Origin of the sequence: uncultured Rikenella sp., assembly GCF_910577125.1 — a bacterium.
Taxonomy (GTDB): Bacteria; Bacteroidota; Bacteroidia; order Bacteroidales; family Rikenellaceae; genus Rikenella.
This window is the reverse complement of the sequence record NZ_CAJTMN010000003.1, coordinates 1-57,671: the sequence shown is the minus strand read 5'-3', so window position 1 is coordinate 57,671 and position 57,671 is coordinate 1. Positions and strand designations below refer to the sequence as shown.

The following is a 57,671-nucleotide window of genomic DNA, read 5'->3' as shown; positions in this document are numbered from 1 at the left end:
TTCCAGTTGCTCGGACTGGCTGATTTCCCGGGACAGGGGAGTGCCTTCGTCGGGATTCTGAACCCGTTCTGGGAGAGCAAGGGGCTGGTCGAACCGGAGCGGTTCCGCGAGTCGTGCGGTCCGCGGGTGTTGTTGGCCCGCTTTCCGAAGCGCGTCTATGGGAACAGCGAACGTTTTCCGGTGAAGTTCCAGCTCTACCACTATGGAGAGCGGACACTTCCCCGTGGACGGCTTTCCTGGAAGCTCGTGGACGAAACACAAAGAGTGGTTGTTGCAGGGAAACTGAAGCATGGCGCTGTTCGTCCTTCGTCCGTCGATTCGCTGGCGTTTGTGGAGGTGCCGCTGAACAGCATCGATTCCGCCGGCAAGTACACTCTCCATGCCTCGCTGGAAGACGGGCTGCACAACGAATGGGACATCTGGGTCTATCCGGAGGAGGCCCGGACGGCTCGGCAGCCGGAGTATCTGCGTCTGTCGGACTGGAACGAGGCCCGGCAGGCTTTGGCGGAGGGGAAGAGCGTCCTGTTCGTGCCGGAAAAGACGAACGGCAGGAAGACCCGTTTCACGGGGCATTTCTGGAATCCGGTGATGTTCGACTGGGCGCCGATGATCGTCGGTACGCTGATCGACCATGACCATCCTGCCTTTACCGATTTCCCGACGTCGTATTATGCCGACTGGCAGTGGACCGATGTGCTGAACCATGCGACGGCGCTGGATTTGACCGGGTTCGACGGGCTGACGCCCGTTATTCAGAGCATTGATACATACGAGGTGAACCGGAAGCTCGGCGTTGCGTTTGAAGCGCAGGTCGGAGCGGGGAGGCTGTTCGTGTTGTGCGTGGACGACAGAACGGATGTCGAAAACCGACCGGCTACGCGTCAGCTTTTGCATTCTGTCGGTCGGTATGTGGCTTCGGAGGCTTTCCGTCCGGCAGCCGAGGTGTCTGTTTCCCGGTTGGATGCCCTGTTCGGATCGTCCGGAGACGGAGAGGCGGAGTCGGACGCCGAAGCACAGGAGGCGATCCGGCAGTTGTTGAACCAGTGATCGGAGGCGGTTGGGAACGTTCGATCGATTAGAGCGAATCTTTGCTCGAAAGGCTGGCTCTCGGTTCCCGCCGGGGAGAAACGAAAATCGTCGGTAGTTTTGCGACAAAGAGGCGCAAAACTACCGACGATTTGTTGACAAAGAGCTGTGGCGGAGTCTCTGTCAGTCTTACGGCCGAAGTCGGATCGGCTCTCCCTTCCGGGTCTCGATCGTCCAGACTCCGCCGTCGAGCGTGGCCGATACGGCACCTGATATATGCGGTGAGGCATCTGCGGGGAAAGGATTCGCCAGTTTCAGCGTACCGCCCATCGTCGGGTCGACTGTTACCTCCGTTACACGGCCGTCGGTCATCGTCGCCGAGAGCAGGAAAGCCCCCTGAGCCCGCAAATCGCGGAACGAGACGTCGCGCCACGAAGCCGGTATGGCCGGAAAGATGCGCACAATCCCTGTGTGACTCTGCAGCAGCAGCTCCTGAATGCCCGCCGCAAAGGCGAAATTCCCCTCCAGCGTGAACGGACGGTAGGTGAAATTGCTCTTCCCCGTGCCGTTCTGCTGTCCGTTGGCGTGGAACGTGTTGGGGAGGCAGAAGCTGTCGGCGAAGTCCCGCAATGCCGAGGCCGCTCCCTCGCCGTCCAGTGCACGGGCCTTCATGTTCGCCAGCCAGCAGAAGGTGTAGCCGACCCACCAGTCGCTGCCGTATTCGTCGAACCGGTCGATCGTCGCCCGCACGATCCGCTCCTCGTCCGCTCCGTGTGTGACGTCCAGCAGCGAGAGCGGGTGGATCGCCAGCGCGTTGGAAAAGTGGCGGTGCGATTCGACGTACGGATGTCCGGCCCCGAAGGTCAGCGCGCCCGTCGAATCGAGGTCGAACGGCGGCAGTTCCGCCTCCAGCGCCGCCCAGTGTGCCGACTCTTCTTTCAACTCCAGTGCGGCGGCCATCTCCGACGCCTCGCGGAACGCGCTCCGCAACAAAGCCAGGTCGTAGTTCGTGATGGTCGGGAACCAGGCCTGAGGCGTATTGTCGTTGATCTCCGGACTCGAACTGATGCGCAACGTCCGTTCTCCCTGCTCATTCTTTACCGTGATCTGTTCGAGGAACGTGGCCACCTCCCGCAGGTAAGGATACCCCATCTCGCGCAGGAAGTCCAGATCGGCCGAGTATTTCCAGTGCAGGTAAAAATGGTGCCCCAGCCACGCCGAGACCGTCTGCGACAGCGCATATTGTATCCAACCGCCCATCGGACGGCCCTCGATCGTCGCCACGCCCGGCACGTTGAGACCCTCGCAACCGAAGTATTGCCGCGTGTATTCGCGGTTGACATCGCGCTGATCCCAAAGCGTTTGCAGGTAGCCGAACCCCTCGTCCAAGTGATTGCCCGTATAACAGGGCCAATAGCTGAGCTGCGTGTTGAGGTCGTGGTGTACGTCCCCTTTCCACGGCGGCAGCAGGCCGTTGTCAGCTGTCCAGACCCCCTGCAGCGGGATGATCGGCGAGTCGCGGCGCGTTACGCAGCCGAATTTGTACATCTCGTTGACATATTGCCGTTCGAGTACCTTGTCCGGCAGCGTGACGGACGAACGGTTCCAATACTCCGCCCACCATTTCCGGTGGTTCTCGTAATCTTTTCGAATCCCGCGCTGCAAGGCCTCGGCCGCCAGTTCGCTCGCCTCCGGTTCGCCGGCCGATGCGGCCCCGGAGGTGGTGATCGACCACGCGCCGATCAATCGTCCCTCCGCGAAGCGGTATTCCACCGCGACGTCGTAGTAGAAATCGCCGTATCCGGGCTGGCGATAGCGGATCGTTCCGCCGTCCGTCCGCCGTTCGTATTCGATCTGGCCCTGTTCGTACCCTAACCGGCGCAGGTCGTGCCCGCCGACCGGGCTGGAGGCGGCCAGTTCGCCCTCTAACTTATACCGTGGGGCGATCACCTCGGGCAGCACCTCCGGCGTAACCCCTTCGAAACGGAACCACCCGACCGGTTCGGTGGCGCTGACGAAACTTTGCAGCGACGCGCCTCCCTCCCACTCCACCTCGGCCAGCGCGTCGGCCAGCACGAGCCGCGCCGACCGTACCGTCCCCAGGCTCCGCACGTCGAACTCGATGGCCGCCCCCGGAATCTTGGACGGGGCGGCCAGCCGGTCGTACGGTTCGTCGAATTTGCGCTGCACGGCGTCGTAGCGGCCCTCCTGCCACATCCGGTAGACCCAGTCGAAACGGAAGCGGTCGCCCGAGAGGCTATCCGTCGGCCGGGTGTCCCACAGGTCGATCCGGTCGAGCGACATCCGCAACATCGAGTCCCGCTGCCAGATCAGCTCGCCCACGAAGGCGTTCCCCAGCGGCAGCGCCTCGTCCCAGCTCGCGGCCAGCCGGTCGAATACCAGATCGTGCGGCCCCGTTTCGGCCTGCAATCGTCCGTCGTCGGCCCGCCGACAGGCTGTGCCGATCACGAGGAGGCCGCCCAGCAGCACTCCGAAGAGGTTTTTCCGGAAAAGAATCATATTTATCGAAGTTCAAAAGTGATTTTTCCACTTAGTGTATCGCCCGCCTGCACACGAATCCGGTCGTCGGTGAACGGAGCGGAGTAGAAGGGTTCGGCCCCGCCGTTGTTGTAGTCGGCCGCGAGCATCTGGATGCGTCCGTCCTGCAGCCAGCAGCGCAGGGCCTGCCGCCCGTCGCCGTGCAGCACGATCCCGTGCCGCCGGTCGTCGGTCAGCGAAGCGCGGCGGATGTTCCGGCGGGTCGAACGGAAATCGACCGAACCCATCGGGTTGGCATCCTCTTTCCAGGCCCCTTGCGGCACCTCGCGCCATGCCTCGACTTCGTGCAGAGGCCGGGCGTTCAGCCGCGCCGTCCCCTTCGGCCGGGCGATGTCCCACTCCGGATAGACCGAAAAATCGGCCTCCCGCTCCCACGACAGATTCTCCATCTGCCGCGGCAACTGCATCACCAGCCCGTACTGCCGCGGATCGACCGCCTTGGCCACCGTGATTTCGTACGCCGCCTCGATCTTGCCGTCCGGGCGGAAACGGTAGACGATCCGCCCCCGGTCGCCGCCGAGGTAGGCCAGCTCGGTCTCGACCTTTATCCCTCCGTCGGACTCCTTCTCGTGCCGGAACGCCGTGGCGTAAAGCACCAGACTCGGATAGCTCTTTTTCGGATACAGTTCGTTCTGATAGGTCTCGTTCGCCACGTTGGGCTTGTCGCCGTTGTCGGCGTTCATCGCCACGAGGCTGAAGGCCGGCCCCTGCAACAACAGGGCCGTACTGTCCCGTGCCGCCCGGGTCATCAGCCCGGTCGTCTTGCTGAAGACCACCGTGTAGCGGTGACCGTCGTTGGCTGTGCCCGTGACGGTCAGCGCGTCGGGCGTCTCGTTCGTCTTCCAGGGAATCGAAAGCTGGTTCGTCGCGACCGTTACCCGGTCGCCCGGGAAGAGCTCTTCGGCACAGACATACCCCTGCGGCCCCGTTACCCGCAGGTAAACCTCCTCGCCGGCCTGTGCGGGAATCAGAATCCGTCCCCGTCCGCGCGCCGGAATCCGCGAGACGATCGGCCGCAGCGGCCCTCCGGCCGGTCCCGCCTCGATCCGCACGCGGCCGAAGTCGATGAAGTCGTACCGGTTTTCGACCGTCAGCTCGATTCCCTCGGCCGTCCGCCGCTGTTCCACGATGCGGAACGGGGTGTAGGCCCGTTTCATGGCCGTGTATTCCGGTTTCGGACGCCGCCAGCCGTCGACCGGCCCCCAAGGCCCGTAACCGACGATCCGGCCGTCGGGCAGGTGGAAGGTGTCGTCGATGCCGCTCCACAGCGCTCCGCCGAGGCAGCCCGGATGGCGATAGATCGTGTCGTACAGCTCGACCAGCGGCCGGCCGAACGCCGCCCGGATGCCCGGGTCGGTCGCCAGCTCGGTGCGGTTGTAGCAGCTCAGATGGGCATATTCACCGAAGAGCACCGGCCGTGACATGGTGTCGCAGGCCGCCACGGCGCCGATCCACGGGTAGTGGAAATTCCACAGGTCGGCCCGGTTGCCGCCGTTGTTGTAGCCGCCCCAGCACTGGTCGTGGAAGCTGAACGGACGGCTCGGGTCGATCCGCTGCACGGAGTCCAGCACCGCCTGCCACAGCGGCGACCAGTAAGACTCGTTCCCCAGCGACCAGAAGATGACCGACGGGTGGTTCCGTCCCGCCTGAATATTCTCCACGTTGGCCCGGATCATATCAGGCAGGAAGCGTTCGTCGCGGTAGTCCCAGTGGTTCCAGATGGGCGACGCGCCGTGCTGGATCCAGCAGAGGGCCGACTCGCTCTCGACGAAGAGCCCCAGCTCGTCGCAGGCGTCGAGAAACTCCTCCGACGGCGGGTAGTGCGACGTGCGGATGTAGTTGCAGTTTCCGGCCTTGAAGAGTTCGGCATCCTGCCGGCACAGCTCCGGCGTGCTGCTCCGGCCGCGCAGCGGATGTACCTCGTGGCGGTTCACGCCGTGCAGCTTGACCGGACGGCCGTTCACCAGCAGCCGGTTCCCCTCCACGGTGACCTGTCGCAGCCCTACGCGCTGTTCGTTGGTCTGCATCTCCCGGCCGTCGACGGAGAGGGTCGTGGTCAGCGTGTAGAGCTTCGGCGACTCCGGATTCCAGAGCCGGGCGTTCCGCACGGTCAGCGCAGCAGAGACCGACCCGTCGGCCGGTACCGGCCGTTTCGTCGCGGCGACCCGTTTGCCGGCCGCGTCTCTCAACGTGTATTCGACGGTCGCCGGCCCGCTTCCCCGTGCGATGTCGGTCGCGATGTGCAGCGTGGCATGTTTATAGAATTTGTCGAGGGTCGTCGTCAGGCTGGTCGAGGCGATGTGTCTCGTCGGCAGGGCGAACAGCGTGACTTTGCGCAGGATGCCGCCCACCGTATGGGCCGCATACTGCGACAGACAGCTCAGCCGGTCGGAGAGGGTCAGCGCCTGCACTTCGACGGTCAGGGTGTTTTCCCGCCCGGTTTCGACGGCTTCGGTGATGTCGAATTCGAACGGCACCATCCCGCCCTCGTGCTCACCGACCGGCCGGCCGTTCACCTGCACCGCGGCGTGCGAGCTGACGCCGTCGAAACGCAACTTGATCCGCTCTCCCTGCCAGTCGTCCGGCACGCAGAACCGGGTGGTGTAAATCGCGGTCTCGCCTTCGCCGACCTCGAAACCCTGCATGGCCCATTCGCCCGGTACTTCGATCGTCGAGGCGGGTTGGGTAGCGGTGCGGAAACTCCATGTGCCGTTCAGCGAGCGTATCGGTTCGGACACGCCGGTCACCGCCGCAGGCCGGGGCGACAGGGGCGGTAAAGAAACGTGTGCGAAAATTGCCGTTACCGTGAGGGTAAGTAACAAAAAGATACTGGTGATTTTTTTCATCGGTCGTTTGGGTTTTAGGTTCAGTTCGGAATCGGTACAAAATTACGGAACGAACCCAAAACGGTATCATGTTCGGAAGGGGAATACGGGTAGGTTCGGGTCTGAAAGCGGCGAAAATGTGTACGAAACGGAACTGTGCGGCCGGTTCGCCTCTATCGGGTCAGGCTTTTGGGTGCCCGGCCGGTCTGTTGCCGGAATACGCGGGCGAAATACTGGGGCGACCGGAAGCCGCAGGCGAATGCCACCTCCTTGACCGACATCTCGGTGTTCCGGAGCAGTTCGACCGCGCGGTCGACCCGCACCCGGGTCAGGTATTCGAGCGGCGAGAGGTTCAGGTTCCGATCGAAGAGCTTGCGCAGGTAGCGGCTGCTGACACCGGCTTCGGCCGCCACGTCGGATATGGCGAGGGGATCGGCGAAACGGGTGTGGATCGTCGCCAGGGCGGACTGCATGGCCGGGTCGGAACCGATCGAGAGGGAGGTGCGGTTCAGGTAGCGGCGCAGCAGGATCAGCAGTTCGGTGTAGTAGAGCAGCACCAGCGGTTCGTACTCCTCCTGCCGCTCGTCCAGCTCGTTGACGATGCGTTGCACGGCGCGCATGATGCGGAGGTTGTTGGCGATGCGTGTCACTCCGCCCTCGGTGCCCGGGAGCGGCGGAAGTCCCTGCTCCGGCCGGCCGAGGATGTCGGGGTGGAATTCGAGCTGGATGAGGGTCGCTCCCTCGGAGCCGGCCTCGAAGTAGTGTTCGACGTCCGAACCGATCAGCATCGTTTCGTCCTGTTTGAAGCTGGCGCTCCCGTTCGCCAGCCGCAGGATGCAGTTCCCTTTTTTGATATAGTTGATCTCGATGCGGCGGTGGCGGTGCGGGCCGTAGGTCTCGTACGGACGGAACGAGATGAGGCGCGAGACTTCGGCGAGCGGGCCGTGGCCCGGGCGGTCGGCGATCGTTCTCAGGGTCTCCCAGACGGACGAAGCCGATAATGAAGCGTTCATTGCGCTAAGTTAGTATTTTCCGGCCGATTCTCGCGGCGCAGGATCAGCAGGTCGATCTCGGGCCAGGCGCCGAACCGGAACGGAATCGTGCCGCCGAGTCCCAGCGAAACGAACAGTTGCCGGTCTCCTTCGCGATACAGCCCGCCCCACTCCGGATAGCTCCACCGCGAGGGTGAAAAACGGCCCACTTTCAACTGCATGGCGTGGGTGTGACCCGAGAGGGTGAGCTGGATGTTGCTCGCGGGGAGTACTTCGCGCCGCCAGTGGCTGGGGTCGTGGCTCAGCAGGATCTTGAAGGCCCCCTCCGGTACGCCGCGCAGCGCCTGCGGGAGGTCGCCCCGCGACGGAAAGGGCGGACGGCTGTCGTTCTCCACACCGATCACGAAGAGGCTGTCTCTGCCGCGCCGGACGGTGCGGTGCTCGTTCAGCAGCACTTCCCAGCCCATCTCTCCCTGTCGGCGGATCAGTTCGGCCGTGTTGCGCGCGGCGCCGTCCGGACGGTCGTAACGCCGGTAGGTGCAATAGTCGTGGTTGCCGAGCACCGAACAGACTCCGTCCGGTGCCCGGAGCTGCGACAGAATCCCGACGTACGGGTCGAGTTCGTCGGTCGAGGCGTTCACTAAGTCGCCCGTGAAGAGGATCAGGTCGGGCCGCAGGGCATTGACCCGCTCCACGAGCTGCCGGACGTAGGCGGTGTCGCCGCCGAAAGTCCCTATGTGGAGGTCGGAGAGGTGGACGATGCGATAGCCGTCGAAAGCCGGGGGCAGTTCACTCGAAAGGATCGTGGTTTCCTGTACGACCAGCCGTTTCCATCCGCGGGTGAAGCCGTAGCAGCATGCGGCGCAGACGGCGATCGCCGCGACGGCTCCGATTGCCGTCCCGACCCGTCCGGCATGGGGTACGAGCAGCCCGATGCCTCGTCCGGCCAGCGAACACAAAACGAAAATCAGTTTCGGGACGGCAATGCACATCAGCAGACCGAAAAACAGACGGGTCACGCCGTCGTGGTACAGCCCGCCCAGCCAACAGCTCAATGCGGCGAGTGCCAGGAGGGTCGGAATCCAGTAGACGATCTTCCATCCCCTCCCCACGTTCCGGCGTACGAAGGCGAACCAGATGTAGAGGTCGGGCAGGAACAGGACGAACAGCGACACGAGGAGAAAAAGAAGGGTCATGGATGGTCTTTTTCTATTGATTTCTAATAACAAACGTTTGCCGGCCGGTTTTATTTTGTCGAACCGGCCGGGATTCCGCGTCGGGGGGAGGTCTGGCGGGCTTGTCCGGGCCGTAAATATACTCTCTTCGTCCGAAATTTCGCGGCGGCCGGAGGAAAATGTCTCGGTGTGGCATGCGGTTTGCGAGTCGGTTCATTCAAATCATCTATTGCAGGAGTTATGAAAAAGCATTTTTTAATCGCCGTTTTCGCGTTGCTGGGACTCTGGACTGCCGACGCTTTCGCGCAGGCGGCTCCGAAACACCGGCTTCCGGAACTGCCTTATGCACTCGATGCGCTGGCGCCGAAGATGAGTCGCGAAACGCTCGAATTCCACTACGGCAAGCACTATCAGGCTTATCTGGATAACCTGAATGCGCTGATTCCGGGTACGCCGTATGCGGTTCTTTCGCTGGAAGAGCTGGTTCGCAAGGCGCCCGACGGGCCGATCTTCAACAATGCGGGACAGGCGCTGAATCACGAGCTGTTTTTCCTGGGACTCTCGCCGACGCCGCAGTCTCGACCTTCCGGAAAACTGGCCGAGGCGATCGATCGCGATTTCGGCTCGTTCGACGGCTTCAAGGCGCAGTTCGCCAAAGCGGCTGCCGGTCTGTTCGGTTCGGGATGGGCGTGGCTGGCGACCGATCGGGCGGGGAATCTGCGTATCACGACGGATGCCAATGCCGGCAATCCGCTGCGTTACGGTCTGACTCCTCTGCTGGGGCTGGATGTCTGGGAACATGCCTACTATCTCGATTATCGCAACCGTCGTACGGAATACATCGCCAATTATTGGGATCTGGTGGACTGGAAGACGATCGGACACAGGTATGATCGGCGGTAGACCGAAAGAAAATATTTTCCGAGGCGCGCGGACAGAGAACGGGGAAGGAGTTGGGCCGAACTGATAAGTGGAAATGCGCCAGCATTTCCCGTCCACGGGACGTGGGGCCTGCCCGGCCCGAGGGCAGTTGATGCTCGACCGCGCGCTGTCGCCTTAACGGGAAAATCATTCAAAAGCGCACCACGCTTTTGAATAAGATTTTCCCAAGCGCGCGGGCAAAGAATAGGGTGAAGCAAACAGGTTAGCGATACGTAGTATCGCTCTGTCCCGCCGGGGTCACCCGGACGCCGCCCGCGCAGGGCAGTTCTATCCGGTTCAGAGCTCGACCGCGCGCCACGCCTGAAAAGGAAAATCGTCAAAATGTGCCGGCACGTTTTGACTGGATTTCCCAAGGCGCGCGAACAAAGAACGCGGCGGAGCGACAGCGGAGCCGCAGTGAGGCAAACACAGGATTGTGCTTTGGGCCGAAAGCGAGTAGCGCGATTCGTAGAATCGCCGGGCTTGCGCGCTGGGCCTTCGGCCCACCCCCGGAGCGCGCAGCCCGAAACGGTATTAGCAGAACTCTTGCGGCTCGAAGAGCCGCCCCGGGCTACCGCGGCAACGCCTCAGGCACACCGGGCGGCTACAGCAACGGTGGCTACAGTTGGTCGTCTGAAGTGAAGGGTGTCTACGGGCAGTTTTTGTGGTTCGACACGCAGGGTCTCGGCCCCAGCAGCACAAACCACCGTGCCCACAGTTTTCAGTTGCGTTGCCTCTCGGAATAAACGGAAAGCCCCGCGCCGGGCTTCCGCGACGCAGGCAATTTTGGACGGTTAGGCGATCTGGTGTACGTCGGCCACCACGGGTTCAGCTACTCGTCGTCGGTGAGCGGCAGCAACGGGGTGTACTTGGATTTCGGCGTGACGTACCTCGGTCTTAGCAACGCGCACAGCCGCGCCTACGGTTTTCAGTTGCGTTGCCTCTCGGAATAAACGAAACCGCCCCGGGCTTCCGCGACGCAGGCAACAATGGACAATTAGGTGCACTGACGAACGTCGGCTATTACGGGTACGGCTGGTCGTTTGCCATCAGCAACGCCAGCGGTGTGTTCTTGAATTTCAGTGCGCAAGGCCTCAATCCCAGCAACTCGGGCAGCCGCGCCTACGGTTTTCTGTTGCGTTGCCTCTCGGAATAAACGGGGGCGAGGCACTTGTCTGGTTTTCCACCCTCCTGATTCCGAATAGAGGCAGAAAAGCCCCGAAATTTTCGTTATTTTGCACCCCTATGATGCTCGATCCCGAAAAATATCCTGCACTCAACCTGCCCGATGCCGGACTGAAGCTCAGGGACGTGGGGCCGAAACCCGAAGTGTGGGACGCTTTGCGGCGCAAATGGCTCGTGCTCACGCCGGAAGAGTGGGTCAGGCAGCACTTTATCCGCTTTCTGACCGGGAGCCGGGGCATCGATCCCTATCGCATCGTGCAGGAACAGCCGTTGCGTATCGACGGCTTCTCCCTGCGCGCCGACATCGTCGTCTACTCCCGGCAGGCCCAACCGCAGCTCGTCGTCGAGTGCAAAGCCGCCGCGGTCGCCATCACGCAGGAGGTCTTCAACCAGGTGGCGCACTATAACATCCGTCTCGGCGTTCCTTATCTGGTGGTGACCAACGGATTGCAGCACTATTGCTGCGAGATCGACCACGCCGCACGAAGCTACCGTTTTATCCACGAAATACCGCAACTGTAAATCATATGGCTATCCATCTCCAGGTAGAGGCGCTCACCAAATCGTTCGGAGAACGCACGCTGTTCGAAAACATCACCTTCGGCATCAGCGAGGGGGAGCGCATCGGGCTGATCGCGGCCAACGGGGCAGGAAAGACCACGCTGCTCAATATCATTGCCGGACGGATGGACTATGACAGCGGGGCGGTGGTCTTCCGGCGCGACCTGAGGGTCGGCTATCTGGAACAGAATCCGCAGTTTCCGGCCGGGACGACGGTGCTGGAGGCCTGTTTCCACGGCGAAAACGAAACCGTCAGGACTTTGGCGCAGTACGAACAGGCTCTGGCCCGGAACGATGCGGCGGCGCTCGACGCCCTGTTTCCCCGGATGGAGGCGCTCGGGGCGTGGGACTTCGAACAGCGGGCCAAGCAGATTCTCGGACGGTTGCAGATCACGGACCTCGAACAGCGGGTCGAAACCCTTTCCGGCGGACAGCTCAAGCGGGTGGCGCTGGCCGCGGCGCTGATCGTCGAACCCGAACTGCTGATCCTCGACGAGCCGACCAACCACCTCGACCTCGAAATGATGGAGTGGCTGGAGGAGTACCTTGTCGGGCGGCGCATGAGTCTGCTGATGGTGACCCACGACCGCTACTTCCTCGACCGGGTCTGCAACGAAATCCTCGAAATCGACGACCGCAGAATCTACAGCTACAAGGGCAATTACAGCTACTACCTCGAAAAGCGCCAGGAGCGGCTCGACGCGGCGGACGCGACGGTGGCGAGGATGAAAAACCTCTACCGCAGGGAGCTGGAATGGATACGCCGCACGCCGTCGGCGCGGTCGGGAAAGGCCAAGTACCGCATCGATGCCTTTCAGGATATCAAAGAGAAGGCGCACGTGCGGCGCAGCGAGGCGGAGGTGCAGTTAGACGTGCGGCAGACCTATATCGGAAAGAAGATTTTCGAGGCGCTGCACCTCTTCAAACGGTTCGGCGAGCGGGTGATTCTCGACGACTTCAGCTACCTCTTCGCGCGATACGAGAAGATGGGGATTGTGGGGAACAACGGAACGGGGAAGTCGACTTTCATCAAGATGCTCCTCGGGCTCGAACCGGTCGACAGCGGGGTGGTCGACGTCGGCGAGACGGTGCGGTTCGGCTATTACAGCCAGCAGGGGATGGAGTTCGATCCGCAGGCGAGGGTGATCGATATCATTACGGCCATTTCGGAGAATATCACCTTGAGTGATGGCAAGCAGATCAGCGCGTCGCAGTTGCTGACGCGGTTCCTCTTCTCGCGGCAGGCGCAGTACGACTATGTGGCGAAGCTGAGCGGGGGCGAACGGCGGAGGCTCTATCTCTGCACGATTCTGATGGCGAATCCGAACTTCCTGGTGCTGGACGAGCCGACGAACGACCTGGATATCCGGACGCTCAATGTGCTGGAGGAGTATCTGGCGGCGTTTTCGGGCTGTCTGATCGTGGTGTCGCACGACCGCTATTTCATGGACAAGGTGGCGGATCACCTGCTGGTGTTCCGCGGAGAGGGGCGGATCGAGGATTTCCCGGGAAACTATACGGATTACCGCGCCCGGCAGAAGGAGCGGGAGGCGGAGAGAGCGGCTGCGTCCAAAGCGGTTCCGGCGGTTCCCAAGGGGGTGGTTCCGGCGGCGGAGAGGCCCAAGGAGCGGGTCAAGGGAAAGCTGTCGTTCAACGAGAAACGGGAGTTCGAGCTGCTGGGCGAGGAGATTCCGCGGCTGGAGGCGGAGAAGGCGGCGCTGGAGACGGAGATGAGCAGCGGGACGCTCTCGGCGGACGAGCTGATGGCCAAGTCGGAGCGTATCGCGGCGCTGATCGACGAAATCGATGCCAAGTCGATGCGCTGGCTGGAGCTCTCGGAGCTCTAAAGTCTCTGGTTGTTGGCATTTTGCCGGGGGAAACCGTGCCGTTGGCGGGACGTGTTTCCCCCGGCTCTTTTTATTTGTCCCGGGGCAGGAAGGTGACGGCTGCGCCTCCTCGCGCGGCCATCGCGATTTCGAGCGTGTCGGCTGCCGTCACGGTGCGTTCTTCGATCCGGTAGTGCCCGGGGTGCTCGCCGGAGTCGGGGGCATCGGCGTAGATGACGGCGGTATAGGTCGTGCCGGGTGTCAGAAAGTCGAGCCGCTGGGTCAGCGTCCGCGGCCGGTCGTTCGTTCCGGCTCCGAGAAAGTAGCGGTCGCCGGCGCGACGGACGGTGACGATGTATTCGCCGATCTCGCCCTGCAAGGCTGCCGACCAATCGCAGTCGGCGTCGAAGTCGCGGAAAAACCGGAAGGCCGGATGACCGTCGTAGTTCTCGATCAGGTCGGCGGCCATCTGCAACGGCGAGTAGAGGATGACCCAGTTGGCGATCTGGCGGGTGAGGGTCGTCCGGATGCGGCAGTGGGCGTTCGGGCCGTTCCATTCGATCCGGCCGGGGTCGGATTTGGCTCTCGAGTAGTCGAGGTCGAAGATGCCGGGGGTGTAGTCCATCGGGCCGCTCAACAGGCGCACGAAGGGCAGAGTGGTCAGGTATTCGGCCGAGTTGCCTGCGCTCCAGGCGTTCCATTCCATTCCGCGGGCTCCTTCGCGGGTCATCATGTTGGGCCATGTGCGTCGGATGCCGGTCTCTTTGATCGGTTCGTGCACGTCGAGCATCAGCCGGTACCGGGCGGCGGTCTCTACGACGCGCTGGTAGTGCTGTACGCCGTATTGCGAGTGGTGCGAGTAACCGCCCCGGAAGCCGCCGGCGTAGCCGGTCTTGAGGGTGTGGACACCCAATTCGGCATAGCGGGCCATGGCGCGTTCCATTTCGGCTTCGTATTCGGGGATGTTGCCGCCGGTCTCGTTGTGCATCCAGAGCTCGATGCCTTTCTCGCGGGCGTAGGCGGCGATCCGCTCCAGATCGAAGTCGGGGTAGGGATCGGTGTAACTGAAATGCTGGTTGCCGCCCCAGTTCTCCCAACCCTGGTTCCACCCTTCGAACAGAACGCCCTGGATGTTGTTGGCGGCGGCGAAGTCGATATGTCGGAGGGCGTTTTCGGTGGTCGCTCCGTGGCGCGGGCCGAGGGTCCAGACTTGGGTGCCGAGGTGCATCCCCCACCAGACGCCGACGTATTTCTGTGGCGTGATCCAGGAGGGGTCGGAGATTTTCGAGGGCTCGTTCAGGTTGAGTATCAGCGAGGAGTTGATGAGGTCGACGGCGCGGTCGCCGAGCTGGACGGTGCGCCAGGGGGTGACGAACCGGCCGGGGATGTGGGCTTTCGTGCCGTCGGGCAGCGGGGCGAGGGAGGTGCGAAGGGGGCCGGAGGCGCTGTCGCGCCGGAGGATCATCTCGGGATAGTCGTACAGGGCGGCTTCGTGGATCGAGCCGTAGGTGGCGGTGGAGGTGCGGAAGGTGAAGGGGGTGTTGGCGTCGGCGACGGCCGAGATCGGCTGCCGCCGGTATTCGAGTTCGTAGGTCTCGAAGTTGCCGGGGATGGACCAGGAGAGGCCGTCGCCGGCCACGCGGAATTCGGTCAGTTCGTCGGTGACGGTCAGCGAGTCGGGTCGGTTCAGCTCGTAGCGGAAGGCGATGCCGTCGTCGTAGGCGCGGAAGCGCAGGGTCAGACCGTCCGGTTCGTCCGGGGAGGAGAGGGTGACGGTCATCTCGTTGTAGTGGTTCCGGAGGGTTTTGTTTTCGCCCCAGGGCTGTTCCCAGAGCTGGTCGGCGGTGGTGTGCCGGATGGAGGTGGCGGTGAAGGGGGTCGGATGGGTTTCGCGGGTCGCGATGCCGAGAAGGGAGGGGAGGATCAGAGGCTTTCCGTCGCGTTCGACGGCGTAGGTGGGCCGTCCGTCCGAGTCGAGACCGAAGCGGACGGTGTTCCGTCCGTCGGGCGAGGTCACGCGGGTTTTTGGAACGCATCCGGTCAGCAGCAGGAGGAGCAGGCTGGCGTTGAGGGGTAGGTGGCGGAGGAGGTTCATGGTTGGGATGGGTTGGTGCATAGGGATTGGGTCATGCCTGTCGGTGACCGATTGCAAGATACGGTTTTTTCGGCTTTCCGGCGATGGAAAAGACGGTCGTTTTTCGAGCGGGGGAGGGGAGTATTGGGGGCGGGCGGTGCGATTATAGCATTAGGGGTTGGATTTCGCTTAGAATCCAACCCCTAATTATTTGTTTGTCAGATAGATAGATATCTATTTGTTGTTCTCCGGACGCAATTTGCGCACGGTCATCCCTGCCTGCCACATCTCGCTCTCGCGCAACTCTTTGAGCTCTTTTTCGAGCCCTTCGCGGTAGTCGGGTTTCGAGTTGCAGTCGATCGAACGCTGCGCTTCGTTCCCGTTAGCTACCTCGCTATAAAGTTTCTGGAATACCGGCAGCGTTGCGTCCCGGAAGGGCTTCCACCAGTCCAATGCCCCGCGCTGTGCGGTGGTGGAGCAGTTGGCGTACATCCAGTCCATCCCGTTCTCTGCCACGAGTGGCATCAGCGACTGGGTCAGCTCTTCGATGGTTTCGTTGAAGGCTTCGGACGGGGTGTGCCCATGTTCGCGCAGCACCTGGTACTGTGCGGCAAAGATCCCCTGGATAGCGCCCATCAATGTCCCGCGTTCGCCGGTCAGGTCGGAGTAGACTTCGCGTTTGAAGTCGGTTTCGAAGAGGTAGCCCGACCCGACGCCGATCCCGAGAGCGAGCACACGGTCTTTGGCGCGTCCGGTGGCGTCCTGGAAGACGGCGAAGCTGGAGTTCAAGCCGCGTCCGGCGACGAACATCCGACGCAGCGATGTCCCCGACCCTTTCGGTGCGACGAGGATGACGTCGACATCGGCGGGCGGCACGATGCCGGTCTTTTCTTTATAGGTGATGCCGAAGCCGTGCGAGAAGTACAAAGCCTTACCCGGCGTCAGGTGTTTCTTGACGGTGGGCCAGAGGGCGATCTGGCCGGCGTCGGAGAGGAGGAATTGGATGATGGTCCCGCGCTGGCAGGCTTCTTCGATTTCGAACAGGGTCTTGCCGGGTACCCAGCCGTCGGCGACGGCTTTGTCCCAGCTCTTGGAGTTCTTGCGCTGGCCGACGATCACGTTGAAACCGTTGTCGCGCAGGTTCATGGACTGGCCGGGGCCTTGTACGCCGTAACCGATCACGGCGATGGTCTCGTCTTTCAGGATTTCTGCCGCTTTGCTCAGGGGGAATTCTTCGCGTGTGACGACGCTTTCTTCCACGCCTCCGAAATTGATTTTTGCCATTGTTTTTGGTTGGTTGATATGTCTTGTTTTGTGTGTTTCGGGTTTTGTTTCCGAGGGGTTAAAGGTAGGGATTTATCGGCGAAGTTGCGATGAATCGGGCCTTTTTATTACATGAAAAATCGGTTCGGGCGAAAGGTGCCGGATCATTCGCCTGCGGCGAGCTGGCCGAGGACGTTTTCCACGGAGGTGTCGTGCAGGACGAGGTTCTCGGAGCGGGTGAATTGAAGGAGCATGCCGCCGGTTTGCAGGTAGTCGCGCAGGCTCTCGATCTCTTCTTTGGTGCCGGTGCGTTCGAGGACGATGTAGTCGGGGTCGACTTCGATCACGCGGGCGTTATACGCTTTCAGACAGGCGTTTCCGTTGTGGCGGAAGGCGTCGGGCGATACTTTGTAGAGGGCGATCTGCTGGGCGGTCAGTTCGTCGGAGCGGTATTTGTCGGCGCGGAGCACTTCGACGATCCGCTCGATGCTGCTCAGGACGCGGCGGGCGGTGTCTTCGGTGGTGAAGGCGTGGATGGTGAACATGCTGATGCCTTTGACCGGGGTCTCGCTGACTTTCAGGCTCTCGATGTTGATCTTGCGCCGGGTGAAGATGGAGGTGATGCGGCCCAGTACGCCGACTTGGTTCTCGGTGAAGACGGTCACGATATATTCGCGGATCGTGGGATCGGTGTCGCGGGTGGGTGCCATGGCTTCTCTGTGGTTGGTCGATTACGGGGCTATGTTGCAATCGAAGGGGTTGGTATTCAGTTCGTAAGGTCTGTTATTCGCGGAAAGTTTAAACATTGTTACAACTTTTATACTTTATGTTTAAAAATTGCAGCAAAATGTATAAACTTTTTTATACATCGGGCGGGCCTGAGTTGTTGTTGCGCGCCTTGGGAAATCTTGTTCAAACACGCAATCGTGTTTGAACGATTTCCCTTTTAAGGCGGGGCGCGCATTTGCTGACTGGCCGTCTCGGCCCAATGCCCTGTTTCGCGCGCCTGCGCGATTCATCTATATTCGGCTATTGCCGAAATCGCTGAATCGCTCCTTAAGGCGTGGCGCGCGTCGAGCTGTGTGCCGGACAGAACTGTTCTTTTTGTGAACAAAAAGAACCAAAAAAACTTTAGAGGATGCTTGCGCATCCTAAAGCTACCGGTGCCCCAGTCCTTTTTTCGCGCGCCTTGCGCAATTCATTCTATTTCGGCTTACCGCCGAAATGATTGAATCGCTTCTTTAGGCGGGGCGCGCGTCTTTGACTACAGGAGGGTACTGCGCTCGGGCCGCGCGGGCCCCACGTCCCGTGGACGGGAAATGCTTACGCATTTCCACTACCAGCCTCGCCCCAGTTCTCAGTTTCGCGCAGCTGTCTAATGACGCCGGTCACTCGCTGTAGAGCAGCTCGTCCAATGAGGCGCCGCCGGGGATCATCGGAAAGACGTTGTCTTCTTTCCCCACGGCGACTTCCAAAAAGTAGGGGCCGGGGGTGGCGAACATCTCCCGAACGGCTGCCTGCAGCTCGCTCCGATCAATCACGCGACGGGCGGGAATATCGTAGGCGCCGGCGATCCGGACGAAGTCGGGGTTCACGAGCTCGGTGGCGTTGTAGCGTCTCTCCATAAACAGCTGCTGCCACTGGCGTACCATGCCGAGGAAGGTGTTGTTCAAAACAACGATCTTGACAGGAATCCCCCAGTGGATGATGGTGCCGAGCTCTTGCATGGTCATCTGGAAACCGCCGTCGCCGAGGAAGACGACTACGTCGCGCCCGTGTGTCTCTCCATCCCGCCGGGCGGCTTCGTCGAGGGCGACTTTCGCGCCGATGGCGGCGGGAAGACCGTATCCCATAGTCCCCAAACCGCCGGAGGTCACTAAGCTCCGGGTGTGTTTGTATAGCGAGTAACGGGCGGCCATCATCTGGTGCTGGCCGACGTCGGTCACGACGACGGCTTCGCCGCCGGAGGCTTCGGCCACGGCGCGGACGGTCTCGCCCATGGTCAGTGTATCCCGCTCGGGCTGCAGCTGGCGCCGGATGACGCGCTCTTCTTCGACGGCGGCATGGTCGGCGGCCTGGGCAAACCAAGCTTCGCGGGGTTTCCGGACGATATCGCCGGCGTTGAGCAAAGCGGTCAGGGCTTCGCGGGCGTCGCCGAGCAGGGCGAGGTCGGTGTGGACGTTCTTGTCGATCTCGACGGGGTCGATCTCGATGTGGATCACTTTCGCTTTCGGGGCGTAGGTCTTCAGGTTGCCGGTCACGCGGTCGCTGAAACGCATGCCGACGGCGAGCAGCAGATCGGCTTCCTGGGTCATGAGGTTACCGGCTACGTTCCCGTGCATGCCGACCATACCTATATATAAAGGATGGTCGCTCGGGATGCTCGAAAGCCCCATCAGGGTCGAGGCCACGGGAATATTTCCTGCTTCGGCGAGTTGCAGGACTTCCTGTTCGGCGCCGGAAATCTTCACGCCGTTCCCTACGAGGATCAAAGGCCGTTCGGCTTCGTTGAGCAGGGCGAGGGCGTCGCGCACGGCGTCGGGATCGATGGCCGGATTGGGGTGGTAGCTCCGGATGCCGGTGCAGGGTTCCCAACGGTAGTCGCCGATGGCGGTCAAGGCGTCTTTGGTGAATTCGATGTATACGGGCCCGGGACGGCCCGATCCGGCGATATAGAATGCCTTGGCGATGGTGGGCACGATCTCGTCGAAGCGGGTCACCTGGTAGTTCCACTTGGTGATCGGCACGGTCATATTGATCATATCGGCCTCTTGGAAAAAGTCGGTTCCCAAGGCCGTTGATGGTACTTGTGCGGAGAGGCAGACGATCGGGGTGGAGTCGAGCATGGCGTCGGCGATCCCGGTCAGCAAATTGGTCGCCCCCGGTCCCGAGGTGGCCATGCAGACGCCGGTCCGGTTCGAGACGCGGGCGTAGCCTTGGGCGGCGTGAACGGCGCCCTGCTCGTGCCGCGTCAGGAGGTGACGCAGTTCGGGGTAGTCCTGAAGCCGGTCGTAAACGGGGGTGATGCTCCCGCCGGGGTAGCCGAAGACGGTCTCGACGCCCTGGTTGATCAGGGAGGAGAGGAGGGCTTCGGCGCCGGTGATGCGGGCTTTTTCGGTATATCTCATGATTCTGTCGCTCTGGTGTTTGATGTGGGTCTACTCGACGATCCGGACGGCGCCTTTGTCGGCGGAGGAGACCATGTGGGCATAGGCGCGCAGGGCTTTGCTCACGGTGCGTTCCCGGTGGGGGCGGAAGCCGCCGTTCGACCGGATGTGTTCCATGCGCCGGGCCAAAATGTCGTCGGCTACGACTAAGGATATGGAGCGGTTGGGAATGTCGATCCGAATTTTATCGCCGTCTTCGACGGCGGCGATCAGGCCGCCTGCGGCGGCTTCGGGCGAGCAGTGGCCGATCGAGAGTCCCGATGTCCCGCCGGAAAACCGGCCGTCGGTCAGCAGGGCGCATGCCTTGTCGAGTTTGACGGTCTTGAGGTAGGAGGTGGGGTAGAGCATCTCTTGCATCCCCGGCCCGCCCCGCGGCCCTTCGTAGCGGATAATCACGACGTCTCCTGCCTTGACAGTCCCGTCCAATATCCCTTTGCTGGCCTGTTCCTGGGAGTCGAAAACGCGAGCTGTCCCTTCGAATACGAGGATGGAGGCGTCGACGCCGGCGGTCTTCACGATACACCCGTCTTTCGCAATATTTCCGTAGAGCACTGCCAGCCCGCCGTCTCGCATATAAGCGTGTTCGATGTCGCGAATGCACCCCGCGGCCCGATCCCGGTCGTAGTCGGGGTACATTGTGTCCTGAGACCCCAATACGGTGTTGACTTCGGGCCGGTTCCCGGGGGCGGAGAGGTAACGTTCGGTATCTTCGGCCCGGGCGCTGGTGCCGAGGTTGGCGATATCGTACCGGGCCACGGCCTCTGCCAGGGTCAAGCCGTCGGCGCGTTTCACGCTGCCGTCGATCAGGCCTGCGCGAAGCAGGATGCCGAGGATGGACATAATTCCGCCGGCGCGGTTGACTTCCTGTATGTGATAGGAGGAGTGGTTGGGGGCCACTTTACACAGCACGGGCAGTTTTCTCGACAAGGCGTCGATGTCGCGCATGGTGAAGTCTACGCCGGCCTCTTGTGCCACTGCCAACAGGTGCAGCACGGTGTTGGTCGACCCACCCATGGCGATGTCGAGGCTCATGGCGTTGAGAAAGGCTTGTTGGGTCGCGATAGACCGGGGCAGGACGCTGTCGTTGTCGTTGAAATAGTAGTCGCGGGCGTTCTTAACAATCAGTTTCGCGGCGGCTTCGAAGAGTTTCCGGCGGTTCTTATGTGTCGCCACGATCGTTCCGTTCCCGGGTAGCGAAAGTCCCAAGGCTTCTGTGAGGCAGTTCATGGAGTTGGCGGTGAACATGCCGGAGCAGGAGCCGCAGGTGGGGCAGGCGTGGCGCTCGATTTTCGAGAGCTGGGCGTCGGATATACTCGGGTCGGCTCCTTTGACCATCACGTCGATGAGGTCATAAGCCTCCCCGTCCACAACCCCCGCCTCCATCGGGCCGCCGCTCACGAATACGGCGGGAATGTTCAGCCGCATGGCGGCCATCAGCATCCCGGGGGTGATCTTGTCGCAGTTCGAGATGCAGACGATGGCGTCGACGGTGTGGGCCTGGCACATGTATTCCACGGAGTCGGCGATCAGGTCGCGCGAGGGCAGGGAGTAGAGCATCCCGTCGTGGCCCATGGCGATGCCGTCGTCGATGGCGATGGTGTCGAATTCGGCGGCGTAGCACCCTTCGGCTTCGATGAGCTGTTTGAGCTCCTGACCGATGCGGTGCAGGTGGGTGTGACCGGGTACGAATTGGGTGAAGGAGTTCACGATGCCGATCACGGGCTGGCCGAACTGCTCCTCTTTCATGCCGTTGGCGCGCCAAAGGCTGCGTGCGCCGGCCATCCGGCGGCCTCGGGTGCTGATATCGCTGCGTAGTGGTTTCATGTGTGTGTGACGTTGTGGGCTGTTTTCCCGGTACAAATGAAGAAAATAACCCTCGCCGGCTCCAAATGGAGTTCGGTGAGGGTTACGGTTTCCAATCTCGATTTATATGATGTAAAATATTTTTAATTAGTCTGTTGGAGTGTGTTTTTCTTCGGTTTCAAGCGGCTCTTTTTTCTCGCCGGGGGTGAGGCGGGCGAGCGGGTGGAGGGACATGGTGCTCTGAAGGTCGCGCAGCTCGAGGTGGGTGTAGATCTCGGTGGTCAGGATGGATTCGTGGCCCAAAAGCTCTTGCACGGCGCGGATGTCGGCGCCGCCCTGGAGCAGGTGGGTGGCGAAGGAGTGGCGCAGGGTGTGGGGGCTGATGGTCTTGGCGATGCCGGCGGCGGAGGCGGTGCGGCGGATGATGGTGAAGATCATCACGCGGGTGAGCCGGCGGCCGTTCCGGTTCAGGAAGACGATGTCGGAGGAGTCGGACTGGACGGGCATCCGGCGGCGCTGGTCGAGGTAGAGCTCCAGCTGGCGCTGGGCGGGAGGGGCGATGGGGACGAGGCGTTGTTTGTTGCCTTTCCCGGTCACGCGGATCACGCCGTCGTCGGTGAAGAGGTCGCTCAGACGGAGGGTGACCAACTCGCTGACGCGGAGGCCGCAGCAGTAGAGGACTTCGAGGATGGCGCGGTTGCGGTGGCCGAGGGGGGTGCTCAGGTCGATGGTGTCGAGCATGCGCCGGATTTCGTCGTAGGAGAGGGTGTCGGGCAGCCGGCGGGCGATTCGGGGGGTGTCGATGAGTTCGGTGGGGAGGGTGTCGATGCGGTCGGCGTGGAGGAGGTAGGCGAAAAAGCTCCGGATGCCGCTCAGGGTGCGGGCCTGGGTGGAGTCGCCGGCGCCGGTGTCGTAGAGGTGGGCCATGAAGGCTTCGATGTCGCCGGGAAGGACGCTTTCGGGGGCGACGGGCTGGGGGCGGGAGAGCAGAAAGGCGGAGAGGCGCTCGGCGTCGTGGAGGTAGGCTTCGATGCTGTGGAGGGAGAGGTTCCGCTCGAAACGGAGGTAGTCGCGGTAGTTGTCCAGAGACTGGCGCCAGGCGGCGGGGATATCGGGGGTGTTCATGGTTCGGGGCGGGTTGCGGGGCGCGGGTAGTTGTGCTGCCGGGTTGCGGGGCGGGCGAAAATACGCTCGGATGGGGCTAAATTACCTAAATTTGCACTAAATTTGACGTCTCATCGGTGTTTTCATGAAAAAGTTATTGATTATCAACGGGCCGAATCTCAATTTGCTGGGGGTGCGCGATCGGGAGGTGTATGGCTCGCGGGGGTTCGAGGATTACCTGACGGAGTTGCGGACGCTGTTCGAGGGGCGGGCGGTGTTGGACTATCTCCAGTCGAACGGGGAGGGGGAGTTGATCGATGCGATCCATGGGGCGAGGGAAAATTATGACGGGCTGGTGCTCAATGCGGGGGGGTACACGCATACGTCGGTGGCGCTGGCGGATGCGGTGGGAGCGGTGGCGGGTTGCGGTCTGGAGACGGTGGAGGTGCATATCTCGAACATCCTGGCGAGGGAGGAGTTCCGGCATGTCTCGCTGATCGCGCCGAGGTGCAGGGGCTCGATCATGGGGTTCGGGCTGGAGTCGTACCGGCTGGCGGTGCTGAGCTTTCTGTAGGGGCGCAGCTTGAGTCTTGCGGAGCCTGAGGCGTCGCGGTCAAAGAATGGGGTAGAGGCTGCCGCAGCGAAACGTAGTTTCGCCCGTCCACGGGACGTGGGGCCTGCGCGGCCCGAGCGCAGTACCCTCCCGTAGAAAAAGTCGCCCGCCCACGTAAAGAGGGATTTCGCTCGTTTTGCGATGAGCAAAATCGAGATGAAATCCCAGCGGGCGACGGTTGAAATCCCTCGCGCGCCACGCCTAAGGAGGAAAATCATTCAAAAGCGTTCCACGCTTTTGGATAAGATTTTCCAAGGCGCGCGGAAAAAGGCGGCGGAGCGGGATCGGAGCCGCAGTGAGGCGGACACGGGGCAGTGCTTGGGCTGAAGCTTTTGTCCGGGCTTTGGGCCGAGAGCGAGTAGCGCGATTCCGCGAGGAATCGCCGGGCTTGCGCGCTGGGCCTTCGGCCCACCCCCGGAGCGCGCAGCCCGAACCGGCAAAGAATTGAGCAGAGTTTTGGCGACCCGAAAGGGTCGCGCAGTCCGACGCCACTCCATGCGGCGGGCTGCAACTTCGCGGAGCTCGTTGCGTTTCCGCTGGCGTCGAACTGCGATGGGCTCGGGAAGGTATATTGGGCTGTGGATTGAGCTGAACTATTGCGGCCTTTAGGGGTGCCGGCGTTGTCGCCCAGGCGCTTTGCGCCTCGGGGGGATGGGCGACAGGCCGAATGGGGTAGAGAATTGGAGGGGGCTTGTAGATTGTGGGTAGGGCGGTGTTCTTGCAGCTCGGAGGCCCGCAACTGACGTTGCTATTAGGTTTCGACCCGCCACACCCCGCCCCGGGCCACCGCGGCCTCGGCGACGGTACATTGTGGTATGTCGATAACAGCGGGTATAGCTGGGCTGCAACAGCCAGTGGCATTAATAGTATGTACTTGGGCTTCTATGCGACGGAACTCCGCCCCTGCAACTCGGCGGGCCATGCTTTCGGTTTTCAGTTGCGTTGCCTCTCGGAATAAACGGTGCGTGTCGCACTCACAATTGGCAGCCTCTACCCTATTGGGCCGACACAGCCGCAGCGAAACGTAGTTTCGCTCTGTCCCGCCGGGGCGCCCATCGGGCGTTTTATTGGGGTTCTCTTGGCCTTATTAGCCGGACGCCGCCCGCGTAGGGCAGTTCCGTCCTGTTAGGGTAGAGGCAGCCATTTCGGAGTGCCCGAAGGCACCGCGCGCCACGCCTAAAGAGGGAAATCGGCAAAATGCACTTGTGCGTTTTGGCTGGATTTCCCAAAGGCGCGCGTAGGGTAGACACGGTCAATAAAACACCCTGTGGGTGCGCCCCGGGCTTCCGCGACGCAGGGAACAATGGGCGTTTAGGAATGTTGATGTTTTCCGGCAACCGCGGTTACAGCTGGTCTTCGACAGCCAGAGGTACCAATGGCATGAACTTGCGTTTCGATATGACATGGTTGAATCCTTGTAACGCAGACAGTCGCGCCTACGGTTTTCAGTTGCGTTGCCTCTCGGAATAAACGCACCCACAGGGTGTTTTATTGGCTGTGTCTACCCCAATAAAGCCGCCTTTACCACCGGCGGCCCCGCCCCGGGCTACCGCGACTTCGGTCGGAAGGGCTGGGAGGGCATAACAAGAGGCATCGGCAACGGCGGTTACAGTTGGTCATTGTTGGCTGGCAATACCAATGGCATGTTGAGTTTCGACATGACGTGGCTCAATTCCAGCGGCTCGGACTACCGCGCCTACGGCTTTCAGTTGCGTTGCCTCTCGGAATAAACGGGGCGAAACTTTTCGACCTGCATAAACCCGACTCGGAGTCGGCGCACGCTGCAAACAAAATAGAACCGATACACGAATACAAATAAGATGGAAAAGAAAACCAAAATAGTCGCTACGATTTCGGACAGGCATTGCGAGGTCGACTTCATTCGGGAACTCTATGCCGAAGGAATGAATGTCGTGAGGATCAATTCGGCGCACACCTCGTTCGAGGGGGCGACCGAAATTGTCAATAATGTCCGGGCGGTTTCCGAAAAAATCGCCATACTGGTCGATACGAAGGGGCCGGAGATCCGGACGACCCGAATGGGAGACGAAGGGGTCGCGGTCGAGGAGGGAGAGGTGATCGCGCTCCGGGGAACGGACGATAATGAACGGCTCTCGTCGAGGGACTGTATATTCCTGAACGACAAGGATGTGTTCGATGAGGTGCCGGTCGGGGTGGATGTCCTGATCGATGACGGGGATATTGCGCTGGAGGTGACGGACAAAATCGACGGGGCGCTGATCGCCAGGGTGCGGAACAGCGGGGTGATCAGGGGACGAAAAAGTGTCAATATTCCGGCTGTCCATCTCCATCTGCCGGCCCTGACGGAACGGGATATCGCCTATATTCACTGGGCGGTGAGGATGAACCTCGATTTCATCGCGCATTCGTTCGTGCGGAACAAGGAGGATCTGATGGAAATCCAACGCATCCTGGACGAGGAGCACAGCACGATCAAAATCATCTCGAAGATCGAAAATCAGGAGGGGGTCGATCATATCGACGAAATCCTGGACCATACGTATGCGGTGATGGTGGCGAGGGGGGACTTGGGGGTCGAACTGCATGCGGAACAGATTCCGATCGTCCAGAAAAATCTCGTCCAAAAGTGTATCGAAAGCAAAAAACCGGTCATTATCGCGACGCAGATGCTCCACTCGATGATCAATAACCCGAGGCCGACGAGGGCGGAGGTGAGCGATGTGGCGAATGCGATTTTCCAGCGGGTGGATGCCATCATGTTGAGCGGTGAGACGGCCAATGGGAGGTATCCGGTGGAGGCGGTCAAGGCGATGACCAAAATCGCGCTGGCGATCGAACAGGAGGTGGAGCCGATCATCGATGTCAATATGGTGAGGATCAATAACGAGATCACGGCGCAGTTGGCGAGGTCGGCGGTCAGGGCGTGTACGAATCTGCCGGTCAAGGCGGTGCTGATCGATACGTTGTCGGGGCGTACGGGGCGATATCTGGCGGCGTTCAGGGGCGAAAAACCGGTCTATGCGCTCTGCTACAGAAAGCATGTGATGCGGGAGCTGGCGCTCTCGTACGGGGTCTATGCGGGGTATGCGGAACCGGCGATTGCGCATGACAGGTTCAGTTATCAGATGCTCCTGATTCTCGAACGGGAGGGGAAAATCGCCAATGAGGATCTGGTGGTGGTGGTCGGAGGATCGTTCGGGGCGGCGAAGGGGGCGTCGTTTATGGAGATCAGCAAGGTGATCCATCTGCTCAACCGGGCGATGACGGAGTAGGGCGGTGAGCGGGGCTTTGGGGACGAGGCCCCGCCCCGGGCTACCGCGGAGCCGGCAACGAAGAATGGATGGGCGGTTTAGCTTATGTCGGGGCTTATGGATACAGTTGGGCCTCTACGGTCAACGGGGCCAATGGCATGTACATGGCTGCCTATGTAACCTGGCTTGAACCATGTAGCATCAGTTTTCGTGGCTTCGGTTTTCAGTTGCGTTGCCTCTCGGAATAAACGCACCCACAGGGTGTTTTATTGGCTGTGTCTACCCTAAGACAACCTCTACCCTATTTGCCCACCGCGGGCACGCGGGGCCCGGCCGGCCCGAGGCCAGTCGATGTTCAACCGCGCGCCGACGCCTGAATAGGGAAATCGGCAAAATGTGCCAGCACATTTTGACAGGATTTCCCCAAGGCGCGCGGACAGAGAACGGGGCGCAGCAAACAAGTAAGCGAAACGCAGTTTCGCTCCGTCCCGCCGGGGTCACCCGGACGCCGCCCGCGTAGGGCAGTTCTATCCTGTTAGGGTAGAGGCGGCCCTGTCGGAGTGCCCGAAGGCACCGCGCGCCGACGCCTTAACGGGGAAATCGTTCAAAATGCACTTGTGCGTTTTGACTGGATTTCCCAAGGCGCGCGGGAAAAGCCCGTTTTACCTAACGTCGTTCGGTTCTCCGTCTTTGGGTTCTATATCGATCTCTTTTCTTTGTTCCGCTTGGGCCGCGGGGGCCCCTACTTTCTACTATGTGGTAGAAAGTAGGCAAAGAGCACATTCAAGGGGGATTCACATCCCCCTTGAAAATCCCCCGACGATTCCTTTTAAGAGAGGCGGCCATTTGCCCGCCCCGGGCTTCCGCCACCGGGATACGGGTGCGCTGAATTACGTCGGCAGCTACGGGTACAGCTGGTCGTCCACGTCCTACGGTTCAGGCGACCACTACCGTGGCATGTACTTGAACTTCGGCACAGTGGGAATCAGTACCAGCTATGCGGACTACCGCAGTTTCGGTTTTCAGTTGCGTTGCCTCTCGGAATAAACGGAACTGGGGAGAGCGAAAATCTTTTGTGGAAAATCTCGAAGGGTTATCTTTTCCGGGAAAAATACAAAACAGGCAGGAGGTGGTGTGTTTTCGGTTGCAGTGGTGGATTATCAGAATAGAAATAATATAAAGGAATTAATTTATAATATTTATTGAATTTTGAATGTAATTTGTGGACGCTTTTCTGGATTATAAAAATAAAATGATGTATGTTTGAGCATGTAATCAATTCTCTTAATGCTCATGAAAATCTTTGGGATGGCAGCGGTGATCGGCGGATGTATGCTCTTGAACACGGCTTGCCGGCTGGATCGGCCCGACCCGCTGCCGCAGGGGACTGTGTATAGCGTGCTGCTCGATCTGGAAAAGGAGTCGGTGGAGGAACACGATCGGCCGATCGGAGCGACCAAAGCGGAGGAGAAAGATATCTATGCCGTGCAGGTCTATAAGGGGTTGCTTAAGTATGCGTATGGGATTTTCGATGATCCGGCCCAAATGAGGCTGGAATTAGAGGAGGGAAAGAGTTACAAAATCGAAGTAACGGCCATCGAACGGGCGACGGCTCTCTTGGCTTCTGCCGGCAGCGGGATGTATGGAGCACCGTTCGACTTGGGGGGAGTCGGAGCAGGGCCGGGAAAAATCACCAACACATTCATAAAAAATAAGACCGGGAGCAATGTAGGCATGAACAACCTGACGAAGGGAACGACTGCTTTACCGGAGGGGAATGGAGTCAAAGAATACGATCGGCCGCCGGTGAGTCGCTTTTATGGAGTTGTGGAGGGGATTCAGCCGGAGGAGGGGATGCGGATCAAGATACCGCTCAAATGGGTCTGTTTTGCTCTGACTGTGCAGCCGCAGGATTTCCTGGAGGGTACACTGGAAATCGAGATGGAGGGCGCTCCGAAACTGACGATCGCCGCCGGAGAACCGGAGGCGGTGACGCAAAAGGTTTTCTGTTTTGCCCATTTGACTAAATCGGACGGAGACTGGCGGGAGGAGGAGTATCAGGAGACTGTGCCCACGACTATCCGGTGGATCAAGGCGGATGGAACGGAGGTGCTGCTCAGGGAGAATGCTCCTTTCATTTTCAAACGCAAGTTCGAGAAGATCTTGCAGGTGGTTTGCGGCGATGAGCCGAACAATGGTCTTTTCGCGGAAAAGGAGGAGGTCGCGCTGCAGCCGGAGGAGCCGGAAATCATACGGCCTGCGGATTGAACGGTAGGATTTTATTTTTGTCCAATCAAAAAAAAGCCTTTGTAATCAATTGATTACAAAGGCATTTTGTGATCCCGCTGGGGCTCGAACCCAGGACCCCAACATTAAAAGTGTTGTGCTCTACCAGCTGAGCTAGAGAAGCATCTTTCCCTTTTTGGTGTTGCAAAAGTAGACAAAATTTCGAAACCGACAAACTTTTTCCTGAAAAAATCCTCGCCTTTTCTCTCAAGTCGCTGGAGAACAGGCGCCTTGCGGATGGATTCCCTAAAACGGGATCGCGTTTCCGTCCCACTCCACCCGTACCGCCTCTCTCCCGTTCGTAGCCCACTCTACCAAAGCGGCGACAAGGCGCGGTGTGACGGACTCCGGAATCGGAAACGGCAAAAGGTATCTGCCGGTCGACCCGACGTTTTCTCCCTGAAAATACCTCCCCCGGGTAATGACATAGGCTTTCCCGGGGTGATCCAGCGGACAGCTGAGGATAAGCCGTTTGTCTGCGGACACCACTTGCAGCACCTGATACGGGCTCTCTTCGTCCAATGCAACGTGCCAGACGTACGTCCGGCTGTCGCAAATGATCGTTCGACGGCCTTTTGTACTAACTCCCATGCAATCTCCTTTTTCTCGGGTGCAAATCTCTCGTTTTCGAGCGAAAATTCAAAACCTTCTTCTCCAACCGTCGGCAGGAGTCCGAATTTTCGTTAGATTTGAACCTCAGAATCAAATACTGTCGGCTATGATAGAGACCGAAACCGAACTCCGAAATGTGACGCTTCGCCAGGTCGCTCTTCTGATGATGAATGCTGCCCGTACAGCTCCGAAAGCCCGAGGCGTCGATCACCTCGAACTCGCGCTGCTCACCGGGGACGAGATCGGACGGCTGGCTGACCGGCTGGTCGAGCTCAGTGTCCGGCCCGGTTGCGGATTTTTTGCCCGCGACGGGGAAAATATCCGTCGGGCGGGGGCGGTTGTCCTGTTCGGTACGCACAGGGCACCTCTCGGACTCGATTGCGGATGGTGCGGTTATCCGGCTTGTGCGGCTAAGGAGCTGCAGGCGCCGGAGGCTCCTTGTGCGTTCAATATGAACGATTTGGGGATTGCCGTGGGGTCGGCTGTCTCGGTCGCTGCCGACCACCGGGTGGATTGCCGGGTGATGTATTCGGTCGGGGTTGCGGCCCGCGATCTCGATCTCCTGCCGGGCTGCCATGCGGTGCTGGGGGTGCCGCTGAGCGCGGGGGGCAAGAGTCCTTTTTTCGATCGGAAGGCGTTGTAGCTTCCTCCCCCGGGGGACGACTTTTTGCTAACGGATGTCCGGACTTTCTGGCTGAGGGTTCGGGCATTCGTTTTTTTGTCTCCGGAAGGGTGTATGTATGACAAATATAAATCAAAACACATATATAAATCAATGATTTATTGAAATAAATTGTCATGAATTTTTTGTTGCTCGACGCTGCTCCGTCCGGAAATTTCGTTACTTTGCGAGACGTAACCAAGCGTTTTGTTTACCAACTTTTTTACATTATTCCGGATATGCCTGTCATTGCCTACCTGAGAGTCAGCACAGACAAACAACACATTGAAAACCAGAAGGATGAAATCCGCCGGTTCGCCCAGGCCCGCGACCTGGAGATCGACCGCTGGGTCACGGAGACGGTCAGCGGTAAGACGCGTAATCGGGATCGAAAGCTCGGGCCGCTGCTCCGAAGCATGCAGGGCGGTGATACGCTGATCGTTACGGAGATCTCGCGCCTGAGCCGCACGCTCACCGACCTGATGTCGATTCTGGGGCGGTGTCTGGAGAAAAAGATCGTCCTGTACAGTACGAAGGAGGGGTATGTCTTCGATAACAGCATCAACAGCAAGGTGTTGGCTTTCGCTTTCGGGCTCGTCGCCGAGCTGGAGCACAACCTGATGTCTCTGAGAACCAAGGAGGCGCTGGCGCTCCGGAAGGCCGAGGGGGTGCATATCGGTCGGCCGTATGGGACGGATGTCAAAAAACGGATCCTGGTCGATAACCGGCACACGATTGCGGATATGCTGCGGCAGGGGCGCACGGTGAGCCATATCTGCCGGACGTTCAATGTGTCGCGTACGGTCTACTATGCGTTTCGGCGCGAGTATCGCTGGACGGAATAGTTTTGTGCGGGGACAAAAAAGGCACGGGGAAGAACCACCAACCCCCGTGCCGTGCGCCTCGCTCTTTCCGAGGGGCGGGCGCTTCACGAATAAAAACCTTACACTACTAAAGTTTTTATCTTAACAGAAAAGCCATCGAATTCGGTCTCAGACCCACGTTTCCCAGGGTGTAGAGTTTGTCGCCTGCTGCATTGTAGCAGTCTACTGTCCCTCCTTCGCCGAGGTAGAAGATTTCGCCGCTGAGCGGATTGGTCGCCACTCCGTAGTAGACCGGTTCGTCGGCGATGAAGGTCGTTACTTCGTTGGTCTTTATGTTCACTTTCTTGACGGCCGATTCGAACACGATGTAGCTGAAATGGCTCGTATAGATGTAGTCGCCGTAGGTGGCTATTTTGCTGGCCATCAGGTCGGGGAAGGTGTAGACGACTTCGTTTTTCTGCGGGTCGATCCGGTGCAGCTGGGCGTCGACGGTCATCCAGTCGCCCGAGGTGACCAGGTAGAGGAAACCGTCTGATCCGGCCAGCAGTGCGGTCGGATTGACGGGGGTTTCGATCTGGGAGACCTCTTGGAAGGCGTCGATGTCGATCACCGATACGGTATTCCCGCTGCCCTGCATGCCGCCTTTGGTGGCGTCGTTGGCTACGTAGATCTTGTCGTTCAGCACGGCGATCCCTTCGCAGTATTCGCCGTTCACCGGAGCGGTGCCGTTCACGGTCAGGGTCAGGGTGTCGATCCGCACGACTTCGCCTTTGTAGGACGATACGTAGACGCGCCCTCCGCTGCAGGCTAAGGACCGGGGGCGGTCGACGGTCAGCGTCTTTACTAACTTGCCGTCTGCGGCGTTCATGACCAGCACTGCGTTGTCTTCCAGTACGGTGCAGTACATCTTCGAACCGTAGATTTCCAGGGCGCTGGGGGTTCCGCCGATGTGGGCGCCTCCGTTCTGCTGGCTGAAATAACCGGCTGTCAGTTGTTTGTCCGAAAGCTGGTAGTAGGCGATCGATGCCGAATTTTCCACGCCCCAAGTGCCTTCGTTGAGGATGTAGTAGCCGACGGTTTCGGTGGGTTCGTGGGGCGGGGGTACTTTGGGCCCTTTGTCGTCTTTACAGCCGAAGAGCAACAAGGCAGCACTGAGTGCCGTCAGGAGTTTGAGGTTTTTCATCTTTATTTGTGTGAGTTTAAAGATTGGTGTTCCAAACTACCGGCTCCGCTTGTCGGAAACGGCATGGAACCCAGACGAAAATCGACCTTCGGACCGACTGGGGATGGTGTGGCGGGTGGGCATACGCGGGATGGCGTCTGCCGAACCGGCACGTTCGTCTTAACGTCGGAATCTCGGAAAATAAGGTAAAATAGTCGTGGCGTTCTCCTGCTCTAAATCCTCGAAAGCGGACAACATAAAGGTATGGCAAGGCAGGTCTTCTGACTTACCCCGGGCGGCCGACGGCGCCTTCCCATCCCGAGTGTCTCCCGATCCGTCGGACGGAGAAACCACTCGCAGACAGTGGCGTACACAAGAATGTCGGTCGCCCCGCATGTCGGCGTTGCCAAGGCAGCGCCGAGGGGCTCACAGCAGCGGGACTGTCCGGGATTCTCACCCGGTTCCCTTTTGATCGCCGCCTTCCCGGATCCCGCGGTCGGGAGGGAGGGCTGTGGCGAACCATTGCCGTTACAAAGATAGATTTCTTTTTCCGAACCTGCCAAATCTTCGGGTCGTTTTTTCTCGGGGCGGGGAGTGGTTTGGGGTAGAGGCTGCCAGTTATTTGGGGTAGAGGCTGCCTGTTAGGGTAGACCCGGCCAGTTTTCGAGTGCCGAGCGGCACCGTTTGTTCCGAGAGGCAACGCAACTGAAAACCGTAGCCACGGCTCGCTGCGTGGCAGGGGTAGAGGTCTTGCGTGTTGAACCATAAAAATCGCCCGAGGATACCGTTCGCTGCAGTCGACCAACTGTATCCGTGAAGACCAATGCCACCCAGTGCGCCAAATAGTCCGTTGTTGCCCGCGTCGCGGTAGCCCGGGGCGGAGAACGACGGGAACTGATTCAAGAAAATGCGGGGTGGTCGGACGGAGGCGGGGATATCTCTGCGGGTGGGAGTTGTGTTTTCTGCGAAATCTCGCTATCTTTGTTCTTCTGACGGACATTTTTATTCGACAACGATTATGTGGCAACGTATTCAAACGCTCTATCTGCTGGTGGTGGCGGGGATTATGGGGGCGATGCTTTTCATGGATTTCGCGACGGTGACTGTGGGGTCGGCGCTCCCGGCGGGGGTGACGCAGACGGTGGCGGAGGATGGGACGATTCACCGGGTGACGGTGCCGGAGGGGGTGGAGCAGGAGATTGTCTTCGGGCTGTGGGAGATCGCGCAGAACGGACACCGGGTGGTGTCGACGGTCTATCTGGGGGTGCTGGTGGCGCTGGTGGCGGGGGTGGCGCTGGTGACGGTCTTCCTCTTTAGAAAACGGGGGGTGCAGGTGAGGCTCTGTTTCGTGCAGGCGGTGCTCTTGTTGGGGATCGAGGGGTTTGTGGTGCTTTATATCTACAAACTCAAAGAGGGGCTGGAGGCGATGGGGGGGCCGTTCGCGGTTCGGTATTCGTTGGCGGATGTGCTGCCGATTGTGGCGTTGATTTTTGTTTATCTGGCGTTCAGAGGGATTACGAAGGATATTGCGTTGGTCAAATCGCTGGATCGGATTCGGTGACCTTTACTTTTCTCCTATATATAAAGGAATCTGTGCTCGTGCGAGGTTTGCTTGCATGAGCACTTTTTTTTGTGGTGCGCCCCTGACGGGGCGCAGGATTTTGGCCCAATCGATAGGGTAGAGGCTGCCTTAGGGTAGACCCGGCTATTTGTGAGTGCGACACGCACCGTTTATTCCGAGAGGCAACGCAACAGAAAACCGAGTCCGCGATAGCCCGTATTCGAAGGATGTATGTCCGCCGCACTGAAGACCAGACGCCAGGTGTACGTGCTACCGTCGGGCACCGACGCAGACCAGACTGTACCCTCGCTGCCGACGCTACCTAGCGCGCCCGTATCCCGACGGCGGCAGCCTGGGGCGGGGCCGTTTTTTGCGCGCCTTGGGAAATCTTGTTCAAACACGATTGCGTGTTTGAACGATTTCCCCCTTAAGGCGTGGCGCGCGGTTCAGTCGCCCGCGGCAATTCTCATGGGTTGGCTGGGTGCCAACCCACAGAATATGCCCTTTTACGCGGGCGGGCGACTTGTCCGAGCTTCGACTGCGCTCGGGCCGCGCGGGCCCCGCGTGCCCGCGGTGGGCAATTGGCTGTGTCGGCCCAATCTGCGGATGGGGTAGAGGCTGCCTGTTAGGGTAGACCCGGCCATTTGTGAGTGCGACACGCACCGTTTATTCCGAGAGGCAACGCAACTGAAAACCGTGATCACGATAATTTGTGCTGTTGGAATTGAGTCCTGTTACGTTGAAATCCAAGAACATACCGAGAGTTCCGCTGACTGTGGACGACCAGCTGAACCCACTGTGGCCGGCGCGCCATAACGCACCCTCACCGCCGCCGCGAGTGCCCGGGGCGGGTAAACGAAAAGAGGAATGACACAAAGAAAACGCAGATTCTGAGGAGGGGGTCAGTCGTTGTTGTAGCCGAATTGACGTAACGCCCGATCGTTGTCGCGCCATCCTTCGGCGACTTTCACGAAGAGCTCCAAAAAAACTTTTTTGCCCAGAAAAGCCTCTAAATCTTTGCGGGCTTCGGTGCCGACTTGTTTCAACTTGGAACCCCGGTGGCCGATGATGATCCCTTTCTGGGACTGGCGCGAGACGTAGATCACGGCGCCGATCCGGTCGAGGGTCGGGGACTCTTCGTAGGACTCGATGGCCACTTCGACCGAGTAGGGCAGCTCTTTGTCGTAGTGGGTCAGAATCTTTTCGCGGATGATCTCGCTGGCGAAAAAACGAAGGCTCTTGTCGGTCAGCGTATCTTTCGGATAGTAGGCGGGGCCTTCGGGTAACAGGGCGACGATCCGCCTGATGACCGATTCGACGTTGAATCCCTCCTGGGCGGAGACCGGAATGATCTCGGCGGTCGGTAGCTCGGTGTGCCACCAGGCGACCAGTTCTTCCAGTTTTTCCGGGGTGGTCAGGTCGATCTTGTTGATCACCACCAGCACGGGGGTGCCGTCGGCGGCCATGGACTGCACGCGGGTCAGAAAGTCGCTGTTCTTGTCCGGCTGCTCGACGGTGTCGGTCACGTAGACCAGCACGTCGGCGTCGCTCAGGGCGCTCCGCGAAAATTCCAGCATCGATTCCTGAAGCTTGTATTTCGGCTTCAGCACGCCGGGGGTGTCGGAGTAGACGATCTGGAAGTCGGGGCCGCTGACGATTCCCATGATCCGATGGCGGGTGGTCTGGGCTTTCGAGGTGATGATCGATAGCCGCTCGCCGACCAGACGGTTCATCAGGGTCGATTTGCCGACGTTCGGGTTGCCGATGATGTTCACAAAACCGGCTTTGTGTGGGGTGTCCATGGTCTGATAGCTGTTTTTCGGGGAGTCGTGCAAATAGTGTGCCTTTCCGGAGGGCTATTTTGAGAGGCTCTCGGCGAAATAATGGTAGAAGAGCGGGAAGGTGGCGATCCCGCGGCGGAAGTTTTCCAGCGGGAAGTTCTCGTTCGGGGAGTGGATGGCGTCGGTGTCGAGACCGAAGCCCATCAGGATGGACTGGATGCCCAGGACGCGCTGGAAGGTGCTGATGATAGGGATGCTGCCGCCGCTGTAGAAGGGGACGGGGCGTTTGCCGAAAGTATCTTCCATCGCTTTCGCGGCGGCGAGGTAGGCGGCGGAGTCGGTCGAGGCGGCGTAGGGGTAGCCTCCGTGCAGGGGGGTGCACTTCACGCGGATGCCGTACCGGGGGACGAGCTGTTCGATGTGGGCGGTCAGCAGGGAGGCGGCACGCTCGGGATCCTGGCCGGCGGCGAGGCGCATGGAGACTTTGGCGTGGGCGGTGGCGGGAATGATGGTTTTGGCGCCGGGGCCGGTGTAGCCGCTCCAGAGGCCACAGATGTCCAGCGAGGGACGGATGCCGCGCCGTTCGAGGGTGGTGTAGCCGCTCTCGCCGTGCGTGGTGTCGAGGCCGATGGAGGAGGCGAACCGGCGGTCGTCGAACGGGGCGGAGTTGATGTCGGCCCGCTCGGCGGGGCTGAACTCGCGGAGGTCGTCGTAGAGGCCGGGGACGGTGATCCGGCCGGTGGTGTCGTCGGTCAGGGTGCCGAGCAGTTTGCAGAGGGCGTTGGCGGGGTTGACGACGGTGCCGCCGTAGAGACCGGAGTGGAGGTCGCGGCTGGGGCCGGAGGCTTCGACTTCGAGGTAGGTCAGGCCGCGAAGGCCGCAGGTGATGGAGGGGGTGTCGGGGCCCAGCAGGGAGGTGTCGGATACCAGGATGACGTCGGCGCGGAGCTGCTCTTTGTGGGTGGCGCACCAGGCGGTCAGGGAGGAGGAGCCGATCTCTTCCTCGCCTTCGAACATGAATTTGACGTTGCAGGGAAGGGTGCCGGTGGCGTGCATCGATTCGAAGGCTTTGAGGTGCATGAAGCCTTGGCCTTTGTCGTCGTCGGCGCCGCGGCACCAGATTTTGCCGTCGCGGATCTCCGGCTCGAAAGGGGAGGTGTGCCACTCGTCGAGGGGGTCGACGGGCATGACGTCGTAGTGGCCGTAGACGAGGACGGTCGGGGCGGTGTCGGAGATTCGTTTTTCGCCGTAGACGATCGGGTGGCCGGCGGTGGGGTGGATCTCGGCGCGGTCGGCGCCGGCTTTCAGCAGGGCGTCGCGCAGCCACTCGGCGCAGCGTTGCATGTCGGGACGGTGTTCCGGGGCGGAGCTGACGGAGGGGATGCGCAGGTATTCGAACAGTTCGTCGAGAAATCGGGACTGGTTCCGGGCGGCGTAGTCGAGGGCGGCTTGCATGGAAATCGGAGCTTGAAAAATTTTTAATGATCGACTTCAAAAATAGTAAAAAAACATAAGAATGCCAAAAAAATCGAAAAGTTTGCCGCTCATTTTGCGGTTATACGAAAATATACTATCTTTGTGACGTTATTCAAGACAGCCGGGTTTCGGGCGCCTTGATTACGGGGTGTCTGAAAGGTGCGGGGGAGTATTTTCGCCTGTTGTCTGCTTTCCGTTTCGGGCAGCGGGCTAAACGAAATCGAAAGATGATACGACGGTATTTATCGGGAGTGCTGTGGTGCGGAGGACTGCTGGGGGGGATCTGGATGTGGAACGGTTGCGGGTCGCGGCCGGTCGAAACAATCGAAAATCTGAAAAACATATCGGCCGACGAAGGGTATGCGGCGAAACGGTATGAGGCTTTCTCGGAGCGGGCCAGGGAGGAGGGGCTGCTGAATATCGCTAATCTGTTCGAGGCGCTGGCGTGCTCGGAGAGGGTGCATACGGCGAAAAATCTCGAGATATTGGAAGAGTACGGCGATTCGCTCATTTGGTGTCGGGATTCGATGCCGTTGCTGGGGCGGACGCTGGATAATCTGGCGGCGACGGTGAGGGTGAAGGATTCGATGGCGAAGACGTTATTCCCGGTTTTTGCCGAGGCGGCAAGAAGGGAACGGGCGAGGGAGGCGGCGAAGGTGCTGGAGTGGATGGGGACGGTGGCGGAACGACATGTCATTTATTGTCAGAGGGCGCTGGTGAAGCTGGGGAGGGATGGTTCGGACGTCAATGTGATCAATTCGTGGTCGGTGTGTCCGGAGTGCGGGAATCTGTACTACACGACGAGTCTGGAGGAGAATTGCGCGTTGTGTCTGACGCCGGCGAGTCTGTTTTTTCTTTTCCAGTAGGGGGTGGGTTTTTGTCGGATGGATTTTGTCGGGCTGGAGCGGAGGTAAAGTATTGGGTCAGAGGATGATTTGTGGATCGTTCTCTGGCTTTTTTGTGGGGGTGGTCGGAGAAATCCGGGGCGGGAATACGACAAGATTGTCGGAATTTGCTCCGGATGTGTGTCGCTGAATGTTAAAAAACATTACATTTGCACTTTGAGAACGGATGCGTTTCGGGGGTTCCTGAGGCGTACCGGCGACTGAAACGATAATTCTAACATTTTTGGCAGTTTAATCATGAAAGGATCGATCTGTGCGGTGCTCGCAGCCACTGCAGTGGCTGTCTCCTGCAAGAAGCAGGAGACAGTAAATCCATCGTTAGTTACCAGCACCGTGGAGGTGATGCTGGGCAATCCGACGACCAAGGCGTTCGGGGTTGGGAAAACGGAAACGTGGGAACAAACATTGAACAATGTGGCGCTGTTTGTGTATGAATCGGGGCAGGATGCGTGTGCGTATCAGCGGCAGTTTACCGATTATGAGGTGGAGAAGGGGAAGGCGGTGTTTGCGATTCCGAATGTGAAGGAGAATACCACGTATGATTTCTATGCGGTGGCGAACTGTGATTTTTCGACGGAGATGTCGAATTATCCGACTGCACCGGGGGTGACGCGGACGGACTTGCTGGCTAAGTGTGAGGGGGTTTTGGGGTCGGGAGGAAGCAGTTCGAACAGCACGTTCGGTTCTTTGCAAAGTTATCAGGGGGCGTTCTCGGCAGTGACGAGTGGGGCGATGCGGGGGAAAGACAGCGGGTCGAAGAATGTGGGATTTATTATGAGCGGGATGCAGTCGGAAAAGACGCCGATTGCGGGAGAAAATAAACCGACGCGAGTGACGGTGCCGCTCAAACGGACGGTGGCCAAGGTGGAGATCGAGGCGACTACGACTGCGACCTTCCATACGTCGAAATACCCGGGAAGTACGCTGACGGTGACGGGTGCGAAATTGACCAATTTGGCGAATAAAACGACATTGATTCGGCCGACGACTTTTACAACGGCGGCTTTGGGTACGAAGGTGGAGTTAGCGCAAACGCCTGCGGTGGTGGCGGCTAACGGCAATGAAACCAGCAATAATCCGTATGCATTGTACCGCAATCTGTTTTATATGTATGAAAACAGTGACGGGACGACTGAGTTGGATCCCCTTTTCGCTCCGGTGCTGGTGTTGGAGGCTGAGTTCGATTTCGACGGGAATTCGACTACGAAGGACGATATCAGTAAGATTACTTATAACATCAAGCTGGCCGGTGAGGCTGCGGCTACGGGGGCAGGGTCGAATCCTCAGCCGGGGGATGCGAACTTCGGGCTCTTCGTGCGGAACGGGAGCTATTTTGTCAATATCTCGATCAATGGTTTGACCGAAAACGAGGTGGTGGCTCAGATCGAAGTGAAAGATTGGGAACCCCTGAAGACGCAGAATGTAGAGATCGGGAACAAAAATTAATCGGTTCACGAGGGATTTCTTTCTACTCTTTTTCACGGATTGCACATCGCGGAGGGCTGCCGGAGTGAGGTTGTTCGCTCTCGGCGGCGCTCGCGCGGTGCGGTAACGGTGGATGAAATCATGAGTTATATCAGTCGTTTCATACTTTGGACGGGGTGTCTTTCGGTGCTGCTCCTGGCGGGCGGTTGCCGGAGGCATACGCTGGACGGGAATGCCGAGGAGGACTACGCATTGGTCGATGCGATGCTCATCCTGCGGTGTAACGAGCTCGAAACGCGTGCTGCGACGCGGGAGGAACAGGAACGGCAGGTGAACGACCTCAATCTGTTCTTCGTCCACAAATCTTACCCCTCGCCGACGGCGCCGGAGGTGAGACACTACTATTTCTCGTCGGTCGATGTGGCGAAGCATGTCAAATTGACCAATATCCGGCTGGGGAAATACCGGATGTATGCGGTGGCTAATGCCGGGAAAAGCTTGTGTCCGGAGACTACACATGATCCGGAGACGCCTCCGACGACGGTCAGCGAGGCGCTCTGCTCGTTGACGGAGGATGAAATCAAAGCGATGGTGGTGAAATTGGAGGGGGATGAGCGGGTTGATGATTTGACGCGGGCGGATAATCTCCTGATGAGCTCGGTCTCTCCGTCGGGTAATAAGGACAATCCTTATTGTGACGAAACGATGGAGGTGAGACGGGGAGATGAGGGAGTGTTGCCGACCATCACGATCAATCTGGTGCGGAGGATGGCAAAGGTCGAGTTTTCATATGAGCTGGTGGGCGATGCGGTGGGGAAAATGAAAATCAATTCGATTGCAACACAATACATACCGCTCAGTTTTGGGCTTTTCGGGAAGGAGGGAAGCAAACCTGCTGCGGAGGATGATTTCAATCCGTATGTGTATCCTGTTCTGGATGTGCCGAATGGGGGAAATCTGGATGATCCGATTATTTTCTATCTGCCGGAAAATAGGCAGGGGGATGTCGAGGGAATCAATACGGAGCAGGATCGAAACGGATTGAACGCACCGAAATATGCATCATATCTCTATCTCGACGGGGAGTACGAAGGTAGTCAGTATGGATTTTCGATCTATTTCGGAGATGATATGCAGGGAGGTAATTTCGATGTCAGGGGGAATGCGTATTATCAGATGCATTTGCAGTTGGGGGGGCCGGACTTGGACGATATTAGGGTCTCGTCGCTGAAAATCGATGTGATAAAACATTTTGCTCAGAACGTCAAAGTGGGGAATGAAACGGAAGCGGATGTCGAGTTGATCTGTTCGAACTATTTTAACGATGAAGTGAAGTTGCTCTGTTCGGCGACTGGGGCAACCGGGGTGTCGCAATTTGAGGTGATTCACATGAAAGAGGATGGAACAACGGAAACATTGTCAAATGTGTCGGAACACGGCGGTTTCACGTATGTGATGTTGAGAACGGATAATCAGCCGGGGACGAAAACGGTTAAATGTAAGGTGAAGTACAGCCAGACGGCGCTGGGGGACGGGGGACAGAGTGTGACGATTCTCTTCAAATTGGCGACACGTTATGGAACCACGACGTTTCATACTCATGATATTAGGGTTACTCCGTAATAGTTTAGATTAGCGGCTTTGAAACGCAGAAAGATCATACGGGCTGTTTTTGCCGTGGCGGTGCTGCTGGTCGGGATGGCGGCGACCGGCAACAAGGCGCATGCGCAGTTTTATTCCATTAGGGGAAACGGATTGCTCCTGCTCTCGGGAACCATCAATATCGGCTGTGATATTGCGGTCTCTCAGAAAACTTCGTTCGATCTGGGACTCTATGCCAATCCGATCAAGATGAACAAACTCTCGCTCATGAGTTTCGGGGTGCAGCCGGGGTTCAGGTTCTGGAGGTTCGAACCCAATGCGGGGTCGTTCTGGGGGGTGCATCTCAGCGGGGCGTGGTACGATTTGGGGAATAAATCCGATACCAGAAAAGGATTCCTGGTCGGGCCGGGATTCTCGTGGGGACATTGCTGGCTCATCTCCAAACGCTTCACCATCGGGGTCGAGATCGGAGCCGGCATTCTGTATATGCAGGATACAAAAAGACCCAGATATACGGATTATACACAGGACGAATACATTTATCACTCGAAACGAATTACCGTGGCGCCGACGAAGGCGGATGTCAGTTTTGTGTACCTGTTTTAACGAATTGTCGAATTTCGCTTTTTTATCTCTCGGATAACTTTCGCTTATGAAGCGTATCTTCCTGCTCCTTTTCGCAGCCTGCTGGCTGATGACGCTCCTCTTCGGCGGTTGTGCCGTGACCAGCAAATTGGAACGGCATCAGTATACCAGCGTCGTGGCGCATACGCCGCGCCAGATGAGGGAGCGGATGAAGGAACAGGAACGGGAGCAGGATACGACGATCTATGAAATGAGGGGGGACAGCGGGTCGCTCTTCGTGGCGAACCGCAGGTCGATGGTCATCGAGGACGATGGGGAGGCGGTGGCGCTGCTCAGGTCGAGGGAGGTCAGCGTGATTGCGAAGACCAGGATGCTGGCCGAACGGGACGGAAAGATTCAGATCGACTTCCTGATCACCATGCCGAAGGAGTTGCAGGGTAATGTGCAGAGCTTTGTCATCACGCCGATTATGCACCGAAAGGAGCAGAATATCGAACTCGAACCGCTGCAGGTGAGGGGGGGGCTGTTCAGCAAGCTGCAGGAACGGAACTACTGGCGCTATTCGAAGTACCAGCGGAGATTGGTGCACAGGAGGAAGGGAAATCTTTCGGCGGCGGATACGCTCAAACTCAAGGAGGCGTTCCATCGCTTCGTACAGTTCCCGTATCTGGATCGGAGCCGGTTCGACTCGATTCTCGACGGAAAGGAGAAGATCACGTACTTCTATACGCAGGATGTAAAGGTCGAGGAGGATGACAAACGGCTCTATATCTCGCTCAACGGGAAGGTGAATGCGCTGGACGGGAGTTCGTACGATGTGCCGCCGAACGATACGCTGCAGTTCAATATCAGCTCGATGCTGACCTTCGTGCTGCCGATTACGAGGTATATGACCCGGATCGTCGAGAAGTTCGCGGTGGTCAATGACCGAAATTATCTGACTTTCAAGGTCAATAATGCCAAGATTATGGACTCCTTGGGCAATAATGCCCAGAACTTGGCGCAGATCAGGGAGTTGATGCACACGCTGTTGTATCAGCATGAGTTCTATGTGGACAGTATTGTGTTGACTGCCGCTTCGTCGCCGGAGGGGGGATTTGCGCGCAATAACCGTTTGGCGCGGGAGAGGGCGTATGCGCTCAGTACGTATTTGAGGCAGGAGTTCGATTTCCCGGAGCTCGATACGTTGCTCACCGTGCGATGGGAGGGGGAAAACTGGACGGACTTCAAACGGGAGGTGGTTCGGGACGATCAGATCGAACATCGGGACGAGATCCTGAGTCTGGTCAAACAGATCGAGGATCCGGACGAGCGGGAGGCGGCGATCAGGAAAGAGTTCGGAAAGGATTACCGGTATATTCGGGATGTGATCTATCCGCGGCTCAGGGTGGTGGACTTCAAGTACAACCTCCGGCGGGTGGGGATGATCAAGGATACGATCCATACTACGGTGGTCGATACGGTATACCAGCGGGCGGTCGAGTTGTTGCGCAAGCGGCATTACGAGGAGGCTTCTATGCTGCTGATGCCGTATCGGGATCAGAATACGGCGGTCGCTTTGCTGTCGAGGGGATTCAACGGGGCCGCCAGGGAGATCCTCTTCGAGCTGCCGTCGTCGGCTCAAGTGGAGTACCTCAGGGCGATCGTCTGCTCGCGGCTGGGCGAGTGGAAACTGGGGGAACAGTGCTTCAAAAAGGCTTGCGAACTGGACGATTTGCTGGAATATCGGGCCAATCTCGACCCGGAAATGTCGCCGTATCTGCATAAACAGGAGAAAGAATGAGGAAGATTTTACTTTTAGCGGCAACTGTACTGGGAGGAATGGCGGGGTGGAGCGGTTGTACGCTTACGGAAAAACTGGACGTCGAGGTCAATATGAAACCGACGTTGCTGCTGGAGTTCCCGGACGATGAACGGGTCAGGACGTTGCATGCGATGGTGTACGATCCGCAGGGGGTCTTCCAAAATGTGCTGGAGCTCGAAAGCGGGGTGCCGGTCAAGGCGAGCGGGGTGGATGCGGAGACGGGAAAACGGGTGGATACGCTGCTGGCGGGGGTGCCGGAGGGGGAATATCGCGTGGCGTGCTACGCCAATCTGGAGCAGGCGCAGGTGGCAAGACTCGAACCGGGAGTTTCGAAATGGGAGGAGCTGGCGGTGACGCTCGATCCGGAACAGGAATACACCGGATCGGACGAGGTGTATCACTGTGTCACGAAGCACATGGTGAAGCGGGGGACGCCGGCGAGGGCGTGTCCGGCGATGGTGCCGAAATATTATCAGGTGGAGCTGGTCTTGCAGAAGGATGAGGATGATATGGTGCCGTTGACGGCCTATTCGGCCTCTCTGGAGGGGGTGCCGGGGACGATAGACGGAGAGGGGGAGATTCTGGGAGGGGGAGAGCAGGGGTGCTGTTTTGCGCCGGAGTTGGCGACGGACGAGGAACAGGGGCGGAGAACGGCAGAGTTCAGGATGAATCGTTTCGGAGACGGGGATGGGGTGACGCTGGTGTTGTATAAGGAGGGGGTGAGGATTGCGAGGGTGCCGGTGATTCCGACGGAGTGCGGGGTCGATCCGGCGGATCCGAATACGGTGGTGCTGCCGATCTTTATCGAAATCGCGATCGATAAGATCTTCATCTCGATTCAGGACTGGAACACGGTGATTGTGCAGAATGCGGGGGTGGGGGATTGATTCTCTTTCTCTTTTGCAGAAAAATATTTTATGGGCGTTTCTCTTTTTCAGGGAGAGACGCTCTTTTTTTGCGGGGCATCTTGTTGGCGAGAGGAGTGTCTCGGGTGGGTATGGGGCGGTGAGGTGCAAAAAGAACGAGGCCGATTCGGTTTTTCCGAATCGGCCTCGTGTCTGTTCTGGACCGACCTGCGGTCGGTGTGTCGAAAGGTGGAGCTGGAGGGAGACGACGTTCATTTAGTAATCTTTTGATTACTAAATTCTTATTTTCTGCATAGTTTGGTTCTTGGGGGATACTCCAGTATGTTATTTAGGTTATTTTTGAGCTACTATCTTTAACAATTCATCACGTATATCAGGAGAAACTTCAAACGTGATGGATACTTTCTTTTGCGAATAGCTTTCCAACGTATTTGCATTTACAAAACGTTCCGGATAGGTGAAGAGATAAAGTACGTCTTCATCTAATGCTTGAGCGATCCGTTCTAATTCGCTGACTTTTATCTCTCGCTTCCCATTTTCGATATTGCTGGCTACGGCAGGATCACTGCCCAACGCATCGGAAATCACTTGCTGTTTCAGACCTTTCGATTCTCGAATCCTTCTGATGTTCTCTCTAATATTCATGGTTCAAAGGTAGATGTGTGTATTTCAAATAGTTGTGAGAAAAAGCGTGGTTTACTTGAGATAATTTCAGTTAGATAGTGAGATTTTCTCATTATTGTTATTATATTTGCTCATGAAATTTTCTAAAACCTCAAATTTAAGATAAAGCATGGGAAGAAAATTACGAGGCCGATTAATTACTCGACCGGAGTATAGAGCTACGTTGATGTCTTTCGTCGTTGGAGAAACCCGACAATATCCTATTGAAAATACATTATTATCGGGTTTTCGAGTAGCCAAATCGCGACTGAAACAACAGGGGTATGATTTTGAGATTACCCCAAATTACGAGGCCAATATTTTTACCGTGCAGCGTGTCTCCTGATTGGCAAACGCCGCAGTTCGAGTCTGCGGCAGGAGCAAGTATCCCCATACTTATGAATACAGAAATGAATGAAACGAATAATTCGAGTCTTTCCCCGCCGAACGCGTACCACTCCGGACGACGAAAAGAAACAGCGATTGAGCCGCCTCGCCCGCCGACAGAAATGACAACAACGAACCCGATAGCCATGTACCCCGATCTTGACGCCGCAGGACGGATAAGCATATTGGAGATGAGTCGCGAGGAGGCCGAGACGCTTCACACTGCCCTGATGCGGATTCTGAACGATCTGCCGCCGGTTGAACAGGTCGCTTTTCGCCGACTGCTCATCCAGTTAGATAAACTGATGCTACAAACCTCTAAAACCGAATAATCATGAAAGACACCATTATCACCACCATCAACCATGTAGAGATCGTCGTTACGTCCGATATGTTCGTCCCGATCAAGCCGATTTGTGAAGTATTGGGTATCGCCTTTCCGCGACAGTCCGAGAAAATTAAATCGGATGCAATTTTAAGTTCAACCGTTACCCAGAGGGTAACAGTTGGTGCAGATGGAAAACAACGAGAAATGTTATGTCTGCCTCTGAAATATGTGTTCGGATGGGTATTTTCCATCAATCCGGATAATGTGAAAGAGCAATCGCGCGAGAATATCATAAGATATAAGCAGGAATGCTATGATGTTCTTTACGAGCATTTTCACAAGCGATACATCAACTACGACGCACGTGAGCAATCTTTCGAGCGAACGATCGCTTTGCAGAAAGAATTGGCCGATCTGAGACTCAAGGTGGAGAAGAGCGGTGCAGACTTCGATCGCTATCTGGAGATCGAGCAGCAGCTGCGGCATGAAAAGGCCGTGCGCAAGGCGCTGACCGCCGAAAGCCTGACGGCCCTCAGAACCCTGTTTGATTAATTTTCCCCACCATGCCCGACAATTCCCGAAATAGTGTTATGTTTGCAGTGCCAACCATACTTATTGATAGCTTTCTGACGAAAGCGGGAATTGTTGTTTTCGGCCTGATACAGGCGGAGCTTTTCTCTATTCATTCCCGATTCTCAGAAAGATCAGAATGTGTGGTTGGCGCCAAGAGAAAGCTCCGCTTTCTTTATTGTATCACTTCTCAAAACACATTCATTCAATGCCAACCACGAATGAACCGTGCTTTGGCAGAACGGTGTACCGTTCGTCCAAGGACAAGCTGCCGAGCTTCGTACGGAATCCCCGACGCAGAAAAATCTGCCGGCCATCTTGCAACAATTCTCCAAAATGTAGTATGTTTGCAATGCGACAACTATATTTTAACTCTGCTTTTGCAGTGGAGAATCGTTATTTCTGCCTATATCACAGGCGGAGCCTTTCTCAATTCATTCTCCCTGTACAAGCAGTTAGAATGTGGTTGTCGCAGACCGAGAAAGCTCCGTCTTTCTTTTTTGTTCAACTTCCATAACACTTTCATTCAATGCGACAACCGAATGAATTGTGCTTTGGCGGAACGGTGTACCGTTCGTCCAAAGACAAGCTGCCGAGCTTCGTACGCGACCAATTCACGGCCTACTTCATGGCCCGTTACCCTCAAACCCGGAGAATCCGCCTGTCGAGCGACGCCAGCCACCGCTATACGGCGCGCGCCAAGTTCGCTGATCGTCGGACATTCATCGTCCGGGCCTTCACCCTCGAGAAGCTCTGCCTCTACATGCAGAGCGCTTATGACGCCCGCTTCGGGCAATGCTAATCCATCCGCCCCCGGCCCTTGCCGGTCGGGGGTGTCTAATAACGTATCCTATGAAAATCGATAAAGAATGGAGCGCCCATGTGGACGCGCTCGAAGAGGCCCGGCGGCGACTGGAAGAGGCATTGACCCTCGTACCAGACGCCGGTACCGGCCGCAAGTGCCGGCAGGCCGTCGAACGATCGTGGAAAAAGGTCGTCGAGACCTCCGACGCCATCGAAGAGCTGATCGGCTCGTCGGTGCAGCCTCTGCCCGTCGAATTTCCGTGGCAGGACGCCGAATTCCGGCAGGCATGGCAGATCTACAAGGAGTATTTGGAAGAGCAGCACCACATCGTGATGGAGAGCCGGATGGAGATCGCCCGGCTGAAGTTCATCCGCCAGTTCGCCAAGAACCAGCGTGCGGCCGCGATCGCCGCCATCGAGTTCTACATGGCCCTCGGTACTGCAAACGTGTTCGAGATCAATACAAACGATGAAAAACAGGACGACAATGGCAAGAAGAACATCACCGTCATCCCGATCAGTTGACGCAGGCTATCTGCCTCCGCACGACATCGAGTTGGAACGAGCACTGCTCGGCGCGATGCTACTCGAGCGCAATGTCTACTTCGACGTCGCCGGGCTGATCTCCTCCGACACCTTCTATGATGACCGCCACGCCCTAATCTTTAACGCAATTCGGGCGCTGGCGGAAAACAGTACCCCGGTTGACCTGCTGACCGTCGGCCAGCAGCTGCAACGGCAGCGGAAGTTGAACACTGTCGGCGGCCCTTCCTACTTGGCCGAGTTGACCCAGACGGTCGGTTCCGCCGCGCACGCCGGTTATCACGCCAAGATACTTTATCAGATGGCCGTTCTGCGGGCGATGATCTCCGAGTGCAACACCCTCGCCGGGAAGTGCTACACCGGCGACTTCGACGACGCTGTCGCCGAGTACGGCACGATGACCTCCCGGATCGATATGCTCTTCGCTGGTTCCGGCACCGAGCGACACATCCGCACCATCCTGAAAGAGCATGGCGAGATAATGGATCAGCGGTTGGCACAGGCGAACCTCGGCAAGATGCCCGGCCTGACGTACGGTTTTTCCGGGCTGGACGACCTGACCGGGGGGATGCAGCCCGGCCAGCTCATCATTGTGGCCGCACGGCCGGCGATGGGAAAGACCGCCGTCGCGCTCCACCTCAGCAAGTCGCCCGCCGAGCGACAGGGGGCCTCCGTGATGATCGCCTCGCTGGAGATGACCGGTATTTCGCTTACAGACCGCCTGCTCGCCTCCTATGCCGGGATCGACGGCAACCGGCTCCGCAGCGGCCGCATGGGGCGCGATGACTGGCAGGCCTACGAGCAGGCCCGCGGCGAGCTCGGAAAACTCAACATTTACATCGACGACACCGCCGGGACGACACTGGGCCGCCTCCGGGCCGTCGCCCGCACCAAGCGGCGCAAAGGAGAACTCGACCTGCTGGTGATCGATTACCTCCAGCTGATCGAGAGCGAGAACACCACCGGGAGCTACAAGCAAAACCGGGAGCGGGAGGTGGCCGAGATCTCGCGCGGCCTCAAGAAGCTGGCCAAAGAGCTGAACATCCCCGTCGTGCTGCTCTGCCAACTGAACCGGGCCGCTGAAGGACGGGCCGACAAGCAGCCGCAGCTCTACGACCTCCGCGAGTCCGGAGCGATCGAGCAGGACGCTGACGTCGTATTGATGCCGTTCCGCCCGGCCTACTATCCCGAACTCATTGTCAGCGAATACGAAGGCGGCCCGGAGTTGCCGAAAGACGTCGGGATGATCTTCGTGCGGAAGCAGCGCGACGGGAAGCTCGGTACCGCGGCCTTTCGCTATTCGCCCGACCTCAGTAAATTGACTGACTATCACCCCGACGCTCCGGCCGAGGGACAACAATTGCCATTCTGACCATGAAGATAACCAAACGAAACTCACGCGTTCAGCCCCTCAAGGCGACCGGCACCGCTTTCTCAGCCGACAAGGTTACGCCGGTGATCGAGTTCCTGAAAGCCAACTACCGGATCGAGGTCAACAAGTACGATCGGACACAAATGCGGATCGCCAGCACCGGGACGCGGGCCTACACCTTTCCGCCGAGCCTCGACGACATCTCGATCCACATGATGCAGGCCGGCATCCCGCACACCAAGTCGCTCATCCGGATGCTGCTGAACTCGCCCAACCAAATCGCCAGCTACGACCCCGTGAAGGAGTACTTCGCCAGCCTCCGAGAGATCGAACCCGACGGTGAATCCCATATCGACCGACTGATCGCGCACCTGCGGGTGCGCGAATTCGACGATCGTCCGGAGGGATACTACCGCGACATGGCCGCGCGGTTCATTCGCAAGTGGCTGGCAGCCGCTGCGGCGTGTGCGATCGGCGAGTCGGCCAACGAAGCCGCGTTGGTCTTCGTCAGTGCCACCGAGGGGAACGAAAAGACTTCGCTGGCGAAGTTTCTTTGCCCGGAGCCGCTCCGGGAGATGATGACCATGAGCCACGCCGATCGGCGCGTCTTCAACATCGATCAGGCTGTTATCTCGAACTTCCTCGTGTTGTACGATGAGATGCACGGGCTGAATGCCTCCACCGCCGAGGAGTTCAAGAAAGTGATGTCCGCCCGGAGCCTGCCGGTAAAACTGCGGGGAGAATTCGGCCCCGTGGTGCGTCCGCGCATCGCCTCGGTAGTGGCGACCACCAACAACCGGACGGGCTTCAAATCAGGCTTCCTGTGCCCCGCGCTGGGGACGCGTCGCTTTATCTCGATCTATCTCGACTCCATCGACTTCGATTATACCGAGAACGTCGATGTCGACCGGCTGTGGGCCGAGGCGCTCGCGTTGGCCGAGAGTCCCGACTACGACCACCGTTACACGCAGGGGGAGTTCGCCGAGCTGAAGGAGGCCAATCAACGTTATATGATCGAGACGCCGGCCAGTGCGGTGCTGCAGCAGGCCTTCGATATTCCGGAGGAGGACGATGCGACAGCGCAGTGGTTGACGCCGACCGAGATCTTGGCGGATCTGCAGCGGCGGCGGATGGTTCGCGCGGAGGTGGCGCGATACATGACCCCGAAGCATCTGGGCGAGGCGCTGACCGCGCTCGGATTCCGGCGCGACATGATCTATGGTGCTGGGGAGCGGAGGTACAAGTATCTGGTACGGACGTTGTAGGCGTGTAACGCGCTCACGCTCATGTGTATATCTATATTTTTCAATATAGATATATATTTTGAGAGAGTTTATAAAATTGAAACGACATCTTGCTACTACTTACTACTTTTCTGCGTAATGATTTGAATAACAAATAAATATGCGCCTCAGATTGGTATCTACTACGTACTTACTACTTTTTTCGGCCTGCGCTCGCACCTACTACTTTTTAGTGTTGATAACCAGCGCATTGTGCGCTGTTGTAAGTAGTAGGTGAGAATGAGATACAAATTTTTGCAGCACGAAAAAACGAATATTTCGGCAGGGATGCAATAGGTGAATTTTTCTTGTTTAATTATCTGATTTTCATTAACTTTGTATAGTCCGATCATGGAGGTAAAGATTCATATCAAAGACCCGATTTTGCGGTGTTACTTCGTCGGTCGTTTCCCGCGACAGGACGACGGGTATTGTCTGGTCGATAGCCGGAGTTTAACCGGTATGGCGATCACGAGTCTTGTTTCTCATTCCGATCGGGTATTGCCTTCCGCGCCGGATCCGGATGACAGTGCTGTGGCCATCCGACTCTCGCGCTCGAAGTACAGCGATCCCCACCGGGGGAAGGCCCTCTTCCTGACGCCTCATGCGGAGGCGCAGATCAATGCCACCCTCAAGCGCGAGTTCGATAACGACTTCACCGCCTTTTGCAGCACCGCACGAGTGTGCGGGTTTCAGGTCAAGGATGCCATCGAAGCCTTCATTCAGGAGTACGGAATGGAAACCCTCTTCCGCGGCGACATCGAAACCCTCAAGAAAAAGTTCTACCGCTATGAGGTTTCGACCCGGACTCAACTGCACGAAACTTTGCGTCAGAAGGCGAATTATGCCGTCCGAAAAGTGCGTCGGATCATGAATAAAGTTGCATTGTAATGTATATCAATACGTTGCATTATTTTGCCGCGATTTTCACCGAAAACTGTTGAAAATAAAGCAAGCCGCCCGCTATGAAAAGAGAATTTTCGTCCCTTGTCCGGATCGCCCCCATCCGGAACCGACAGATCGGTGAACCGTCGACCCTGACGACCTATTCGGATGTCTCGTTCGACGAAGAGGCGAAGAGCTCCACGCAGGGAGTCTTGTACGACCAGTCCCTCAAGGTCGCCGTCCCGCGAGGGGAGGCCGAGGCATTCCTGTCGTTGATTCCTCGGTTCCGGGCACAGGTATGGCTGCACGACGGCACCGATTTTCACCCGTGGGGTACGATCGATATTCCTGTTCAGGTGGTCGTGATACCCCGCGCCGAGACCGTTTTGTTCGAGATGAGCTGCAAATCCCTGCGGCCGCTCCTGCACGGTTAGTCCTTTATTCTCCAGCCGGAGAAGCGGATTTTTGCAATAAAAAATGGTCTTCTCTCTCGCCCGGCTGATCGATTCCCATCTACTCGTCGAACCGAAGTTTCTCGACCGTTTTGTCGTCGAGAACCTTCTTCATGCCAATACCCCGCCGCCCGCATTCGACCCGCGCAGCATCGTCAAGACTCTTCCGGCCTTGTCGGACAGCGATATTGCCGTAACATTCGACCTGTCGGAAATCACCGCCGATAAAGAGTTCGTATTCTACCATCCCATCTCCGGGATGATCCTCTCTCATCCCTCCTTCTATTACGACTGGGGCTACGGCTGGCGCGAGATGTTCTCGACCACCGGTTTCCTGAACAACCTGAAAGCGGCCGACGCTCTGCCGAACGTACTCGCCCATTTCCTGCACATCAATTCCGGCGGGGGCGTCGCGTGGCTGCTCGATGTGGCGGCCGAGGCGATGCGCGCATGCAAAAAGCCCATCTACGCTTTCATCGAATACCAGTGCTGCTCGGCCGCCTACTATCTCGCCAGTCAGGCGACAGTCATTAAAGCCTTCACGCAAAACGACATCATCGGCAGTATCGGTACCATGACCACCGGGATCAATCTGGACGGTTACTACGAGCAACTCGGCATCAAGCTGGTGGAAGCCTATGCCACCCGTTCGGATCTCAAGAACAAGAAAGAGAACGATCTGCTCGACGGCAAGCCGGAAGAGTATATCAAGACCCGTCTTGACCCGCACCAGCAGCAGTTCGAGAAAAACGTGCGCGCCGGCCGGCCGCAGTTGAACGACCTTCCCGACGATCATCCCGTCTTCCGGGGTGAAACTTTCTTTGCCTCTGAGGCGCTGGAGCTCGGTCTAATTGACGGCATCCTGCCCGATCTGAGTACCGCGCTGCGGGAAGCCTATGACCTCGGCGTCAGTGTACGCGACAGCAACCAAATATCAACCAATATCTAACCAACATGAAGTTCATCGAACAATTGAAGGCCGTGTTCACCTCGCTCAAGATGGTGGACAAGGCTCGGAATCAGGAGATGACCACTGCCGACTGGAAGGCCATTCGGGCGGCGTACCGCAAAGAGTACGGCACCGAGCTCGCCGCCGATCAGGCCGAGTTCCAGCGGCAGCAGGAAGCAAAAACCTCCGTTGCCGGCGATCCGTCTCAAGAGGCAGCGGACAACGCCGCTGCTTTGGCTATCCTGAATGACGCCCTCGCCGAAGCCGGCGGCGGTATGCCGAATGACACCGAGGGTGCTCCGACCGGGGGTGCTGCCACCCCGATTCAACGCACCGACTCCGTCGTCGATGCGGCACATGCCATCGCCGGAGCGCTCCGCGAAATGAGCCGGCAGACCTTGCCCGACAAGCCGGCCACCGTCAATGGCTCAGCCCTGTCGCCGAACGGCCCCGGCCACACCGATGCCTATTTCTGCGGTATCGAACATCCGATCTTCTCGATGGAGCGGCGGTATAACCGGATCGCGCTGAATCCGGCTCTCGCTCTGACGCAACCGCTCAACGCCGTCATGGAGAAAGAGGTCGGCGCCGAGTTCCGGGAGCAGCTCAGTGCATATGCCGGTATCGTGGCCGGTCGTATCAACGAGTTGCGGCAGGCCAATCTGCTCAATCCGGCCCTGTTGGCCGCAGGTGTCAGCATCGGAATCGACCCGAAAGGACTGGGCGACCAGTATCTGACCCGCCGTACCGACCTGTTGATTGCCCGGCTGGCCGAGATCCGGAACGTCTACGACATCTTCCCGCGCCGTTTCGGAGTACAAGACCGCGAGGTGATGATCAACGCCTTTTTCGGGGACTTCTCGCAGGCCTATCAGAAAGGCGGTATCTGGAAAGGCAACGTCGAGTTGCAGCCGGAGATCTGTTACGTGGACGACGCCATGTTCAAGACGCTGTTCAACTCCATGAAGGAGATCGAACGCCAGTACATCGGCTATCTGAACACGGAGGGCTCCGACCCGATCAAGTGGACGATGATCGAATGGGCGATGTTGAACATCTCGACCAAGCTGATCGAAGAGCAAAACCAGCGGAAGGTGCTCGGCATCTATGTGAAACCCGAAGACGGCAAGTCGGGCCACACGCTGAACGCCGGTACCGGAGTGTACTACACCCTGCTGCGGTACTACAACGAAGGTAAGATCTCACTGGTGGACGACTCGGCCTTCTCCGGTTATACGAGCGGCGCGACGATGGTGGCCTGCGTGACCAATTTCCTGTTGTACCTCTCCGAACGCGTTCCGGATCTCGACAAATACGAGGTTATCCTGAATGCCAACCACCGGGCCATGTGGAAAGCCGGGATCCGGGAGATCTACGGCAAGGACACCGACTTCACCGGGCCGCAGGGCGACGTCGTTCCCGACCACCAGAACCGCATTCGCTGGTGTCCGTACGGCAAGACCCTCCCGTTCATCTGGGTGCAGAAGCCGGGCAATATCCAGTCGATCGAACTGACCGCCGGCGAAATGCACGCCGTGCAGTTCGAGTCCGACATGGAAGACGTCAAGGCGTGGAGCATCTGGAAAGAGGGGACGTCGGCCACCTATGCCGGCAAGCCGTTCAAGACGAAAGCCGAACGAGCGGCGCACGGTTTCGAGGATCAGGAGATCTTCTGTAACAAGCCGTGTGTCGAGCTGGCCGCCGATGCCGAGACGGTTACCGTCAGCGGCGACTTCCGCCATTACGTTACCGGAGTGAACACGGCTGCCAAAGCGATCACCGACATCGTCGGCGCAAAAGCCGGCGTGGCCTACCTGATCGAAGTCGGCGACGAAACCCATCCGCAGACCATTGCGAAATCGGGCAAGTTCGCCGATCTGACCGAGGCCTTCACGCCGACCAAGAAGGGCGATTACCTGATGGTGATCCTGAATGCGGACGGCGATAAGTTCCGGGAGCTGGAACGCTGCGTTGGCGGTACCCGCACCATCAATCAGGCCCTTCAGCCCAACGTGCCGGGTGGCAGGTAGGCTGTAAACGATTCGTGGGAGCCGTTCGGCGGCTCCCCTTTTAACCTCAAAATTCATCGACACATGAAAAAACAAACCATCAAGCGGGCCATCCGTGCACATAAAATGGATATGGCTCGTAAACGCAAACTGATGCTGACCCTGTTTCTCGTGGTGTTCGGCCTGTTTGCCGGTACCGCACTGGCGGCCGCAGCCTTCGATACGACTCTGTTGCCCGACGCGCTGACAGTGAGCGGCGGTACGGTTCTGGCTGGTAGCATGGCGCTGATTGGCGACATCGAAGATACCTCGGACAAAGACGCCGCCGGCGGACAGATCGCCTATCAGGTGTGGCTCGTTCACTTGAGTCAGGTAGATCAGAACGTACCTTTTCCGAAACCGAATGCCAATCGGGAGGTCGGCACGATTCCGCTCAAGACCGGAGAGGTCATGTACAATTTTGAAGCGCACGACATTCCGACGGACGACGGGAAGAGCGAGAAGGGAGACTTCACGACCAGCAATACGAATACGTTCGTCATCCAGATGTCCGGGAACCGGGACAAGCTGCTGAACTTCATGGAAGAGTTTACCGGCGGTAAGTTCGTGATCATCTATCGGGAGTGCGAGTCGGACAACTACTTCGTGATGGGTAACCCCTGCAAGCCGATGATCCTGAAGACGTCGGAACGGGCCAACAACAAGGAGAAACGCAGCCTGACCTTCACCTTCGAGAATACGACATGGAGACAGCCGTACAAATACGTCGGCGCCATCGTTCGTTCGGAACCGGTGTCGCTCGCGGCCGATACCGACACCCTCGCGATCGTCGCCAACAACGACCGGTATATTCTGCCGAACGGCACGACCGAAGCTGTGCCGGTAACCAAAGTAAGCGGGCTGACCGATAGCGACAAGGGGCGGACGATCACCGTCACTGGAGCCGGTTCGGACAACGCGGCCACCATCGAGGACGGCGCGGCATTCGTACTGGAGGGCGGCGCGACGTGGACGGCGAAGACCGGCAGCTCCATTACCTTCCGCGTGTTGGATCCGACCCGGTTGATCGAAGTTTCCGGCACCCGTGTTCAAACCGCATAATTCTACGTTATGGATTTTATTGGAAAGAAAAACGCTCACGATCGGCTTCTCGGTGTAACGCATCTCGAAGCCGACCGGGAGCTTCTGAAACAGAAAGCTCCCCAGCACGACCTGCTCAAACGCGGTATCTTCAACCGTCTGCAGGACGCCTCCTCGATTTTGTTCGCGTTGCTCGACTTCGCGACCGAAGAGGAGATCGTCCGACATCGTCGAACGATCGCTGCCGTGAAAGAGCGGGCCGCATCTGAGGCTGCCCGGCTCAAGGCCGAAGAGGAGGCCCGGCTGAAATCCGAGGAGGAAGAGGCTGCCCGCCTCAAGGCTGAAGAGGAGGCCCGGTTGAAAGCTGAGGAGAAAGAGGCCGCTCGCCTCAAGGCTGAGGAAGAAGCCCGGTTGAAAGCCGAGGAGGAAGAGGCCGCCCGCATCAAGGCCGAAGAGGAGGAACAGGCCAAAGCCGCCGAGGCTGCTGCCGCAGCGGTGCCCGTCGAAAAAAAAAGCTCCTCAAAGAGCAAGAGTACCCCAAAATCCGCTGGGGATGCTTAGAAGATCCTGACACGGCTACGGCCCTCGTGATCTACGAAGACCGTATCCGGACTTATCGCCAGATGAAGGTTCTGGATGAACGACTCGACACAGCCCCCACCGACAGCGATGTCAAGGAGATGGCCGAGCTGCGCATTCAGAACCTTCTTTGCTTTCGTGAACTCCAGTCGTTGAACGACCACGGCGTCTTTCTGAACGAACATCCGTACCTGAAGAACAAGGCCGATTACGAAGAACTGCTCGCACTCTGGAACAGCGATCGCGACCGGTTTATTCGACAATACGAAAACTGCCGCAACAACATCCGCCGCTACACCGGACGGATGAATCGCCGGGGGGCCACTGCCGAAGCGATCGAAGAAGCCCGCCGCCACAAAACGCGCCACGAACAGCGTGCCGCCATTTTCAAAAAAATACTATCCCATGCAAATACAGGTTCATAACCTCGGCCACCTGCCGACCGCTCCGCTGGACGACTTTCACGAGCTGCAGGAAGACTTCAAACTCCACGACGAGGAGAAGATGATGAAGCTCGCGCTGATCATCGTAACGCGGGGCTTCAAATACTCCTTCAAGGCATGGCGCGATCCGGACGGCAAGCTCTGGATCATCGACGCCCATCAGCGGAAGAAAGCTCTCTTGCACCTGCGGAACCGCGGGATGGAGATTCCGGAGATACCCTACAAACCAATCTACGCCGCCGACAAGAAAGAGGCCGTCGAGGAGATCGCCGCCTACAATTCCGAGTTCGCGCAGAAAAATCCGGACACCATCCTGTTCGAGAAGTATCAGATCACCTCCGAGTCTCTTTCGCAGTTCAATCTCGATCTCGGCGTGGAACCGGAAGCGCTCGATCTGAAGCTCGATACCAAGATGACCCTGACCGAACAGCTCGACGAGCTCGATCTGGAGAAAGAGTATGCCGAAGCCGACCTTTCGGAACAAGCTATCACCCGTCCCGGCGACATCTGGTTGCTCGGCCCGCATCGGTTGATGTGCGGCGACTCCTGCTCGTCGGTCGCCGTGGCCACTCTGATGAACGACCGCCGGGCCGACCTGCTGATCACCGACCCGCCCTACAACGTCGAGTATGAGGGAAAGACGGAGGATGCGCTGACGATCGCCAACGACTCCATGTCGGACGACGCCTTCGACAGGTTTCTTTTCCGGGCATTCCGGAACATGTACACCGTGACCAAACCCGGCGCGGCGATCTACGTATTCCACAGCGACAGCGAGGGGCTGGCCTTTCGGCGCAACTTCGCGCGGGCCGGATTCAAATTGGCCCAGTGCTGCGTTTGGGTCAAGAACTCGATCGTGATGGGGCGTCAGGATTACCAATGGCAGCACGAACCGGTGCTGTACGGCTGGAGAGAGGGGAAGGGGCACCGCTGGTATGCCGACCGCTCGCAATCCACCGTCTGGCACTACGACAAACCGACACGCAACGACATCCCTCCCACCATGAAGCCGGTGGCGCTCGTCTCCTATCCGCTGCTGAACAGCTCGAAAGAGGGAGACGTGGTGGTCGATCTTTTCTGCGGCAGCGGTTCTACGCTGATGGCCTGCGAACAGCACAAACGGGTCTGCTATACGATGGAACTGCTGGAGAAGTTCGTCGATGCCACCGTGGCCCGGTACATCAACGCCGTGGGCAGCAGCGAGGTCTACCTGCTGCGAAACGGTAAGAAACTGAGCTACGAGGAGGCGGCCGCACGATGACGATCGACGAACAGATACTCAAGCGGATTCGCGACATGGGAGCGATCGGGCACACCCCCGCCCAGATCGCCTCCCTGCTGCGCATCCCCGCCGCCGAGCGGGAGGCTTTTTTAGACGAGTTCACCCGGCCCGAAACGAAAGTCTACGAGTCGTATGCCAACGGCAAGGCCATGATGGACTACAACA

At 58.5% G+C, this 57,671-nt stretch carries 52 protein-coding genes, 1 tRNA gene, 1 pseudogene and 1 riboswitch (1 of these 55 running past the window's edge); of the genes and pseudogenes, 37 read left to right on the top strand and 17 right to left on the bottom strand.

The window, feature by feature from the left end:
* On the top strand, positions 1-1,047 hold the 3' portion of the coding sequence (locus QZ292_RS00960; RefSeq protein ID WP_294596568.1) for a beta-galactosidase. It extends 1,584 nt beyond the left edge of the window; the window shows 1,047 of its 2,631 coding nt (coding positions 1,585-2,631); the start codon falls outside the window, past its left edge; its stop codon occupies positions 1,045-1,047.
* Between the two features lie 168 nt (positions 1,048-1,215).
* Here the strand turns inward: QZ292_RS00960 and QZ292_RS00955 are convergent, their stop codons facing one another.
* From QZ292_RS00955 to QZ292_RS00940, 4 genes are all read right to left on the bottom strand, one after another.
* Positions 1,216-3,546 carry a glycoside hydrolase family 95-like protein gene (locus tag QZ292_RS00955; protein WP_294596526.1) on the bottom strand — a complete coding sequence of 777 codons (2,331 nt, stop codon included), beginning with the start codon at positions 3,544-3,546 and terminating at the stop codon, positions 1,216-1,218.
* Between the two features lie 2 nt (positions 3,547-3,548).
* Complete coding sequence (locus tag QZ292_RS00950) at positions 3,549-6,431, bottom strand: glycoside hydrolase family 2 TIM barrel-domain containing protein (RefSeq protein WP_294596524.1); 2,883 nt, start codon at positions 6,429-6,431, stop codon at positions 3,549-3,551.
* Between the two features lie 152 nt (positions 6,432-6,583).
* A complete protein-coding gene (locus QZ292_RS00945) occupies positions 6,584-7,423 on the bottom strand; it encodes a helix-turn-helix domain-containing protein (protein ID WP_294596521.1) in 840 nt (279 codons plus the stop codon).
* Positions 7,420-8,598, bottom strand: coding sequence for a metallophosphoesterase (locus QZ292_RS00940; protein ID WP_294596518.1), 1,179 nt, complete (start codon positions 8,596-8,598; stop codon positions 7,420-7,422). The genes QZ292_RS00945 and QZ292_RS00940 overlap by 4 nt, the downstream gene beginning before the upstream one ends.
* Positions 8,599-8,817: 219 nt before the next feature.
* Between QZ292_RS00940 and QZ292_RS00935 the strand changes: the two genes are divergently transcribed.
* The 5 genes from QZ292_RS00935 (at position 8,818) to QZ292_RS00915 (ending at position 13,091) form a co-directional block, all read left to right on the top strand.
* On the top strand, positions 8,818-9,480 hold the full coding sequence (locus tag QZ292_RS00935) for a superoxide dismutase (protein WP_294596515.1): 663 nt from the start codon (positions 8,818-8,820) through the stop codon (positions 9,478-9,480).
* A gap of 824 nt (positions 9,481-10,304) precedes the next feature.
* Entirely contained in the window at positions 10,305-10,451 is a 147-nt protein-coding gene (locus QZ292_RS00930; protein ID WP_294596513.1) for a hypothetical protein, read from the top strand.
* A complete protein-coding gene (locus QZ292_RS00925; RefSeq protein WP_294596510.1) occupies positions 10,436-10,654 on the top strand; it encodes a hypothetical protein in 219 nt (72 codons plus the stop codon). The genes QZ292_RS00930 and QZ292_RS00925 overlap by 16 nt, the downstream gene beginning before the upstream one ends.
* Before the next feature lie 89 nt (positions 10,655-10,743).
* Positions 10,744-11,205: a type I restriction enzyme HsdR N-terminal domain-containing protein gene (locus tag QZ292_RS00920; RefSeq protein WP_294596507.1), complete on the top strand. Its 462-nt coding sequence runs from the start codon at positions 10,744-10,746 to the stop codon at positions 11,203-11,205.
* Between the two features lie 5 nt (positions 11,206-11,210).
* Positions 11,211-13,091: an ABC-F family ATP-binding cassette domain-containing protein gene (locus QZ292_RS00915; protein ID WP_294596504.1), complete on the top strand. Its 1,881-nt coding sequence runs from the start codon at positions 11,211-11,213 to the stop codon at positions 13,089-13,091.
* Positions 13,092-13,161: 70 nt separating this feature from the next.
* On the opposite strand, the gene QZ292_RS00910 is transcribed toward QZ292_RS00915, so the two are convergent.
* The 6 genes from QZ292_RS00910 to QZ292_RS00885 all read right to left on the bottom strand — a co-directional run bounded on the left by QZ292_RS00910 (position 13,162) and on the right by QZ292_RS00885 (position 22,502).
* Complete coding sequence (locus QZ292_RS00910) at positions 13,162-15,165, bottom strand: glycoside hydrolase family 97 protein (protein WP_294596500.1); 2,004 nt, start codon at positions 15,163-15,165, stop codon at positions 13,162-13,164.
* A 213-nt stretch (positions 15,166-15,378) separates the two neighbouring features.
* A complete protein-coding gene (gene ilvC / locus QZ292_RS00905; RefSeq protein WP_294596496.1) occupies positions 15,379-16,428 on the bottom strand; it encodes a ketol-acid reductoisomerase in 1,050 nt (349 codons plus the stop codon).
* Positions 16,429-16,571: 143 nt separating this feature from the next.
* On the bottom strand, positions 16,572-17,117 hold the full coding sequence (gene ilvN / locus QZ292_RS00900; RefSeq protein ID WP_294596493.1) for an acetolactate synthase small subunit: 546 nt from the start codon (positions 17,115-17,117) through the stop codon (positions 16,572-16,574).
* Between the two features lie 678 nt (positions 17,118-17,795).
* Positions 17,796-19,535, bottom strand: a complete 1,740-nt coding sequence (gene ilvB, locus QZ292_RS00895; protein WP_294596490.1) for a biosynthetic-type acetolactate synthase large subunit — start codon at positions 19,533-19,535, stop codon at positions 17,796-17,798.
* Positions 19,536-19,565: 30 nt separating this feature from the next.
* Positions 19,566-21,398, bottom strand: coding sequence for a dihydroxy-acid dehydratase (ilvD, locus tag QZ292_RS00890; protein WP_294596487.1), 1,833 nt, complete (start codon positions 21,396-21,398; stop codon positions 19,566-19,568).
* Positions 21,399-21,524: 126 nt separating this feature from the next.
* Positions 21,525-22,502, bottom strand: a complete 978-nt coding sequence (locus QZ292_RS00885; RefSeq protein ID WP_294596484.1) for a site-specific tyrosine recombinase — start codon at positions 22,500-22,502, stop codon at positions 21,525-21,527.
* A gap of 124 nt (positions 22,503-22,626) precedes the next feature.
* On the opposite strand from QZ292_RS00885, the gene QZ292_RS00880 reads away from it, so the two are divergent.
* The 7 genes from QZ292_RS00880 (at position 22,627) to QZ292_RS00850 (ending at position 28,595) form a co-directional block, all read left to right on the top strand.
* Positions 22,627-23,055, top strand: coding sequence for a type II 3-dehydroquinate dehydratase (locus QZ292_RS00880; RefSeq protein WP_294596481.1), 429 nt, complete (start codon positions 22,627-22,629; stop codon positions 23,053-23,055).
* A gap of 1,356 nt (positions 23,056-24,411) precedes the next feature.
* A complete protein-coding gene (locus tag QZ292_RS00875) occupies positions 24,412-24,564 on the top strand; it encodes a hypothetical protein (RefSeq protein ID WP_294596478.1) in 153 nt (50 codons plus the stop codon).
* A complete protein-coding gene (locus tag QZ292_RS00870; protein WP_294596475.1) occupies positions 24,549-24,824 on the top strand; it encodes a hypothetical protein in 276 nt (91 codons plus the stop codon). The genes QZ292_RS00875 and QZ292_RS00870 overlap by 16 nt, the downstream gene beginning before the upstream one ends.
* Positions 24,825-24,914: 90 nt before the next feature.
* Positions 24,915-26,348, top strand: a complete 1,434-nt coding sequence (gene pyk / locus QZ292_RS00865) for a pyruvate kinase (RefSeq protein ID WP_294596472.1) — start codon at positions 24,915-24,917, stop codon at positions 26,346-26,348.
* Positions 26,349-26,416: 68 nt separating this feature from the next.
* Positions 26,417-26,575 (top strand): hypothetical protein, encoded by a 159-nt coding sequence (locus QZ292_RS00860; protein ID WP_294596468.1) that lies wholly within the window; start codon positions 26,417-26,419, stop codon positions 26,573-26,575.
* 598 nt (positions 26,576-27,173) lie between these two features.
* On the top strand, positions 27,174-27,374 hold the full coding sequence (locus tag QZ292_RS00855; protein WP_294596466.1) for a hypothetical protein: 201 nt from the start codon (positions 27,174-27,176) through the stop codon (positions 27,372-27,374).
* Positions 27,375-27,614: 240 nt separating this feature from the next.
* Positions 27,615-28,595, top strand: a complete 981-nt coding sequence (locus QZ292_RS00850) for a hypothetical protein (RefSeq protein ID WP_294596463.1) — start codon at positions 27,615-27,617, stop codon at positions 28,593-28,595.
* Positions 28,596-28,667: 72 nt separating this feature from the next.
* On the opposite strand, the gene QZ292_RS00845 is transcribed toward QZ292_RS00850, so the two are convergent.
* Both QZ292_RS00845 and QZ292_RS00840 read right to left on the bottom strand, forming a co-directional pair.
* A tRNA-Lys gene (locus QZ292_RS00845) sits at positions 28,668-28,729 on the bottom strand.
* A gap of 130 nt (positions 28,730-28,859) precedes the next feature.
* Entirely contained in the window at positions 28,860-29,204 is a 345-nt protein-coding gene (locus QZ292_RS00840; protein WP_294596460.1) for a hypothetical protein, read from the bottom strand.
* Positions 29,205-29,331: 127 nt separating this feature from the next.
* On the opposite strand from QZ292_RS00840, the gene QZ292_RS00835 reads away from it, so the two are divergent.
* A complete protein-coding gene (locus QZ292_RS00835) occupies positions 29,332-29,868 on the top strand; it encodes a DUF2148 domain-containing protein (RefSeq protein ID WP_294596457.1) in 537 nt (178 codons plus the stop codon).
* Positions 29,869-30,125: 257 nt separating this feature from the next.
* Entirely contained in the window at positions 30,126-30,731 is a 606-nt protein-coding gene (locus QZ292_RS00830; RefSeq protein WP_294596454.1) for a recombinase family protein, read from the top strand.
* A 115-nt stretch (positions 30,732-30,846) separates the two neighbouring features.
* Here the strand turns inward: QZ292_RS00830 and QZ292_RS00825 are convergent, their stop codons facing one another.
* Entirely contained in the window at positions 30,847-31,893 is a 1,047-nt protein-coding gene (locus QZ292_RS00825; RefSeq protein ID WP_294596451.1) for a hypothetical protein, read from the bottom strand.
* Between the two features lie 232 nt (positions 31,894-32,125).
* Positions 32,126-32,411, bottom strand: a riboswitch (cobalamin riboswitch).
* 79 nt (positions 32,412-32,490) lie between these two features.
* On the bottom strand, positions 32,491-32,775 hold the full coding sequence (locus QZ292_RS00820) for a hypothetical protein (RefSeq protein ID WP_294596446.1): 285 nt from the start codon (positions 32,773-32,775) through the stop codon (positions 32,491-32,493).
* Between the two features lie 115 nt (positions 32,776-32,890).
* Here QZ292_RS00820 and QZ292_RS00815 point away from each other — a divergent pair, with 115 nt between their 5' ends.
* Positions 32,891-33,433, top strand: a complete 543-nt coding sequence (locus QZ292_RS00815; protein WP_294596444.1) for a DUF4293 domain-containing protein — start codon at positions 32,891-32,893, stop codon at positions 33,431-33,433.
* Positions 33,434-34,335: 902 nt separating this feature from the next.
* Here the strand turns inward: QZ292_RS00815 and era are convergent.
* Complete coding sequence (era, locus tag QZ292_RS00810) at positions 34,336-35,235, bottom strand: GTPase Era (protein WP_294596442.1); 900 nt, start codon at positions 35,233-35,235, stop codon at positions 34,336-34,338.
* A 54-nt stretch (positions 35,236-35,289) separates the two neighbouring features.
* Positions 35,290-36,669: a dipeptidase gene (locus QZ292_RS00805; RefSeq protein WP_294596439.1), complete on the bottom strand. Its 1,380-nt coding sequence runs from the start codon at positions 36,667-36,669 to the stop codon at positions 35,290-35,292.
* A gap of 248 nt (positions 36,670-36,917) precedes the next feature.
* Here QZ292_RS00805 and QZ292_RS00800 point away from each other — a divergent pair, with 248 nt between their 5' ends.
* The 6 genes from QZ292_RS00800 (at position 36,918) to QZ292_RS00775 (ending at position 43,898) form a co-directional block, all read left to right on the top strand.
* A complete protein-coding gene (locus QZ292_RS00800; protein ID WP_294596436.1) occupies positions 36,918-37,556 on the top strand; it encodes a ferritin family protein in 639 nt (212 codons plus the stop codon).
* Between the two features lie 276 nt (positions 37,557-37,832).
* On the top strand, positions 37,833-39,041 hold the full coding sequence (locus QZ292_RS00795; RefSeq protein ID WP_294596433.1) for a FimB/Mfa2 family fimbrial subunit: 1,209 nt from the start codon (positions 37,833-37,835) through the stop codon (positions 39,039-39,041).
* Between the two features lie 120 nt (positions 39,042-39,161).
* A complete protein-coding gene (locus QZ292_RS00790; RefSeq protein ID WP_294596428.1) occupies positions 39,162-40,643 on the top strand; it encodes a hypothetical protein in 1,482 nt (493 codons plus the stop codon).
* 18 nt (positions 40,644-40,661) lie between these two features.
* A complete protein-coding gene (locus QZ292_RS00785) occupies positions 40,662-41,228 on the top strand; it encodes a DUF3575 domain-containing protein (RefSeq protein ID WP_294596425.1) in 567 nt (188 codons plus the stop codon).
* Between the two features lie 46 nt (positions 41,229-41,274).
* Complete coding sequence (locus QZ292_RS00780; RefSeq protein WP_294596423.1) at positions 41,275-42,990, top strand: hypothetical protein; 1,716 nt, start codon at positions 41,275-41,277, stop codon at positions 42,988-42,990.
* Complete coding sequence (locus tag QZ292_RS00775; RefSeq protein WP_294596421.1) at positions 42,987-43,898, top strand: FimB/Mfa2 family fimbrial subunit; 912 nt, start codon at positions 42,987-42,989, stop codon at positions 43,896-43,898. Before QZ292_RS00780 ends, QZ292_RS00775 begins: the two co-directional genes overlap by 4 nt.
* Before the next feature lie 312 nt (positions 43,899-44,210).
* Here QZ292_RS00775 and QZ292_RS00770 read toward each other — a convergent pair whose 3' ends face one another.
* Complete coding sequence (locus QZ292_RS00770) at positions 44,211-44,522, bottom strand: helix-turn-helix transcriptional regulator (protein ID WP_294596419.1); 312 nt, start codon at positions 44,520-44,522, stop codon at positions 44,211-44,213.
* Positions 44,523-44,824: 302 nt separating this feature from the next.
* Here QZ292_RS00770 and QZ292_RS00765 point away from each other — a divergent pair, with 302 nt between their 5' ends.
* The 15 genes and pseudogenes from QZ292_RS00765 to QZ292_RS00695 all read left to right on the top strand — a co-directional run.
* On the top strand, positions 44,825-45,259 hold the full coding sequence (locus QZ292_RS00765; protein ID WP_294596417.1) for a hypothetical protein: 435 nt from the start codon (positions 44,825-44,827) through the stop codon (positions 45,257-45,259).
* A gap of 2 nt (positions 45,260-45,261) precedes the next feature.
* The gene (locus QZ292_RS00760; RefSeq protein WP_294596415.1) at positions 45,262-45,807 is read left to right on the top strand and encodes a phage antirepressor N-terminal domain-containing protein; all 546 of its coding nucleotides are present in this window, start codon (positions 45,262-45,264) and stop codon (positions 45,805-45,807) included.
* Positions 45,808-46,354: 547 nt separating this feature from the next.
* Positions 46,355-46,627: a hypothetical protein gene (locus QZ292_RS00755; protein WP_294596412.1), complete on the top strand. Its 273-nt coding sequence runs from the start codon at positions 46,355-46,357 to the stop codon at positions 46,625-46,627.
* 50 nt (positions 46,628-46,677) lie between these two features.
* Positions 46,678-47,154: a hypothetical protein gene (locus tag QZ292_RS00750; protein ID WP_294596409.1), complete on the top strand. Its 477-nt coding sequence runs from the start codon at positions 46,678-46,680 to the stop codon at positions 47,152-47,154.
* The gene (dnaB, locus tag QZ292_RS00745; RefSeq protein ID WP_294596406.1) at positions 47,117-48,544 is read left to right on the top strand and encodes a replicative DNA helicase; all 1,428 of its coding nucleotides are present in this window, start codon (positions 47,117-47,119) and stop codon (positions 48,542-48,544) included. Before QZ292_RS00750 ends, dnaB begins: the two co-directional genes overlap by 38 nt.
* 2 nt (positions 48,545-48,546) lie before the next feature.
* The gene (locus QZ292_RS00740; protein ID WP_294596402.1) at positions 48,547-49,809 is read left to right on the top strand and encodes a VapE domain-containing protein; all 1,263 of its coding nucleotides are present in this window, start codon (positions 48,547-48,549) and stop codon (positions 49,807-49,809) included.
* 354 nt (positions 49,810-50,163) lie between these two features.
* The gene (locus QZ292_RS00735) at positions 50,164-50,718 is read left to right on the top strand and encodes a hypothetical protein (protein WP_294596398.1); all 555 of its coding nucleotides are present in this window, start codon (positions 50,164-50,166) and stop codon (positions 50,716-50,718) included.
* A 74-nt stretch (positions 50,719-50,792) separates the two neighbouring features.
* Positions 50,793-51,146 (top strand): hypothetical protein, encoded by a 354-nt coding sequence (locus QZ292_RS00730; RefSeq protein ID WP_294596395.1) that lies wholly within the window; start codon positions 50,793-50,795, stop codon positions 51,144-51,146.
* A 43-nt stretch (positions 51,147-51,189) separates the two neighbouring features.
* Positions 51,190-52,113: a S49 family peptidase gene (locus QZ292_RS00725; protein ID WP_294596392.1), complete on the top strand. Its 924-nt coding sequence runs from the start codon at positions 51,190-51,192 to the stop codon at positions 52,111-52,113.
* Between the two features lie 5 nt (positions 52,114-52,118).
* On the top strand, positions 52,119-54,143 hold the full coding sequence (locus QZ292_RS00720; protein WP_294596389.1) for a hypothetical protein: 2,025 nt from the start codon (positions 52,119-52,121) through the stop codon (positions 54,141-54,143).
* A gap of 63 nt (positions 54,144-54,206) precedes the next feature.
* The gene (locus QZ292_RS00715; protein ID WP_294596387.1) at positions 54,207-55,223 is read left to right on the top strand and encodes a hypothetical protein; all 1,017 of its coding nucleotides are present in this window, start codon (positions 54,207-54,209) and stop codon (positions 55,221-55,223) included.
* A 9-nt stretch (positions 55,224-55,232) separates the two neighbouring features.
* A complete protein-coding gene (locus QZ292_RS00710) occupies positions 55,233-55,763 on the top strand; it encodes a hypothetical protein (RefSeq protein ID WP_294596384.1) in 531 nt (176 codons plus the stop codon).
* A gap of 26 nt (positions 55,764-55,789) precedes the next feature.
* The gene (locus tag QZ292_RS00705; RefSeq protein ID WP_294596381.1) at positions 55,790-56,206 is read left to right on the top strand and encodes a hypothetical protein; all 417 of its coding nucleotides are present in this window, start codon (positions 55,790-55,792) and stop codon (positions 56,204-56,206) included.
* Complete coding sequence (locus tag QZ292_RS00700) at positions 56,187-57,485, top strand: site-specific DNA-methyltransferase (protein WP_294596378.1); 1,299 nt, start codon at positions 56,187-56,189, stop codon at positions 57,483-57,485. The genes QZ292_RS00705 and QZ292_RS00700 overlap by 20 nt, the downstream gene beginning before the upstream one ends.
* A pseudogene (locus QZ292_RS00695) lies at positions 57,482-57,671 on the top strand (hypothetical protein); the annotation flags it as partial. The gene QZ292_RS00700 and the pseudogene QZ292_RS00695, both read left to right, overlap by 4 nt.

Excerpts from the sequence above, each read along its gene's own strand:
- QZ292_RS00955 (WP_294596526.1), bottom strand. The coding sequence starts at position 3,546 with ATGATTCTTTTCCGGAAAAACCTCTTCGGAGTGCTGCTGGGCGGCCTC.
- QZ292_RS00950 (WP_294596524.1), bottom strand. The coding sequence starts at position 6,431 with ATGAAAAAAATCACCAGTATCTTTTTGTTACTTACCCTCACGGTAACG.
- QZ292_RS00945 (WP_294596521.1), bottom strand. The coding sequence starts at position 7,423 with ATGAACGCTTCATTATCGGCTTCGTCCGTCTGGGAGACCCTGAGAACG.
- QZ292_RS00940 (WP_294596518.1), bottom strand. The coding sequence starts at position 8,598 with ATGACCCTTCTTTTTCTCCTCGTGTCGCTGTTCGTCCTGTTCCTGCCC.
- QZ292_RS00935 (WP_294596515.1), top strand. The coding sequence starts at position 8,818 with ATGAAAAAGCATTTTTTAATCGCCGTTTTCGCGTTGCTGGGACTCTGG.
- QZ292_RS00920 (WP_294596507.1), top strand. The coding sequence starts at position 10,744 with ATGATGCTCGATCCCGAAAAATATCCTGCACTCAACCTGCCCGATGCC.
- QZ292_RS00915 (WP_294596504.1), top strand. The coding sequence starts at position 11,211 with ATGGCTATCCATCTCCAGGTAGAGGCGCTCACCAAATCGTTCGGAGAA.
- QZ292_RS00910 (WP_294596500.1), bottom strand. The coding sequence starts at position 15,165 with ATGAACCTCCTCCGCCACCTACCCCTCAACGCCAGCCTGCTCCTCCTG.
- ilvC (WP_294596496.1), bottom strand. The coding sequence starts at position 16,428 with ATGGCAAAAATCAATTTCGGAGGCGTGGAAGAAAGCGTCGTCACACGC.
- ilvN (WP_294596493.1), bottom strand. The coding sequence starts at position 17,117 with ATGGCACCCACCCGCGACACCGATCCCACGATCCGCGAATATATCGTG.
- ilvB (WP_294596490.1), bottom strand. The coding sequence starts at position 19,535 with ATGAGATATACCGAAAAAGCCCGCATCACCGGCGCCGAAGCCCTCCTC.
- ilvD (WP_294596487.1), bottom strand. The coding sequence starts at position 21,398 with ATGAAACCACTACGCAGCGATATCAGCACCCGAGGCCGCCGGATGGCC.
- QZ292_RS00885 (WP_294596484.1), bottom strand. The coding sequence starts at position 22,502 with ATGAACACCCCCGATATCCCCGCCGCCTGGCGCCAGTCTCTGGACAAC.
- QZ292_RS00880 (WP_294596481.1), top strand. The coding sequence starts at position 22,627 with ATGAAAAAGTTATTGATTATCAACGGGCCGAATCTCAATTTGCTGGGG.
- QZ292_RS00875 (WP_294596478.1), top strand. The coding sequence starts at position 24,412 with ATGTTGATGTTTTCCGGCAACCGCGGTTACAGCTGGTCTTCGACAGCC.
- pyk (WP_294596472.1), top strand. The coding sequence starts at position 24,915 with ATGGAAAAGAAAACCAAAATAGTCGCTACGATTTCGGACAGGCATTGC.
- QZ292_RS00860 (WP_294596468.1), top strand. The coding sequence starts at position 26,417 with ATGGGCGGTTTAGCTTATGTCGGGGCTTATGGATACAGTTGGGCCTCT.
- QZ292_RS00850 (WP_294596463.1), top strand. The coding sequence starts at position 27,615 with ATGCTCATGAAAATCTTTGGGATGGCAGCGGTGATCGGCGGATGTATG.
- QZ292_RS00840 (WP_294596460.1), bottom strand. The coding sequence starts at position 29,204 with ATGGGAGTTAGTACAAAAGGCCGTCGAACGATCATTTGCGACAGCCGG.
- QZ292_RS00835 (WP_294596457.1), top strand. The coding sequence starts at position 29,332 with ATGATAGAGACCGAAACCGAACTCCGAAATGTGACGCTTCGCCAGGTC.
- QZ292_RS00830 (WP_294596454.1), top strand. The coding sequence starts at position 30,126 with ATGCCTGTCATTGCCTACCTGAGAGTCAGCACAGACAAACAACACATT.
- QZ292_RS00825 (WP_294596451.1), bottom strand. The coding sequence starts at position 31,893 with ATGAAAAACCTCAAACTCCTGACGGCACTCAGTGCTGCCTTGTTGCTC.
- QZ292_RS00815 (WP_294596444.1), top strand. The coding sequence starts at position 32,891 with ATGTGGCAACGTATTCAAACGCTCTATCTGCTGGTGGTGGCGGGGATT.
- era (WP_294596442.1), bottom strand. The coding sequence starts at position 35,235 with ATGGACACCCCACACAAAGCCGGTTTTGTGAACATCATCGGCAACCCG.
- QZ292_RS00805 (WP_294596439.1), bottom strand. The coding sequence starts at position 36,669 with ATGCAAGCCGCCCTCGACTACGCCGCCCGGAACCAGTCCCGATTTCTC.
- QZ292_RS00800 (WP_294596436.1), top strand. The coding sequence starts at position 36,918 with ATGATACGACGGTATTTATCGGGAGTGCTGTGGTGCGGAGGACTGCTG.
- QZ292_RS00795 (WP_294596433.1), top strand. The coding sequence starts at position 37,833 with ATGAAAGGATCGATCTGTGCGGTGCTCGCAGCCACTGCAGTGGCTGTC.
- QZ292_RS00790 (WP_294596428.1), top strand. The coding sequence starts at position 39,162 with ATGAGTTATATCAGTCGTTTCATACTTTGGACGGGGTGTCTTTCGGTG.
- QZ292_RS00780 (WP_294596423.1), top strand. The coding sequence starts at position 41,275 with ATGAAGCGTATCTTCCTGCTCCTTTTCGCAGCCTGCTGGCTGATGACG.
- QZ292_RS00775 (WP_294596421.1), top strand. The coding sequence starts at position 42,987 with ATGAGGAAGATTTTACTTTTAGCGGCAACTGTACTGGGAGGAATGGCG.
- QZ292_RS00770 (WP_294596419.1), bottom strand. The coding sequence starts at position 44,522 with ATGAATATTAGAGAGAACATCAGAAGGATTCGAGAATCGAAAGGTCTG.
- QZ292_RS00765 (WP_294596417.1), top strand. The coding sequence starts at position 44,825 with ATGATTTTGAGATTACCCCAAATTACGAGGCCAATATTTTTACCGTGC.
- QZ292_RS00760 (WP_294596415.1), top strand. The coding sequence starts at position 45,262 with ATGAAAGACACCATTATCACCACCATCAACCATGTAGAGATCGTCGTT.
- QZ292_RS00755 (WP_294596412.1), top strand. The coding sequence starts at position 46,355 with ATGCGACAACCGAATGAATTGTGCTTTGGCGGAACGGTGTACCGTTCG.
- QZ292_RS00750 (WP_294596409.1), top strand. The coding sequence starts at position 46,678 with ATGAAAATCGATAAAGAATGGAGCGCCCATGTGGACGCGCTCGAAGAG.
- dnaB (WP_294596406.1), top strand. The coding sequence starts at position 47,117 with ATGGCAAGAAGAACATCACCGTCATCCCGATCAGTTGACGCAGGCTAT.
- QZ292_RS00740 (WP_294596402.1), top strand. The coding sequence starts at position 48,547 with ATGAAGATAACCAAACGAAACTCACGCGTTCAGCCCCTCAAGGCGACC.
- QZ292_RS00730 (WP_294596395.1), top strand. The coding sequence starts at position 50,793 with ATGAAAAGAGAATTTTCGTCCCTTGTCCGGATCGCCCCCATCCGGAAC.
- QZ292_RS00725 (WP_294596392.1), top strand. The coding sequence starts at position 51,190 with ATGGTCTTCTCTCTCGCCCGGCTGATCGATTCCCATCTACTCGTCGAA.
- QZ292_RS00720 (WP_294596389.1), top strand. The coding sequence starts at position 52,119 with ATGAAGTTCATCGAACAATTGAAGGCCGTGTTCACCTCGCTCAAGATG.
- QZ292_RS00715 (WP_294596387.1), top strand. The coding sequence starts at position 54,207 with ATGAAAAAACAAACCATCAAGCGGGCCATCCGTGCACATAAAATGGAT.
- QZ292_RS00710 (WP_294596384.1), top strand. The coding sequence starts at position 55,233 with ATGGATTTTATTGGAAAGAAAAACGCTCACGATCGGCTTCTCGGTGTA.
- QZ292_RS00700 (WP_294596378.1), top strand. The coding sequence starts at position 56,187 with ATGCAAATACAGGTTCATAACCTCGGCCACCTGCCGACCGCTCCGCTG.